General features: G+C 51.4%; 43 protein-coding genes (2 of these 43 running past the window's edge). 32 read left to right on the plus strand and 11 right to left on the minus strand.

Annotated elements, in window-relative coordinates; genetic code table 11:
• Window positions 1-238, minus strand: the 5' portion of a protein-coding gene (locus ACYVJQ_RS02455; protein ID WP_460891488.1) for an aldehyde dehydrogenase. 1,148 nt of this gene lie to the left of the window's left edge; the window shows 238 of its 1,386 coding nt (coding positions 1-238); it begins with the start codon at window positions 236-238; the stop codon falls past the left edge of the window.
• 281 nt (window positions 239-519) lie between these two features.
• Between ACYVJQ_RS02455 and ACYVJQ_RS02460 the strand changes: the two genes are divergently transcribed.
• Complete coding sequence (locus ACYVJQ_RS02460) at window positions 520-996, plus strand: hypothetical protein (protein WP_460891489.1); 477 nt, start codon at window positions 520-522, stop codon at window positions 994-996.
• An 89-nt stretch (window positions 997-1,085) separates the two neighbouring features.
• Here ACYVJQ_RS02460 and ACYVJQ_RS02465 read toward each other — a convergent pair whose 3' ends face one another.
• Window positions 1,086-7,355 carry a CARDB domain-containing protein gene (locus ACYVJQ_RS02465; protein ID WP_460891490.1) on the minus strand — a complete coding sequence of 2,090 codons (6,270 nt, stop codon included), beginning with the start codon at window positions 7,353-7,355 and terminating at the stop codon, window positions 1,086-1,088.
• Window positions 7,356-7,731: 376 nt separating this feature from the next.
• Here ACYVJQ_RS02465 and ACYVJQ_RS02470 point away from each other — a divergent pair, with 376 nt between their 5' ends.
• The 15 genes from ACYVJQ_RS02470 to recO all read left to right on the plus strand — a co-directional run bounded on the left by ACYVJQ_RS02470 (window position 7,732) and on the right by recO (window position 21,839).
• Window positions 7,732-8,103: a DMT family protein gene (locus ACYVJQ_RS02470; protein ID WP_460891491.1), complete on the plus strand. Its 372-nt coding sequence runs from the start codon at window positions 7,732-7,734 to the stop codon at window positions 8,101-8,103.
• Between the two features lie 58 nt (window positions 8,104-8,161).
• Window positions 8,162-9,154, plus strand: a complete 993-nt coding sequence (locus ACYVJQ_RS02475; protein WP_460891492.1) for an AAA family ATPase — start codon at window positions 8,162-8,164, stop codon at window positions 9,152-9,154.
• A gap of 371 nt (window positions 9,155-9,525) precedes the next feature.
• Window positions 9,526-10,167, plus strand: coding sequence for a heme exporter protein CcmB (locus ACYVJQ_RS02480; RefSeq protein ID WP_460891493.1), 642 nt, complete (start codon window positions 9,526-9,528; stop codon window positions 10,165-10,167).
• A gap of 138 nt (window positions 10,168-10,305) precedes the next feature.
• Window positions 10,306-10,971: a cytochrome c biogenesis protein CcsA gene (gene ccsA / locus ACYVJQ_RS02485; protein ID WP_460891494.1), complete on the plus strand. Its 666-nt coding sequence runs from the start codon at window positions 10,306-10,308 to the stop codon at window positions 10,969-10,971.
• Entirely contained in the window at window positions 10,958-11,236 is a 279-nt protein-coding gene (locus tag ACYVJQ_RS02490; protein ID WP_460891495.1) for a CcmD family protein, read from the plus strand. Before ccsA (ACYVJQ_RS02485) ends, ACYVJQ_RS02490 begins: the two co-directional genes overlap by 14 nt.
• A gap of 138 nt (window positions 11,237-11,374) precedes the next feature.
• Window positions 11,375-11,800 (plus strand): cytochrome c maturation protein CcmE domain-containing protein, encoded by a 426-nt coding sequence (locus ACYVJQ_RS02495; RefSeq protein ID WP_460891496.1) that lies wholly within the window; start codon window positions 11,375-11,377, stop codon window positions 11,798-11,800.
• Window positions 11,801-11,958: 158 nt separating this feature from the next.
• Window positions 11,959-14,559, plus strand: a complete 2,601-nt coding sequence (gene ccsA / locus ACYVJQ_RS02500; RefSeq protein WP_460891497.1) for a cytochrome c biogenesis protein CcsA — start codon at window positions 11,959-11,961, stop codon at window positions 14,557-14,559.
• Between the two features lie 643 nt (window positions 14,560-15,202).
• Complete coding sequence (locus tag ACYVJQ_RS02505) at window positions 15,203-15,982, plus strand: Rossmann-like and DUF2520 domain-containing protein (RefSeq protein WP_460891498.1); 780 nt, start codon at window positions 15,203-15,205, stop codon at window positions 15,980-15,982.
• A gap of 115 nt (window positions 15,983-16,097) precedes the next feature.
• Window positions 16,098-16,427: a 2Fe-2S iron-sulfur cluster-binding protein gene (locus ACYVJQ_RS02510; protein ID WP_082161508.1), complete on the plus strand. Its 330-nt coding sequence runs from the start codon at window positions 16,098-16,100 to the stop codon at window positions 16,425-16,427.
• A gap of 118 nt (window positions 16,428-16,545) precedes the next feature.
• Window positions 16,546-16,785: a Fe-S cluster assembly protein IscX gene (gene iscX, locus ACYVJQ_RS02515; protein WP_460891499.1), complete on the plus strand. Its 240-nt coding sequence runs from the start codon at window positions 16,546-16,548 to the stop codon at window positions 16,783-16,785.
• 84 nt (window positions 16,786-16,869) lie between these two features.
• A complete protein-coding gene (locus ACYVJQ_RS02520) occupies window positions 16,870-17,364 on the plus strand; it encodes a KdsC family phosphatase (RefSeq protein ID WP_460891500.1) in 495 nt (164 codons plus the stop codon).
• A 113-nt stretch (window positions 17,365-17,477) separates the two neighbouring features.
• Window positions 17,478-17,672 (plus strand): cold-shock protein, encoded by a 195-nt coding sequence (locus ACYVJQ_RS02525; RefSeq protein ID WP_048919204.1) that lies wholly within the window; start codon window positions 17,478-17,480, stop codon window positions 17,670-17,672.
• Between the two features lie 112 nt (window positions 17,673-17,784).
• The gene (locus ACYVJQ_RS02530) at window positions 17,785-18,630 is read left to right on the plus strand and encodes a geranylgeranylglycerol-phosphate geranylgeranyltransferase (RefSeq protein WP_460891501.1); all 846 of its coding nucleotides are present in this window, start codon (window positions 17,785-17,787) and stop codon (window positions 18,628-18,630) included.
• 100 nt (window positions 18,631-18,730) lie between these two features.
• The gene (porZ, locus tag ACYVJQ_RS02535) at window positions 18,731-21,049 is read left to right on the plus strand and encodes a type IX secretion system anionic LPS delivery protein PorZ (protein ID WP_460891502.1); all 2,319 of its coding nucleotides are present in this window, start codon (window positions 18,731-18,733) and stop codon (window positions 21,047-21,049) included.
• Window positions 21,050-21,131: 82 nt separating this feature from the next.
• Window positions 21,132-21,839, plus strand: coding sequence for a DNA repair protein RecO (gene recO / locus ACYVJQ_RS02540; protein ID WP_460891503.1), 708 nt, complete (start codon window positions 21,132-21,134; stop codon window positions 21,837-21,839).
• A gap of 643 nt (window positions 21,840-22,482) precedes the next feature.
• Here the strand turns inward: recO and ACYVJQ_RS02545 are convergent.
• The 3 genes from ACYVJQ_RS02545 to ACYVJQ_RS02555 are packed head-to-tail and all read right to left on the minus strand — an operon-like array spanning window position 22,483 to window position 25,060.
• Window positions 22,483-22,995 (minus strand): FKBP-type peptidyl-prolyl cis-trans isomerase, encoded by a 513-nt coding sequence (locus ACYVJQ_RS02545; protein WP_460891504.1) that lies wholly within the window; start codon window positions 22,993-22,995, stop codon window positions 22,483-22,485.
• 18 nt (window positions 22,996-23,013) lie between these two features.
• On the minus strand, window positions 23,014-24,015 hold the full coding sequence (locus ACYVJQ_RS02550) for an FKBP-type peptidyl-prolyl cis-trans isomerase (protein ID WP_460891505.1): 1,002 nt from the start codon (window positions 24,013-24,015) through the stop codon (window positions 23,014-23,016).
• 34 nt (window positions 24,016-24,049) lie between these two features.
• Window positions 24,050-25,060 (minus strand): DHH family phosphoesterase, encoded by a 1,011-nt coding sequence (locus tag ACYVJQ_RS02555; protein WP_460891506.1) that lies wholly within the window; start codon window positions 25,058-25,060, stop codon window positions 24,050-24,052.
• Between the two features lie 192 nt (window positions 25,061-25,252).
• On the opposite strand from ACYVJQ_RS02555, the gene ACYVJQ_RS02560 reads away from it, so the two are divergent.
• Window positions 25,253-25,672, plus strand: coding sequence for a nucleoside-diphosphate kinase (locus ACYVJQ_RS02560; RefSeq protein ID WP_066508436.1), 420 nt, complete (start codon window positions 25,253-25,255; stop codon window positions 25,670-25,672).
• 136 nt (window positions 25,673-25,808) lie between these two features.
• Here the strand turns inward: ACYVJQ_RS02560 and ACYVJQ_RS02565 are convergent, their stop codons facing one another.
• Window positions 25,809-26,285 (minus strand): DUF4199 family protein, encoded by a 477-nt coding sequence (locus tag ACYVJQ_RS02565; RefSeq protein ID WP_460891507.1) that lies wholly within the window; start codon window positions 26,283-26,285, stop codon window positions 25,809-25,811.
• A gap of 324 nt (window positions 26,286-26,609) precedes the next feature.
• Here ACYVJQ_RS02565 and ACYVJQ_RS02570 point away from each other — a divergent pair, with 324 nt between their 5' ends.
• Both ACYVJQ_RS02570 and ACYVJQ_RS02575 read left to right on the plus strand, forming a co-directional pair.
• On the plus strand, window positions 26,610-27,764 hold the full coding sequence (locus tag ACYVJQ_RS02570; protein ID WP_460891508.1) for a TonB family protein: 1,155 nt from the start codon (window positions 26,610-26,612) through the stop codon (window positions 27,762-27,764).
• Window positions 27,765-27,793: 29 nt separating this feature from the next.
• Window positions 27,794-28,771, plus strand: coding sequence for a DUF1684 domain-containing protein (locus ACYVJQ_RS02575; protein WP_460891509.1), 978 nt, complete (start codon window positions 27,794-27,796; stop codon window positions 28,769-28,771).
• A gap of 210 nt (window positions 28,772-28,981) precedes the next feature.
• On the opposite strand, the gene pelA is transcribed toward ACYVJQ_RS02575, so the two are convergent.
• The 3 genes from pelA to ACYVJQ_RS02590 form a co-directional block, all read right to left on the minus strand.
• A complete protein-coding gene (gene pelA, locus ACYVJQ_RS02580; RefSeq protein WP_460891510.1) occupies window positions 28,982-30,097 on the minus strand; it encodes a pectate lyase in 1,116 nt (371 codons plus the stop codon).
• 92 nt (window positions 30,098-30,189) lie between these two features.
• Window positions 30,190-31,299 (minus strand): lysylphosphatidylglycerol synthase transmembrane domain-containing protein, encoded by a 1,110-nt coding sequence (locus ACYVJQ_RS02585; protein ID WP_460891511.1) that lies wholly within the window; start codon window positions 31,297-31,299, stop codon window positions 30,190-30,192.
• Window positions 31,283-32,059 (minus strand): segregation and condensation protein A, encoded by a 777-nt coding sequence (locus tag ACYVJQ_RS02590; RefSeq protein ID WP_460891512.1) that lies wholly within the window; start codon window positions 32,057-32,059, stop codon window positions 31,283-31,285. The genes ACYVJQ_RS02585 and ACYVJQ_RS02590 overlap by 17 nt, the downstream gene beginning before the upstream one ends.
• A gap of 279 nt (window positions 32,060-32,338) precedes the next feature.
• On the opposite strand from ACYVJQ_RS02590, the gene dxs reads away from it, so the two are divergent.
• The 5 genes from dxs to ACYVJQ_RS02615 all read left to right on the plus strand — a co-directional run bounded on the left by dxs (window position 32,339) and on the right by ACYVJQ_RS02615 (window position 39,739).
• Complete coding sequence (dxs, locus tag ACYVJQ_RS02595; protein ID WP_460891513.1) at window positions 32,339-34,255, plus strand: 1-deoxy-D-xylulose-5-phosphate synthase; 1,917 nt, start codon at window positions 32,339-32,341, stop codon at window positions 34,253-34,255.
• A gap of 526 nt (window positions 34,256-34,781) precedes the next feature.
• Window positions 34,782-35,066 (plus strand): hypothetical protein, encoded by a 285-nt coding sequence (locus ACYVJQ_RS02600; protein WP_460891514.1) that lies wholly within the window; start codon window positions 34,782-34,784, stop codon window positions 35,064-35,066.
• A gap of 77 nt (window positions 35,067-35,143) precedes the next feature.
• Window positions 35,144-35,959: an alpha/beta fold hydrolase gene (locus ACYVJQ_RS02605; RefSeq protein WP_460891515.1), complete on the plus strand. Its 816-nt coding sequence runs from the start codon at window positions 35,144-35,146 to the stop codon at window positions 35,957-35,959.
• Window positions 35,960-35,979: 20 nt separating this feature from the next.
• Window positions 35,980-36,516, plus strand: a complete 537-nt coding sequence (locus tag ACYVJQ_RS02610; protein ID WP_460891516.1) for a hypothetical protein — start codon at window positions 35,980-35,982, stop codon at window positions 36,514-36,516.
• Between the two features lie 280 nt (window positions 36,517-36,796).
• A complete protein-coding gene (locus ACYVJQ_RS02615) occupies window positions 36,797-39,739 on the plus strand; it encodes a WD40/YVTN/BNR-like repeat-containing protein (protein ID WP_460891517.1) in 2,943 nt (980 codons plus the stop codon).
• Between the two features lie 114 nt (window positions 39,740-39,853).
• Here ACYVJQ_RS02615 and ACYVJQ_RS02620 read toward each other — a convergent pair whose 3' ends face one another.
• A complete protein-coding gene (locus ACYVJQ_RS02620) occupies window positions 39,854-40,306 on the minus strand; it encodes a response regulator (RefSeq protein WP_460891518.1) in 453 nt (150 codons plus the stop codon).
• 309 nt (window positions 40,307-40,615) lie between these two features.
• Between ACYVJQ_RS02620 and ACYVJQ_RS02625 the strand changes: the two genes are divergently transcribed.
• The 3 genes from ACYVJQ_RS02625 to ACYVJQ_RS02635 all read left to right on the plus strand — a co-directional run bounded on the left by ACYVJQ_RS02625 (window position 40,616) and on the right by ACYVJQ_RS02635 (window position 48,132).
• Window positions 40,616-41,683: a hypothetical protein gene (locus ACYVJQ_RS02625; protein ID WP_460891519.1), complete on the plus strand. Its 1,068-nt coding sequence runs from the start codon at window positions 40,616-40,618 to the stop codon at window positions 41,681-41,683.
• Between the two features lie 408 nt (window positions 41,684-42,091).
• Entirely contained in the window at window positions 42,092-47,584 is a 5,493-nt protein-coding gene (locus ACYVJQ_RS02630; protein ID WP_460891520.1) for a phosphodiester glycosidase family protein, read from the plus strand.
• Between the two features lie 194 nt (window positions 47,585-47,778).
• Window positions 47,779-48,132, plus strand: coding sequence for a hypothetical protein (locus ACYVJQ_RS02635; protein WP_460891521.1), 354 nt, complete (start codon window positions 47,779-47,781; stop codon window positions 48,130-48,132).
• A gap of 68 nt (window positions 48,133-48,200) precedes the next feature.
• On the opposite strand, the gene ACYVJQ_RS02640 is transcribed toward ACYVJQ_RS02635, so the two are convergent.
• The gene (locus tag ACYVJQ_RS02640; RefSeq protein WP_460891522.1) at window positions 48,201-49,190 is read right to left on the minus strand and encodes an aspartate-semialdehyde dehydrogenase; all 990 of its coding nucleotides are present in this window, start codon (window positions 49,188-49,190) and stop codon (window positions 48,201-48,203) included.
• Between the two features lie 175 nt (window positions 49,191-49,365).
• On the opposite strand from ACYVJQ_RS02640, the gene ACYVJQ_RS02645 reads away from it, so the two are divergent.
• From ACYVJQ_RS02645 to ACYVJQ_RS02665, 5 genes are all read left to right on the plus strand, one after another.
• The gene (locus ACYVJQ_RS02645) at window positions 49,366-51,936 is read left to right on the plus strand and encodes a lamin tail domain-containing protein (protein ID WP_460891523.1); all 2,571 of its coding nucleotides are present in this window, start codon (window positions 49,366-49,368) and stop codon (window positions 51,934-51,936) included.
• 76 nt (window positions 51,937-52,012) lie between these two features.
• The gene (locus ACYVJQ_RS02650; protein ID WP_460891524.1) at window positions 52,013-52,810 is read left to right on the plus strand and encodes a sulfite exporter TauE/SafE family protein; all 798 of its coding nucleotides are present in this window, start codon (window positions 52,013-52,015) and stop codon (window positions 52,808-52,810) included.
• Window positions 52,811-52,968: 158 nt separating this feature from the next.
• Window positions 52,969-54,072 carry a DUF6588 family protein gene (locus ACYVJQ_RS02655; protein ID WP_460891525.1) on the plus strand — a complete coding sequence of 368 codons (1,104 nt, stop codon included), beginning with the start codon at window positions 52,969-52,971 and terminating at the stop codon, window positions 54,070-54,072.
• A 299-nt stretch (window positions 54,073-54,371) separates the two neighbouring features.
• Window positions 54,372-57,467, plus strand: a complete 3,096-nt coding sequence (locus tag ACYVJQ_RS02660) for a SusC/RagA family TonB-linked outer membrane protein (RefSeq protein WP_460891526.1) — start codon at window positions 54,372-54,374, stop codon at window positions 57,465-57,467.
• Window positions 57,468-57,491: 24 nt separating this feature from the next.
• A protein-coding gene (locus tag ACYVJQ_RS02665) for a RagB/SusD family nutrient uptake outer membrane protein (protein WP_460891527.1) crosses the window boundary here: on the plus strand, window positions 57,492-57,671 show its 5' portion. It continues 1,416 nt past the right edge of the window; the window shows 180 of its 1,596 coding nt (coding positions 1-180); its start codon is at window positions 57,492-57,494; its stop codon lies beyond the right edge, outside the window.

Consider the following 57,671-nt stretch of genomic DNA (forward strand, 5'->3'; position numbering starts at 1 on the left):
GCTTGAGAATGAATTTGATCTCAGAGAGCAGAATGGCTATTTCAGTGGCGTAGGTCTCAAAGGCGGGCTTCCCGAAGTCTTCTGCAAGGGCCTTGGTAATGGCGGCTTCCTCTTTCTCCACCACCGTCTTTAACAGCCTAAGCATCTGTTCCCTAAACGCGAGCGGGCGGGTGTGGCCTGCGCTGAAAAATTCTTTCTGGCGGTGAAAAGCCGCAGCCAGGTCCTGTGGGTGAGTCATGGTTGAAAGGGTTCGGTTGTTTCTAAGGTATACTCTTTTTCGGTCCAAAAAGACGTCCTGCCAGGCAGAAACGAAGATTATGCTTTAATAAAGCCCTTAGTTAAATTTAAGAATAGCAGAATTGTGTTTTTGGCCTACTTTTGCGGAAACGGGCCCAAAACGGAAAAAGGCTTTTAAAGTTTCATGTTTTTGAAGCTACTTTTTTACAGAGATTCGTAAAAAAGAGACCGCTTGTAACGGGACCCCTAAAACCATTTTAGACAGACTTAAACAGAACAGACATGGCACCACGCGGAAGTTTTGACGACGAGTATGGTTATGATGAGGATGACCTCAAGAACAGCCATTTTGATGATGAATTCTCTTTTGATGACGATGAGGATGATATTCTAGGAGGGAAAGGCGGCTTTGGCGCAGACGATGACGAGGAAGTGAACCTGCCGTATGAGGGTGAACTGTTCAATGAGATGCTTAGTAAACTGCACGGCACCTTGATCATGTACGGCGAGGATGACCCCCAACTCATGGACCTGCAAGCCGAACTTCTACAGATAGACGCTGATAAACTGGGCACCGCTACAGATGACATGTTCTACCTGGAGGAAGCAAGCCAGATTGCCAAAGTGCTCAAAAAGCACATCAATTCGTCGCCTAAAGTGAAAGAGATCCATGACAACTTCATGAAAGACATTGTCCGGTTCAGTGATGAATCTGCTGAGGGGCACCCCGGAGATTATTACCTGGAAGACGAAGAATAGCGTTTCAGTTTTGAGGAACCTACATAAACCAAAAAGAAGAGGCGCCTGTTAAGGGGCCTCTTCTTTTTTATGAGATAAGGTAATTCTGGTTAATTTTTCACTACCCGCACTGTGGTGTCTATGTTGGCGCCGGCTACATTGATTAGGTAGGTGCCTATGGCCAGGTTAGACAGGTCCAGGGTTTGCACAGCGCCTCCCATCATCTGAGTGGCTTTGATCAACCTTCCGTCTAGGGCAAATACCTTCACCGTTACTGAGGCAGGAGTTGCGCTGGTCAGGTCAAGGCTTACCACACCGGTGGTAGGATTAGGGAACACTTTCAAGCTTACCCCAGCTACAGCCGCTTTGGTTTGCACGGCCACTACTTTGCTGTATTCAAACTTACCGTCAAGGTCTACCTGTTTCAGGCGGTAGTAGGCGGTTCCAGTTAGTGCGTGCGCATCTAAGAAGGTGTAGTCTATTTTGATGGTGCTGTTTCCGGCACCGGCTACCTTACCCACTGCACTGAAGCTTTTGCCATCTGCGCTGCGCTCTACAATAAAGAAGGCATTGTCTTTCTCTGAGGCCGTGGCCCAGTTCAATAATACTCCGTCTTTCTGGGCTTTGGCCGTGAAGCTAATCAAGGTGACAGGCAGGGGAGTAACTACTTCTGCGTTCCGGAAAGCATATTCATTGTTAGAAACTTTCTGCATAGAGGCGGGCTGGCCGCCATTGTCGGCATCAAATAAATCTACCAAACCGTCCTGATCTGTGTCATAATAGTAGCTGTTGCCTTTGGTTAAGAACGCCGGGTAGCCATTTACCAGTTTCAACCAATCTGCGGTTCCATTAGAGGAATTCACATAGAAGTTTTTGTTGGTGTTTGTTTCAAAAACACTGGCGCGGGCCTTCAGGTCATCTTCAGAGATTCCGTCACCGTTGTCATCAAAAGCTTCGGCAAAGTCAGGGGCCAGGTCACCATCTGTGTTCAGGTCCAGGTAATCTGGTTTGCCATCTTTGTCTGAATCAATTGGGGTAAGGCCGTTGCCTCCCAAGGAGCCTTCATAAGAATCATCCAGGCCATCAAAGTTGCTGTCAAGACCAGTGATAGATCTGAACCCTGCGGTTGTTTGGGCCTCTATATTATCCAGAATGCCGTCATTGTCAGAATCAAGGTCCAGGAAGTCTTTTATACCGTCACTATCAGTGTCTGGCGTGGGGAACTTAGACTGTTGTGGGTCAGTTGCCTGCGCCGCCAAAGGAAGGCCATATTGATTTACCGCCCCGGTTAACTTACCGGTTTGCAGGTTATAGCCCGTCACGTTAGTGGTACCGCCATTGGCTTCTACCACGTTGGTAATGCCGTCTCCGTCTACGTCAACGTCCAGGTTGTTCAGGATGCCGTCCAGGTCCATGTCAAACCAGTCATTGATGCCGTCCAGATTCAGGTCTTTGAAATTACCAAATACCGGGTGTACGAAGTTTCTGTCATAGTAATTCAATTCCCCGTCACTGTCACTGTCTCCAAACGGATCTGCTCCTCCGCAAGAGGTGGCATCTGTGAGGCCGTCATTGTTGTCATCTATGTCCTCAAAGTCGTTTACGCCGTCCTGGTCAAAGTCATTGTTAAAGGTTACGCTTACGTTATGGGTAGACGTGCCTCCGTAGATATCTGTGGTCTCCAGGGTTAATGCGTAGGTACCCGGGCGAACCGCAAACCGGTTGATGACTGCCAACGCCCCGTTGTTTTGTAGGGTTAGGCCTGCCGGCAAAGTCCCGCTTATGATTCGGGTGCTGGCAATGGTGCCGTCTGGGTCTGTGGCTACGGCTACGTTCTCTCCGTTTGCTACCAAAAAGAAGTGGCGGTTGTTCATGTACACGCTATAGGAAGCGGGTCTGTCTACTACGGTAAAGCTAACCAGGGCGCTGTTGTTCCCGTCCTGGGTAAGACCACCATTGGGGTCATACTCATTGCCGCCAGATTTGTAGCCCCGGCTGTTCATTGTTCCGGCAACTGTTGGCTGTGCTAGGAAAGTAAGGGTTTTGGTTTCATTTACGCCAATGTCGCCTACAAACCAGGTACCGGTGGCAGGTGTGATAGTTCCCCCATCTGTCACACCGGTGCCGGCTACTAAGGTAACCCCCGTGGCAACCCTAGCCGATACCACCACGCCAGTAGCCAGATCTGGGCCCAGGTTAGTGGCTTTAATGGCTACCTGATACTGTCCGTTGATATAATAAGGTCCTGCTACAATGGTACTGCTCAAGGCAATATCTGCTGTTTTCTGTACCGTAACAGAGGCTGTGGCGGTATTGTTGGCAGTGTTGCTGTCAAACTCATTGGCTGCTTTCACGCTGGCAGTGGTAGAATACGTCCCGCCAGCAGATGGTTTAACGGTTAGGCTCAGGGTTTGAGTAGAACCCGCCAGTAAGTCAGTGCCCAAGGTCCAGATGCCGGTAGCAGGGTCATAGGTTCCAGCAGAGGTGGTAGTATTCACATAAGTTAAGCCTGCCGGCAAGATATCTTCAAGCTTTACGCCGGTGGCCGCATCTGTGCTGTTGTTTTTTACACTTACAGTGAAGGTGATATTCTCTCCGTTATAGAAAGAACCAGCAGCTACCGTATTAGTTACCTGCAGATCTGCTACCGGTACCACTGTTAGAAGAGCAATGCCTTTGTCATTCTCTTTGTTAAGGTCCGTCTGGTCAAGAGAGGTTACACTGCCTCCCAGGAATAACCGGCCGGTAGTATTAGGAATGCCCTTGACAAGTAGCGTGATAGATTGTCCTGCCTCCAGCACTGGAACCGTCCAAATGCCTGTTGCCGGATCATATCCTTTGCCAGATTCAGCATAGGTGAAGGTGATGGTACCGGTGCGGGTATCTGCGCCCACCAGATTAGTGATTTTGTCTGGGCCATTGTTAGTCACCGTTAAAACAAACGTAGCCTCTGTAATTCCTTTGTAGAATACTCCATTTACATCTCCGGTCACAGCTACCGTTACAGAAGGGTCAGCCGCCTTTTGCACAGCAAGAACAGTAGAGGCGCTGTTGTTGGAGGCATTGTTGTCTGTTTCATTGGCCGTTTTCTTAGTGGCCGTGAAGGTGTAGTTTTTATTGCCGGTTACGCTGTTATCAGTAACAGGTACTACGGTTAAAACCAATTCAGTTTTGCTGCCAGAGGCTAAGCTGCCCACGGTCCAGAGGCCGGTAGAGGTATTGTAGGTTCCTACGTTAGAGGTGGCATTTAGCAGGGTAAAGCCTGCCGGTACCAAAGCATCCAGGGAAACCCCTGTAGCAGCATCTGGTCCAATGTTCTCTACCAGGGCTGTTAAGGTAAGTTGTTTACCGGTGTAGTAAGGTCCGTCAGTTGCGGAAACAGACACTTTAAGGTCGGCGGTAATCACGCCCGAGCCAGAAGTGATGGTAGTAGAGGCGACGTTGTTACCAGCTACGTTGTCAAATTCTGAATGTGTTTGCGTAGCGGTAGTAGTGATAGCCGCGCTTTGATTTACCGTTGCCGTAAGGGTAAGGGTGGCAGAAGTGCCGTTGGCTAGGGTACCCACGGACCATTCGCCGGTGGCGCTGTTATAGGAACCGGTACCAGCAGAATTAGTAGCGCTGACAAAGGTTAGAGAGGCAGGTAGCTTATCTGTCACGACCACGCTGGTGGCTGCACTAGGGCCATTGTTGGTAACCATTACGGTATAAGTAACGGCATCACCGTTGGCATAAGTGGTTTTGGCCGGTGAAGTGATAACATTCATTACAGCTACATCTGCGGTGGCACTCACTGTAATAGTGGAGCTGGCGGCGTTATTGCTGCTTTGCGTATCTGTTTCTGTGTGTGATTGGGCCGAGGTCACCACCAAGCTTCCGGTTACAGTTGGGCGGGCCAGGATGGTAAGGGTCTGGGTTCCATTAGTGGTCAGGGTTCCTATTGTCCAGAGGCCGGTAGCAGCATTGTAGGTTCCAAAGCTCGGCGTAGCACTTACCAGGGTAAGACCGGCCGGAAGCTGGTTGTTCAAGGTGAGGTTAGTGGCATTGTTAGGGCCGTTGTTGATGGCTTTGATAGTGTAGGTGATCGTTTCGCCCTGGACAGGTGAATTGTTGTTTACCGTGCTGGTAACCGCCACATCTGCGGCGGGAGATACGGTAATGGTGGTGGAGGAGGCATTGTTGTTGTCATTCAAATCCACCTCAAACCCAGTGCGACTGTTCAAAGAAGCTGTAGTGGTAATGGTACCACTCTGGGCGGTTCTAGCAGTCAGGGTAAGAGTTTTAGTCTCATTTATGGCTAGTGAACCCACTGTCCAGACCCCAGTACTAGCGTTATAGCCGGCCGGGGCAGTGCCTTCTAAGGTAAGGCCTGCCGGGAGAGCCTCTGTAATGGATACGCCGGTGGCAGCATTGGGGCCCAAGTTTTTGGCTGTCACAGTAAAGGTGACAATCTCTCCATTATAATAGCTTGCCTTAGGTACGGTGTTAGTCACGGCAATGTCTGCCGCAGATTGCACGGTAATGGTGGAGGTAGCATTGTCATTGGTAGTCACGCCGTCTGCCTCTGTATGGGTCTGTGTTGCCGTAGTGGAAACTGAGCCTGCCACTAAAGGGGTGGCTGAGATAGTTAAGGTTTTAGAAGTACCTACTGCTAAAGAACCCACGGTCCAAACTCCAGTGCTGCTGTTGTAGGCGGCGTCTGAGGCGCTCACAAACTGAAGGGTAGCAGGATCAAGTTTATCTGTTACTACTATGTTAGTGGCGGGCAGCGGTCCGTTGTTGGTAACGGTCACGGTATAGGTAAAAGGTTTACCTACGGCAAAAGGCGCCCCGGATGCGGTATTGGTAACCGCTACATCGGCGCTACAGTCATAATTGAAAGTGGTGGATGTGGAGGAAGAGTTGGTGAAACCGTAAGTCCAGGTGTTAATAGTTTTAAGGTCACCCACTGTATTGGCAGTTGATCCCCATTTATGCGCGCCAGTTTCAGAACTTACCCCAAATAGTTCGGTCTGGGGGGCAGGAAACAAAGTAGTGGAAAGGTTGGAGTCATCCCAAAACAGCAAACCATCAAACACGGTTGGGTCAGCACTGGTGCCAGCGGCTAAGGGCCGAATGTCTTTTACCTTAAACCCGGTCACGTTGGCCTCGGCATCCCAAACTGGAAAGTTAACCGGGGCACTGCCGTTCCGGAATAAGTAACTGAGGGTAGTGTTCTTGGCTACCACTTGGCCTAAGCCGTTCAGGCCGTTCCATTCTACCTGGCGGGTGCCTTTACCACCCGTAGATTCAATAAGGACGTCTGCAGAACCTGCCTGGTAGCCAGCTACCCCATTCAAATTGATCAAAACCACAAAGGTGCTGCTCTCAGAGGTGTTCAAGGTAAAGATGGTCTTTCCGCCGTTAGTGGTGGTATTACAGCTAGATGCCATTGCCACACTAAATGTAGGAGCTGTGGCACTGGGCCAGAATTCCTCATCTGGGTTGTTTACAAAGTTGAAATACTCTGGGTAATCTAACTGAGAGTTCTGGCTTTTTCTACGGGCTTCAAAAGTGCTGCCTGCGCTGGTATTTGATCCGTTGCTATTGGTCACAAAACGGAAGAAGTTCTGGGGAGCAATGCCTGCCAGGCTGAATTTCTTTACAAAAAAGGCGCCGGCCTGATCTGTGCTGGGGATCAACGGGAACATGCTGAAGTCTTTGGAGAACACATTGTCTGCCCCACCGGCAGAGAACGACCAGAGTTTACTACGCATGCGGCCTGGTTTTTCAGTGGTGCCAGAAATTACCGTAAAATCCCAGAGGTCATAGACAGAAAAGCGCTGACCATCTGTTAAGTTGGCTTCGCCAACCTGCGTAAATTCCACCCAGTAATCCTGGTCTGCTCCAGTGCTATTGGTAACGACAAGGGGGGTATAACCTCCGGAGTTATAAGTAACGTTATTAACGGAGAAAATAGGCCCCGCATTGGCTTGACTGGCATCTATGATCACCCCCGCCTGACCTGTGTTCAGCAACATTTGCTTGGTAGATCTAGTGTTTCTGGTTAGGGTGGTCTGCTGTACTAGGGTGCCTGCCACATCTGTGCTGGAGGTTGCCCTTTTGATGGTAATAACAAGGTCTGACTGGTTATCTGCCGTCTGTTCATGGATGGCTCTGCGCACCCCATACATCAAACGCTCTCCGTTCTTAACTCTTATGTAGAGACGGTGATCTGCAGAAAAAGTAGCCCCATTTCTACTGAAGGTAGAGGGCTTTAAGAAACTAAGAGAGGTAATGGAAACGCCAGACGCACTAGGGAAGTTAGCGTCATGAGACAAATAGCCCGCTTTATCATTCAGGGTGCTGGTTAAAGCGGCTGAAGATTTGTTGGGGGTCAACTGCTTAGAGCCTTCCGCAAAACTTAAGGAAGTTTGAAAGGCTGCCAAACAAAAAAGTAACAGAAAACGGTAATAGTGCGCCATTGAATGGGGGCTTAAGGTTTTTAATAAGCCAAAATTAGGAAGCATCGTTACCCATAAGTAGGTATATTCGATGAACCGGTTTATTTTCTCGATGAAAAATTTCAAATAGGACAATCAGTATAAATACTTGATTTTTACAAGTGGGAAATAAAGGGTATGATTCAGGAAATCAAGGAAATAGATAGAGATTAATATATATTTAAACAGCTTTAGGGACAATTGTTATCCAGAAGAAGATGTAACTTTTCCAACCCAGCCGTATTTTGCATGCATTCTATTTAGCTTACTGTTTATGAAAACACTCTACACTCTTTTGCTTCTGGGTTTGTCTAACCTGTTCATGACGTTTGCGTGGTACGGGCACCTGCATTTTAAGAAAATACCCATGTTGCAGAAAGTAGGCTTGGTGGGCGTTATACTCATTAGCTGGGGTCTGGCGTTCTTTGAGTATATTTTTCAGGTACCGGCCAATAAAATAGGCTATCAGGGCAACGGCGGGCCTTTCTCATTGTTTGAGCTGAAGACTATCCAGGAAGTGGTGTCGCTGTTAGTTTTTTCATTGGTGACGGTGTTTGTCTTTAAAACGGAGAAACTGGCCTGGAACCACCTGGTGGGGTTTGCTTTTCTGGTTTTGGCAGTGTTCTTCGTGTTCAAGAAATGGTGAGCCACGCCAAGAATCCAATAGAATCGTTACCTTAGCCGATTCGTAAATTTTAGAGTAGATGCAGACGGAAGAACTCTCATATCAGGAAAAGATCAGGGAGCACCAGCTCAAGATCAAGCAGGTGTTCAGGGAGATGGGCAAAGTGGTGGTGGGGCAGCAATACATGGTCAACCGCCTGCTCATTGGTCTTTTCACCAATGGCCATATACTGCTGGAAGGGGTGCCAGGTTTGGCCAAGACCCTGACTATTAATACACTGGCCAAGGTGTTGCACCTGAACTTTCAGCGTATTCAGTTTACCCCAGACTTGTTGCCCTCAGACCTCATTGGCACCATGATCTACAACCAGAGTTCGTCTGCATTTGAGGTAAAGAAAGGGCCTATTTTTGCTAACCTCATTCTAGCCGATGAGGTGAACCGTTCTCCGGCCAAGGTGCAGTCTGCGTTGCTGGAGGCCATGCAAGAAAAACAAGTGACAATAGGCGATAAAACCTACCGTTTAGATCTGCCCTTTCTGGTGCTGGCTACCCAAAATCCGGTAGAGCATGAAGGTACCTACCCGCTGCCCGAGGCGCAGGTGGACCGGTTTATGATGAAAGTGTACGTAGACTACCTCTCTAAAACCGATGAGCTGGAGGTAATGCGCCGCATGTCTAACATGTCTTACAGCAGCACCGTCAATACCGTGCTCACCAAGCAAGACGTGTTTGATATCCGGAATGAGATTAACCAGGTACAGATCTCTGAGACCCTGGAGCGCTATATTATTGAGTTGGTTTTCGCTACCCGTCACCCGGCCGAGTATGACCTCAATGACTTTGCCCAATACCTGCAATTTGGGGTGTCGCCCAGGGCTAGCATCGCCTTGAACCTGGCAGCCAAAGCGGTGGCTTTCTTTGATGAACGGGATTACGTGCTGCCGGAAGATATCAAGGAGATTGCCTCTGATGTGTTGAGCCACCGCGTGATCCTGAACTATGAGGCCGAAGCCGATAACGTCCAGACCAAAGACTTTGTGGAGGCCATTCTGCGCAAGGTGCCCATCAGCTAAGAGGTAAATGAATGCCTTAAAACGAAAGAGCAGCCCCAAAGGCTGCTCTTTCGTTTTGAGCACGTTTTTGGCAAAACAGCCCTAAAACAGCCGGCCTAAAGGATGGGTCAAAAAGGGAAACCAACTGGCAGCTGTAGGCGCGGGAATGGATAAGCCTTAGACTTTATTTCTATAGGTTGGTACTTTAAGAATCCAAGGAAAAAGCAAGCCTGGTTTGGTAAAATGCGTTTCCAGCCCGATTTCCTGAAAGTAAGTGCAAAGCGCCAGCGGGTCACCGTGATTAATGACAGAAATCATCTTGCCACACGCTTTTGTGTTGTACCTTTGCCGAAAATAGAGGAGAAGTGCTGCTAAAAGAGGTTATCTACCTGATGCAAAAGGATTTTGTGCTGGAATGGCGACAGAAGTACGCCTTCAACGGCATGCTCCTTTATGTTGGCAGCACGGTGTTCATCTGTTACCTGAGCTTCAGCCTGCGTTTTGGCGCACTGGAGGTGCCGGTCTGGAATGCGCTGTACTGGATCATTCTGCTGTTCACCGCCGTGAATGCCATTGCCAAAGGCTTTGCGCAGGAAAGCCGCGGACGGCTGCTTTATTACTACAGCATTGTGTCGCCGCAGGGCGTGATTGTGGCCAAGATGCTATACAATGCCGCGCTCATGCTGGTGCTGTCATTGCTCTGCTTCGGGTTTTACGCCGTGGTGATTGGGAACCCGGTGCAGGATGTGGGCATGTTTCTGCTCACCATCGTGCTGGGGGCCATTGGGTTTGCCTCGTCGCTGACCATGATCTCAGGCATTGCGGCCAAGGCCGCCAATACCGGAACGCTAATGGCCGTGCTGAGTTTTCCGGTGATGGTACCCATGCTGCTTATGCTCATGAAGATGTCTAAGAACGCCATTGACGGCCTGGACCCTTCTTTGAGTTTAGATGAGGCGCTGGTGTTGCTGGCCATTAATATGATTGTGGTGACGGTGTCTTACATCCTGTTCCCATATTTGTGGCGCAGTTAAGGTAATTGATCATGGTTTGTGGAGAGTGGTTTCTCCCATGCTGTCCTCCTGAAAGGACCTTGTGGCGAACAGTAAAACGCTTAGAATTACAGAGTGTAATAGTCTTTAATCAGACTTCAGAATAAAGGAAGAAAAGATATGAAGCTTGCCTGGTGGAAATGGTTAACAATAGTGCTGCTGCTGTACACAGTGGCCATGGGCATGCTAAGCGACGTACCGCGCCTGGCAATCCTAAATGAGACCATCCGGAACCTGTATTTCCACGTGCCCATGTGGTTTGGCATGATCCTGATCTTGCTCATCTCAGTGGTGTACTCCATCAAATACCTGCGTAACCCGCTTTCCAAAAACGACATAGTGGCCTATGAGGCCGCCAAGGTGGGCATTCTGTTTGGCGTGCTGGGCATTGTGACCGGTATGGAATGGGCGCGTTTCACGTGGGGCGAATTCTGGAGCAATGACCCCAAGCAAAACGCCTCGGCCATTGGCCTGTTGATCTACTTCGCTTATCTTATCCTGCGCGGTTCTTTCCAGGACCACCAGCAACGGGCCCGCATTAGTGCGGTCTACAATATCTTCGCGTTTGCGGCGCTTATCCCGCTTCTGTTTATTCTGCCGCGCCTCACAGACTCCCTGCACCCAGGCAACGGCGGAAACCCCGGTTTCAACTCCTATGATTTGGACAGCCGCCTGCGCGCCGTTTTTTATCCGGCCGTGATTGGCTGGGCTCTGTTAGGCGTTTGGATGGTGCACCTACGCACCCGTTTAGAAGTTTTAAAGCAAAGATTCTATGAAAATGCATAAATGGCTTTTAGTGCTGCTGCTTACCTGGGCGGCTGGTTTTTCTGCTCCGGCCATGGCCCAGAAGGCTCCGGAGGAAATAAACACGGTAGAATTCTCTTCCCAAACGCCTGCCGCCAGTGAACCTGAAATGGCAGACGTAATGCGCCGCGACGGCAAGATCTACATTGTGGTGGCGGTGTTGCTGACCGTGCTATTGGGCTTGTTGCTTTACATGATCAGTCTGGACAAGAAAATAGGCAAGCTAGAGCGCGAGCTGAAGCAATAATTCTGGTTTAGGGCTGTTGTAAGAAAAACAGGCATAAAACGGAGCGGCCCGGTCCGCAGAAAAAGCGCGGCCCCCGGATTTAATTTTTAAATATTGTTGTTAGGTGGGCAGTGACATGCCTCTAATTTTTAGATAGCTATGAAAAGAATACACATCATCGGGATTTTAGTCATTGCGGTGGCCATTGCCATCATTATGTCTACGGCCTCAGACGCCAGCGTGTACGTGCCCTTCTCAGAGGCCCAGGCCCGCGCCAAAGAAGGCGATGATACCAAAGTGCACGTGGTGGGACGGCTTAAGAAAGATGCCCAGGGGCATATTGTAGGCATGAAATATGACCCGGTGCTGGATCCTAACTACTTCTCTTTTGTGCTGGTAGATACCAACCGCGTAGAGCAGCAGGTAGTGTATTATAGCCCCAAGCCCCAGGACTTTGACCGCTCTGAGCAAGTGGTGATTACGGGCAACATGCAGGGCGACGCTTTCGTGGCAGACAAAATCCTGCTCAAGTGCCCTTCCAAATACACAGAGAATGAGGTGAAGGTAGAAACCGCCAGCCTTTAAATATAGTCCTGAGTTCTGAGTGTCTTGGGTTCTGAGTTATAACTTCAGCCCTGCCTCTTTGCTCAGTATAGGTTTTGTTTATTTAATCAGAGTGGCCAGTTTCAAGTAAGAGTATTTCAGACTCAAGACTCAGAACTCAAGACTCAAGACTCTTAATAATGGTTAATACTTTAGTTGGTGATGTGGGTCACTACAGTGTCATTATAGCCTTCGTGGCGGCGCTGGTCTCTTCGTTCTCCTTTTCTTTTGCGGCTAACGCCAATTCCCTTACCTCTGAGCAAGACGCCTGGAAGAAACTGGCCCGCGGAGCCTTCTTTGTGCACGTAGTGGCGGTGTTCAGCATCATCTTCTCTCTTTTCAATATCATCTACGCGCACCGGTACGAGTACCACTACGCCTGGAGCCACTCCTCAAACCATTTGCCGGTTCATTACATGATCTCCTGCTTCTGGGAAGGCCAGGAGGGCTCGTTCCTGCTCTGGATCTTCTGGCATGCCTTGCTGGGTCTGGTGTTGATCAAGTTTGCCGGTAAGAAGTGGGAGAGCCCTGTAATGGCGGTTTTCTCATTTGTACAGCTGTTTTTAACGTCAATGATTCTGGGCGTGGTGATTGGCGATCTGAAAATCGGGTCTTCGCCATTCATTCTCATGCGCGACTTCATGGTAGACGCGCCGGTGTTCCAGATGGATCCTAACTACGTGCCTAAAGACGGTACCGGCCTTAACCCACTGCTGCAGAACTACTGGATGGTAATTCACCCGCCGGTGCTGTTCCTGGGCTTCGCCGCTACCTTGGTGCCATTTGCGTTTGCCATTGCCGGTCTCTGGAAAAAAGACTTCTCTGCCTGGACTAAACCAGCCTTGCCTTGGGGCCTTTTCGCGGCAGTGGTTTTAGGTGTGGGTATTATGATGGGCGCCTATTGGGCCTATGAGACCCTTAACTTTGGTGGTTACTGGAACTGGGACCCGGTAGAAAACGCCGTGTACATTCCGTGGCTGGTATTGGTGGGAGCTATCCATACGTTGCTGGCCTACCGCAAAAGCAAAACTGCGCTACGGGCCACCTTTATTTTATTTATCTCTTCGTTCCTGCTGGTGTTGTACGCCACCTTCCTGACCAGAAGCGGTATTTTGGGGAACGCCTCGGTGCACTCCTTTACTGACTTAGGTTTGTCTGGGCAGTTGTTTACCTATCTGGCCGCCTTTATGGTATTGGCCATTGGCTTGCTGGTATACCGCTGGAAAAACATTCCGGCCACTGATAAAGAAATTGCCACCTACTCTGGGGAGTTCTGGGTGTTTGTGGGTGCCGCCGTGTTGTGTCTGGGCGCATTCCAGGTTCTGGTGACTACTTCCATTCCGGTATATAACTCCTTTATGGGCTTTATTGGCGTGAAAACCAACGTAGCCCTTCCCGCCGACCAGATTGCTCACTATACCAAGTTCCAGATGTGGATGGGCGTAGCCATTGCCATGCTTTCGGGCACCGGGCAGTTGCTGTGGTGGCGCAAACAAAACAGTACCGCTAAGCTTTCTGAGGTCTTCACGGTGCCCCTTATCTTCACGGCGCTCTTCACCGCTCTAATCTTAATGGTTGGTCAGTTGGGCCTGATTGAGAAAATCAAAACCCCGTCCTACATTGTGCTGTTGATCACGTCTCTGTATGCGGTCTTCAGTAACCTGGCCATTTTATTTGGCGTGCTCCGCAAAAACGTTTCTATTGCCGGTGGTGCCGTGGCCCACATTGGGGTAGCTATGATGCTGCTGGGTATTCTTTTCTCTTCGGGATACTCTAATATTATCTCCAAAAACATGTCTGGGCTAGTATATGCCAAGGAGTTTGGGGATGAGATCAACCGTGATAACGTACTTCTGTGGCGCAATGCCGGCACAGACATGGGACCTTACAAGGTAACCTATAAAGGCCAGTACCTGGAAGTGAAAGACCTTCCGGACTACGTAAACAAGCAACAGCTTTTCCGTTTGGCAGATGAGTTCAGGGCCATTGCCCGCGGGCCATTGAAAGACGGTGACAAGGTGCTGTACACAGCCGGTGACACCGTAGACATCTACCCAGAAAACACTTATTACGAGGTAGAATTCAAAAACCGTGAGACCGGTAAAGCCTTCACCTTGTACCCCCGCGCCCAGGTAAACCCTCAAATGGGTCTTTTGGCCTCGCCGGACATTAAGATGTTTGCCACCAAAGATTTATACACCCACGTTTCCACTATTCCAGACCCTAACGAAGAAAAGGACTGGGGAGAGATGAAGCAGTTCCAGGTGAAGATTGGTGATACCATCTTCGTGAACGATTATGTAGCCGTGCTCCATGGCATTGAACCTGCCAAAGACACCCTCATGCTAAACCTGAACAAGGGTGACATTGCGGTACAGGCAGACATGCAGGTACTAGGTGAAAACCGCACGTACCACGCGCACCCTATTTATGCCATCCGTAACAGAAGCGAAGTAGGGCAGGTGCCGGAAGAGATTGAGGACTTAGGCCTGCGTCTGTTCCTACTCAACATCAACCCTGAGCAGGGAGTCATCACCATTGGCATCAACTCCACCCAGAAGGACTACATCATCCTGAAGGCCATGGAAAAACCTTTCATTAACATCCTCTGGATTGGTACCCTGATTATGAGCTTAGGCTTCGTGATGGCCATTATGCGCCACTACAAAGACGGCAAAAGCGGCAATAAAAAAGGACCAGCCGGAAAAGTTACCGTAAAGCGCGAGAAGCAGCTAGCATAGGACTAGCTTGAAGAATACAGAAAAGTCCTGAGGAAGTCTCTTTCTCAGGACTTTTTGTTTTGGGGCTGTTTTTGGGAAAACGGGCTTAAAACGGAAAACTGCAAACTTTGGAATAGGCTCGCGCCAGTTATTTGTCTCAGGTTAGCTCTCCTTGGTAAACACCCCTCTTAATCTCCCCTCAAGGGGAGAGCCTGCGTTGAATGTGCGGTATTGGGTATCGTGGGGCAGAATAGCGTTTCGGGCCTGCTTTAAGGAAAATGTGCCCAAAACGCCTTCAATCACTACCCCAACCATTTCTCCACGTGTTCCCTCAGTCCCAGTCTTTACTTCGAGCGCCTCGCTTGTGGCCCTGCTGGGGCTTTGCTAAGGGAAGAAGGCAACTCGGCCGCAAGGGCAGTGCGAGGGGGAAAGACGGGGCCCCGCGGCCGTGAGCGCTCGGAGGGAAACCATGCAACAATACAGCATAAGGACATAGGCAACAGCAGACACCACGCCAGCAGCAGGCGGGAATGCATGCACAAATTTTGTAGCTAGGGGTAAGCAGTCTTATTCGTTGGTCCCTATGAACACTAACAACGGAGGATGCATCAGCATCAGCAGAAAAACCTATTAACTTAGCCCTCCTATTAAAACCACTCAACAAATGACAGTAGGCATCATTGGCGCCGGAAACGTAGCTACACATTTGGTGAAAGGCTTTTTAACGGCTGGGGCAGAGGTGCCGGTAGTCTATAGCCGCACGTTGGCCTCTGCCCAGAAACTAGCTAACCTAAGCCCTTCTACACAAGCAACCGCATCCCTTAATTTCCAGGAGCTTCCTCGCGCGGATGTATATCTGATAGCGGTGCCAGATCAGGTGTTGCCAGAATTGGTGTCGCAGCTGAAGTTTCCGGAAGAGGCAGTGGTGGCGCATACCTCGGGCACGCAGCCGTTGGAAACTTTGCAGGCCTTGTCAGAAGTGAGCACGGGCGTCTTCTACCCTGTTCAGACTTTTAGTAAAGAGAAAGAAGTAGACTGGCTCCGTATTCCTGTTTGCGTGGAAGGGTCCTCGCCGGAGGCGGAAGAAAAGCTGCAACAGCTAGCGAAACTCCTAAGCGACCAAGTAGTGGTGATGGCGGGCCCGGCCCGGCGGCAATTGCATCTTGCGGCGGTATTTGCTTGTAATTTCACCAACCATTTGTGGGGCATCGCCCAGGAAGTACTGCAGCAGGCGCAACTACCAGCCAGTTTGTTGGAGCCATTGGTAGAGGAAACGTTAGAGAAAGCCTTTCTTTTTCCGCCGTTTCAGGTGCAGACCGGCCCAGCGCAGCGGGGAGATGCCACTACTATTGAGGCCCACCTGAAGCTGCTGGAAAGCCAGCCTCAATACCAGGAACTCTACAAAATGCTAACCGCCAGCATTCAGGCCGTGGCCAAAAAATAGGGGGTGCTTTGGGAATGGGCGTTTGACGGTTGGGTAGAAGGTTTCCTCTTGTATAGCTGCAGCTTTGATTAGGGCGGCTGTATGCCTACCTTTGCACCCATAAAAGTAGCTGAGCATGAAAGTCGTTAACATTACATATAAATTCATGGATGGCAAGCCAGATGAAACGCATCTGGGTGCCGAAGGGGAGTCTGTGCTGGACGTAGCCTTGAACAATGCCATTCAACTGCAGCACAATTGCGGTGGGGTTTGCGGGTGCAGTACCTGCCACGTGTACGTGGAAAGCGGTATGGATGACCTGCCCGAGATCACCGACAAAGAGGAGGATTACATTGACCGGGCCGTAAACCCGCGCATCAACTCCCGCCTGGCCTGCCAGTGCGTGGTACAAGGCGGTCAGGATTTGGTGATCACCATCCCCAAACAAGATTTCTTAGGACATTAATAGTAGTTGTTAGTGGTTTGTTACTAGCTGTTAGGGTAAGCCGTACGGCGAAGTACCATCTACCAACCAGCAACCTTCTACTAACAACTAATAACTAAACACTAGCAACTACACAGATATGAGTAATCTATATGAACCACCCATCAAGTGGGCTGATCACGAAGACATTGCCATGGCGCTCTATGAAAAATTTGGCGACGAGTTTGGCGAAAGCAAGATCTACCGCATTAGGTTCACAGACCTGCTAGAGTGGATTTTATCCCTTCCCAATTTTGAAGGCACCCGCGAGCAAGCCACCGAAGGCCACCTGGAGCAGATTCAGGCCGCTTGGGTGTATGAGTGGCGCGATAACCAATAAAACATCTTAGAGCCGTTTTGAGCCTGTTTTCAGAAAAACGGGCTCAAAACGGCTTTTCGGGTTCTTACCCTTGATCTCATTCCCATGCAAGCTCTTCCAGATTTCAAGAACATTACCACCTTCATCTTTGATGTAGATGGCGTCCTGACGGACGGCACGCTGCTGGCTTTCTCTACCGGAGAGCAGGCGCGGGCCTTCAATATTAAGGACGGTTACGCCATTAAGCATGCCCTCAAGCAGGGATACCGGGTGGCCATCATCTCGGGCCGGAATGAGCCGGGCGTGCGCAAGCGCCTGGAGTCTCTGGATGTGAAAGACATTTACCTGGGCGTGGAGAACAAACTGGATACTTTTCAGAACTACGCTTATTACTATGGTATTGACCCAGACACTGTGGTGTTCATGGGTGATGACATGCCAGACCTGGAGGTGATGCAGCACTGCGGCATCTCGGCGTGCCCGGCAGATGCGGCCATTGACATCTGTGACATCAGCCAGTACGTGGCCTCCGCTGAGGGCGGCAAGGGTGCGGTGCGCGAACTCATAGAGATGGTGCTAAAATTACAGAAACGCTGGTAGGAGAAAATAAAGCTTGGTTTTCATCGTTTTAAAATAATTGTAAATAAAGTTTGCTTTTTGTATAATAATCCTATATTTACAGAATCATTCATTATTTCAATTTTTAATTTTTTATGAAAACAGGAACTGTTAAATTCTTCAACGAATCCAAAGGCTACGGCTTTATCACCGAAGAAGCCACCAATGAGGATTTCTTTGTACACATCACAGGCCTCAATGGTGTCCAGATCCAGCAGCACGACAAAGTAGAGTTCGACACTAAAGAAGGTAAAAAAGGCATCAACGCGGTTAACGTAAAGAAAATCTAACACTTCTACGCGATCATACTCATTTTGCAAAGTCTTTAAAAAAGCCCCGTTCCTGGGGCTTTTTTCATGGGCGGGATTTTAAGCGTACCTTGGGTACTCGTTTGGTATAGCTGTGAAGAAGTTCCTTTCCCTTGTTCGGTTTCCTAACCTGGTCATCATGGTGCTGGCCCAGGTGCTGGTTCGCAAGTTTCTGGTTTTCCCAGAGCGCACGCTGTGGGAGTCCCTATCATGGCCGTTTGCGGTGCTGCTGCTGGCCACTGTCTGCATTGCCGCCGCGGGCTATATAATCAATGACTACTATGACGTAAAGATTGACCGCATCAACAAGCCTGAACGCATTGTGGTGGGCAAGAGCCTGACCCGGCGCAAGGCCATGATGGTGCATCTTTATCTGTCTTCATTAGGTGTGGTGCTGGGGGCATTGCTGGGGGTGAACATTGGCTTAGTGCTGTTGGGCGTGGCGCTGCTGTTGTGGGGGTATTCTGCGCAGTTCAAGAAAAGACCGTTCATTGGTAACTTTACCATCGCGCTGCTGGCGGCGGCCATGGTGCTGGTGGTGCCGTTGCAAGCGGGCCAACCCTCTAAGGCCGCCTGGGCTTACGCGGTGTTTGCCTTTCTCATCTCCCTGATCAGGGAAATCATCAAAGACATGGAAGACGTGCAAGGCGATGCCTCTTTCAGGTGCCGTACGTTGCCCATTGTGTTGGGGCTGCCTAAAACCAAATGGGTGCTTTACTTTCTGGCCATGCTTTTTCTGCTGTTTACGGCCACGGTTATGTTCTACCGCCAGCAGGGGCCGCTGTTTGTCATGTATCTCTTCATTGGCGTGATGCTACCCACGGTGGTGCTCCTGCGCCAGCTTTTCTACGCCGACCGTAAGCGGGAATTCGCGCATTTGAGTTGGCTCTGCAAGGCCATCATGGTCACGGGCATTTGCTCAATGCTGGTGTTGCATTAAAGAGCTGGCAACCGTGTGGCGCTTATGAAAAGTAAAAGCGTTTTAAGGGTGTTTTAACGAAAACAGGTCCAAAACAGCCTGTTTCTGCGTAACTTTGAGTATGGTGCCTAAAGGGATAATCAAGTGGGGAGTACTGCTTTATAGCCTGTTTCTGGGTTACGCAGGCTATGGCCAGACAAGTGGCCTGCCGCTGGGCGGATGGCAAATCCATGTGCCTAATCACCGCGCCAAAGCCTTGGCTGAAACCCCTGCCTCTGTGTACGTTGCCACCGAAGACGGATTCTTCAGGTACATCAAGACCGAGAACACACTGCAGACCCTTAGCCGGTCAGACGGGTTTAGTGACGTGAACCTGAGTACGCTCAGGTATGACTCTGTTACGTCAACGCTGGTGGTGGCTTATGAGAACACCAACCTTGACCTGCTGCGGGACGGCAAAGTGATTAATCTACCAGACCTCTTCCGGAAACCCATCTCGGGCGTTAAAACCATTTACCATCTGTTTACCCATAACAAGAATGCGTACGTGGCTACGTCTTTTGGGCTGGTGGTGGTGGATCTGGTCAAAATTGAGATCAAAGACACGTATAGCAATCTCGGCCCGCAGGGCGAGTTGGTGCAGGTGTTTGCCTCCACGGTCTTGCATGACAGCCTTTACATCGCCTCCAGCGCGGGCGTGATGGCGGCCAGCCTTTCAAACCCCAATTTGTTAGATTTCAGGAGTTGGCGGAGGTTTGGTACGGCCCAAGGCTTGCCGGCCAATGCCACCAGCGAGGGAGTGAAAACAATCTCGGCTTTTCAAGGGAGTGTGTATGCGGGTGTAAATGGGGCGGGAATATTCCGGTTTAACGGCACTTCCTGGGTTAAAGCGCCTTTCTCTACCTCAGATCACCAGTTCCAATCTATGGAGACCAACGGGAAAAGGCTGGTGATAGCTAATCTAACTGAAGTGCTGGATGTCAATGCCAGCGGCCAGGCCTCCCTTAAAACAGATGGGTTATTACAGAACCTGCGCATGGCTATTCCGGCCCGCGATGGAAACGGTGTTTGGGCAGCCAGCTATGAAAAAGGCTTGGTGCGGGCGTCTTCTGCCGGGGTGCAATCGTTTGTGCCCAACGGGCCAGCCTCGGCAGATGCCTTTGCCGTGTACGCCGAACCGCAAGGCTTTACCGTACTGGGCGGTGGCTACACCCAATCCTATCTGCAGCGGGAGTCTGATGCGGGTTTCTACCAGTACCAGAATGGGCAATGGACCAGTTATAACCGTTTTAGCCGGGGCCCCTTTCCCGGCAATGCCAGAGACTTTGTCATGGCCATCCGGAACCCGGTAACCGGCAAGTTTTACCTGGCCAGTTACGGGGCTGGTTTGCTGGAGTGGAACGGCCCAGCGCAGATTACCTTGTTCAACAACGCCAATAGCCCACTGTTGAGCGCCATTGGCCCCGCAGACCGGGACTTTATCAGGATCACGGGCTTGGCTACTGATCTGGAGGGCAACCTGTGGGTGGTAAACCGGAACCAGATGGCTAATGCGCCGGGGATTTTCCAACTAAGGCCAGACGGTTCCTGGAAAGCCCACACGCTGCCCGGTTTTAGCTTGGGCAGCAGCTTAGATAAGATCTTGGTAGATGACCAGGGCTATAAATGGGTAACAGTCAGCACCAATGCCCCGTCGGCGGGATTAGTAGTGTATGATGACCTGACCGGCAAATACGTTTATCTGGGCGGGGCCGGACAGGGCGGCTTGCCCGGTAACCAGGTGTTTGACCTGGCCCTGGACCAGCAAGGCGAAATTTGGGCCGGAACCAACAACGGAGTGGCCGTTTTTACCAGTTCTTCAGACATATTCACGGCCTCTTATGCGGGCGCCTACCTGCCTGTGTTTGAACGACGGCCTTTGTTGCAGGGACAGGTAGTGAGAAGCATTGCCGTAGACGCCGGTAACCGCAAATGGATAGGCACCGATACCGGCCTGTGGCTATTCAATGAAACCGGCGAAGAACTTATCCATCACTTCAATACCAAGAACAGCCCTTTGCCCTCAGAGAAGATCAGGGATATTTCCATTAATTCCGCCACCGGCGAAGTGTTGATTGGCACCGAGGGCGGCATTGCCATTTACAGGGGCACTGCCACCCGCACAGAGACGGTAAACAAGAATTGCCTGCAGGTATTCCCGAACCCGGTACGGGCTGGTTTTACAGGCCTGATCAGTATTTCGGGGGTGCCCAACAATGGCTGGGTGAAGATCACCGACACCGCCGGGTTCCTGGTGAGTGAGGGCAAGGCCGCCGGCGGCATCTACGCCTGGAACGGGCAGGATTATAACGGCCGCAAGGCCAAGCCGGGTGTTTACCTGGTGATGGCGGCCTCTGCAGACGGCTCTGAAACCTGCCTGACCAAGATTGCCATTCAGTAAGCAAGCCTTCCCGCTGAAGTCCTAGAACGTATCCTGGGCGGGGGTGGCTTGCGTATGAGAAAAGCAGAAAGCAACTGAATCTATGCTGGTAAAAACCCGTGGGATTGTCCTGAACTTTATAAAATTCAGGGAGTCTTCCATTATTGTGCGCATTTACACCGAGGAGCTGGGGCTGCAGAGCTACATTGTGAACAGCGTCCGGAAGAAAGGGAGCGCCTCGCGTATTGCCCTGTTCCAGCCGTTTACCCTGCTAGACATGGTGGTGTACCCCGGCAAAGGCGGCCTCACGCGCATCTCAGAATACAAGTGCAGCCATCAGTTTTCCTCCATTCCCTATGATATAAGAAAGAGCAGCATTACTCTGTTTCTGTCTGAGATGGTGGCCCGCACCGTGAAAGAAGAGGAGGAGAACCGGCCCTTGTTTGAGTTCCTGGATCACGCCATTCAGGCGTTTGACCACCTAGAAATCGGTTTTGAGAATTTCCACTTGGCGTTTCTGGTGCATCTGGCCGGGTACCTGGGCTTTGGAATTTCCTCCGCGGAAGACGTGATCAGTCAGGTGGCGTTTGAGACCGGAGGTTCGGCGGTGCTGGGGAATAGCCTCATGCAGCTGCAGCGCCTGGAGCCCTACCTGCAGGAACTCCTGCAGAAATCTGAAAGCGCCAAACTTCCCAACGGCCGGGTGCGCCGTGAGCTGTTGCAACTGCTGGTGCGCTACTTTCAATTGCACGTAGACAACCTAGGCGAGATCAAGTCCCTACCAGTTCTCTCTGAGGTGCTGAGTGAGTGAGTGAGTGAGTGAGTGAGTGAGTGAGTGAGTGAGTGAGTGAGTGAGTGAGTGAGTGAGTGAGTTGCGTTTCAAGGCCGTTTTCAAGAAAACAGGCTCAAAACGCTTTTAAAATTTCTGGTTCAAGTTTTCAACTTGGACCTATCATGGGCAGAAGTTTGCAACTTCTGTGAGGCAAGGCCTCAAAAGGCGCATGGTCAAACTAAGCCCTCCCTTGGGCTGTTGAAAGGGAAATGGGCTTCCTTAGGAAGTCCTTTCCAGCTCTCCTTTAGATTTAAGGACGAGATTATCTATTCATAATTATTTATCCTCCTGAAAGGATTTCGGTAGAGAACGGTAATGGCTTTGAAGGCCCGCTATTGCCGTTCGCCCACAAGATCCTTCCAGGATGACAAAGATAGGGGGAGGGTCTTTCAGGAGGGACAGGAGTATGATTCTAGGACCAACAGGATTACGAAGAGAAGAGAAGAGAAATGGCCTGATAGCGGAGCATTCTGTTTTGGGCCTGTTTTTCTTAAAATAGGCCCAAAACAGAAATGGGTAAGTTTTACTTTATTTCATTGGCTTGAACTTTTACAAATAGCCGTAAAAAAGAAGAGGTCTCCTGTAGCAGGAGGCCTCTTCTTTTTAGATATGTTCAGGAGGACTATTTGATATCAATCAAATTGATGTCAAACATGATGGGAACGTTAGGTTGAATGTTACCAGAACCGGTTCTTCCATATGCCAGATGCGACGGGATCAGTAACAGAGCGGTTCCGCCTTTTTTCATCAAGGCAAGGCCTTCATCCCAGCCAAGAATCACTTCTCGTTTGCCAAGGGTAAATTGGAACGTCTTTCCCCGGTCATAAGAGGAGTCAAACTTGTAGCTTTCCAGAACGGTTTTGCCTACATAGTTTACTTCCACCGTTTGACCAGCCACGGGCTTCGCACCGGTTCCTTCCGTTCTTATGACATAGTACAGGCCAGAAGCGGTACGGGTGTAATCCGTGATTTTGTTAACCTCCAGGTATTTGAGGATGACATCATCTTCCCACTTGGCTTGGGCCACAGCATCAAAAGGATCTTCATACCCGTCTTTGCACGAGCCTAACATCACCAGGCAGCATACTGCCAGCATCCATTGCCACAACCCTGTTAATTTTACCAACTTTTGCATAGGATGATTCTCTTTGGGTTATTGACCTGGGCCTGCAGGACCCATTGGGCCGGCTGGAGCCGCTGGCGCATCTTTGATGTCAACCAATTCCACGTCAAAACGCAGGATAGAGTTAGCAGGTAACTCGGCACCGCGGGCCATAGAACCATAACCTAGTGGAGAAGGAATCAACAAGGTACCTTTGGCGCCTTTGTTGAATTGCTTAATGCCTTCTTCCCAGCCTTTGATCACCTGACCTTGGCCTAACGGGAATTCAATAGGGTTACCACCGTTAGATTTCTCAGAAGAGTCAAACTCTTTGCCGTTTAACAGGGTGCCTTTGTATTTCACGCTTACCACTTTGCCGTCTGTGGCGTTAGCACCGGTACCTGGCTGGGTGATTACGTAATACACGCCAGAAGGTGTTTTCTGCACTTGCAGGTTTTCTTTCTTGGCGTACTCCTGAATTTTCTTGTCATCCAGAGGACCTTGTTTGGCGGCGCGGGCTTCCATTTCTTTCTGCTGACGCTCCATCATCTTAGGATAATCGGCCATGGCCTCCTGCTCTGTCTGCAGGTTAATGGCTTTCACGAAGAACGTTAAGAAGCTGCCTTTCTCAATGAAGGGAGGAAGTGGGCTCTTGAAGGTTTTAGCGAACAGGGTATCAGCGTTGATCCGGAACACGGCGCTATCGCCTTTGTCCAGCATCAGGAACGCTTCTTCAATGCTGCCTTTGTTAGGCGACTCTACCATTTTGATCTGGATAGGCATGGCATTGTCTTTGGTGCTGAACAACAAAGAGTCTTTGCTGTTACGGTACTCCATCTCAAAGCTCATTACCTTGTCTAACTTGGCTTTGTGGGCGGCAGAGTCAACTTTGGCGTCTTTGATTTCATATTTGCCGTCTTTGTTCTGAGAGTACAGCTTGTACTCCAACCCAGATGGGGCTTTCACAAATTCATCTTTGCCCAGGTTTTTGCAGGAGAAAGAGAACACAGCTACTGCTACAGCGGGCAGCAGGTAAAGGGATTTTTTAAACATTGGTCTTAGGTTAAATAATGCGTTTGTAAAGGGTTTAGTTTACTAGTTGTTCTGCGTAGAGCGGTAATAGACTCACAAAATGGTTCACGGTTTCGTTCAGGGGCACGTAAGAAATGCCCCCGGCGGCGTTTTTATGGCCCCCTCCGCTAAAGTGGGCCCGGGCAAACTCATTCACCGAGATATCACCTACAGACCGGAAAGAGATCTTAACGGCCTCTGGGCGGTCAATGAACAGGGCCGCAAACCGTACCCCCTCAATGGAAAGGGCAAAGTTCACCAGGCCTTCAGTATCGCCGGTTTGGGAGTTGTATTGCTTGAGTTCTTCTGAAGTAACGGCAATAAAGGCGGTATTGTACTCACGCACCACGGTAAGTTTGTCTTTGAGCACGTAGCCCAGAAACCGCAGGCGGGTCTCTGAGTAGCTGTCATAGATGTTGCGGTGCACTTTGCAGATGTCAATGCCCGTCTGCAGGAGGTCGGCTATGATCATGTGCACGTTGCGGGTGGTGCTGGCGTGCCGGAAAGAGCCCGTGTCGGTTACAATGCCGGCGTACAGGCATTCGCCTATGTTCACGTCAATGAGGGCCTCGTCACCCAGGTTCCTGATCACTTCAAAGACCAGTTCGGCGGTAGCCGCGGCAGTGGTCTCAGAGAACATGATGTCTGCAAAGTGGTCTGGCTGCAGGTGGTGGTCTATCAAAACCTTCACGCCTTTGGCCGCCTCTATGTACTTGCCCAGCTCATTGATTCTGCCCAGGTGGTTAAAGTCCAGGCAGAAAATCACCTCGGCATCCTGAATGATCTGTTGGGCCAGGGCGTCTGTAGACGGACTATAGATTAACACCCGGTCATTGCCGCTCATCCAATTGAGGAAAGAAGGGTAATCTGAAGGGGTAATCACCTGGACCTGGTGCCCTTTTTTAAGAAGGTAGCCAGCCAGACCTAAAGAAGACCCCAGGGCATCTGCATCGGGTTTGTGATGCGTGGTGATCATGATCTTCTTAGGAGTCTGCAAGAGCTCCTTTAGCGCGTTGATTTGCTGCATTGTACACTCAAGATCCGCCTGAAAAAAAGCGGATACAAGACGCAAAATTCTAAAGAATTACGCTACAAACCAAATTAATTAAGGCCTCCTGAAAAGAGCCTGAGGTAATTTTAGTGGTTTACATGGGTTTTGCCCTAAACTATGCTAATTTTGCGGGCTCAATTCCTATTTAACCTGAAAACTAAAAAGACAATGGCTGGAAACGTAACGTTCACCATGATTAAACCAGATGCCGTGCAGGATAACCACATTGGCGGTATCACCAAAATGATGGAAGAAGCTGGCTTTAGAGTAGTAGCCATGAAAAAGACGCGCCTGACCGAGGAGCGTGCCGGTAAGTTCTACGAGGTGCACAAAGAGCGCCCTTTCTACGGTGACCTGGTGAAATACATGAGCTCTGGCCCCATTGTAGCCATGATCCTGGAGAAAGACAACGCCGTTCTGGACTTCCGTACGCTTATTGGCGCCACTAACCCAGCCCAGGCCGAGAATGGCACCATCAGAAAGCAATATGCCAAGTCTGTAGAGGCCAACGCCGTGCACGGTTCAGACTCAGATGAGAACGCCCAGATTGAAGGCGATTTCTTCTTCTCTGCTGACGAGCGTTTCTAAGCCGTTTTTGAGAAAACATACCTAAAACGCCTGGTCGCTTGAGACCAGGCGTTTTTTTTTGCCCGCTGTTTTGGGCCTGTTTTTAGGAAAACAGGCCCAAAATAGCGGGCAGGTACGCAAAGAGTATAGAAAGTGGTTAATACCTGGCGTTTTCCTGTGGTCCCCCAGACCGGTCAAAGGCCATCATAAGAATATAACCGGTCATGGCGCCCACCGCAGTGCCCAAAATCACCACAGAGCCCAGCACCATCAACAGAGGCAAACGGATGCCAAAGTAAACCTGGTTGTGAAGAACCCCTGCGTAGTCTGGGCTAAGGAAGATGGCATGGATAAGAATAAAGGCGGCATAGAGCGCAGAGCCTAACAGACCCACCAGGAAACCAATGCCAAGCCCAGGTAAGTAGGGAGTTTCCTTGTGCCGGGCCTCATAGCTTCGCTTAAGGGTGCCAATGGCCAGTATCACCGCAATCAGAATGAAAATATTGCTGCCAAAACGAATGATCTCACTGTCTTGTAAGCCCAGAAGGTTGATTACCAGAAAGTAGACAATCATAGCTACTGCAGAAAGGACGCCATACCGGACACCTATGCTTTGGACGGAAGTGGTTGCCATAAATTCCATTGTTGGTTTAAAGATGTAACAAAGCATCTGAAATAAGGTTTTCCTCCGGAGGAAGGAAAAGCTGACAGTACTTCATACGAAAAGATTTCAAATTTAGCTGTAGGCCCTGCTGCCAACGCCTTCCAAATTTGCAGTCCCAAGAGCTACTTTCGTGATGAGAACATACGCCCAAACCCTGCAGAATAAGACGGATGCTCACGTGGCAAAGAAGGAAGGTCACCGTAAAAAAGACGGTTTCTGGCGGATTCTGCTTTTGGCTTGTTTTCAGGAAAACAGGCCCTAAACGGGTAGATAATTTTTTTATCTTTGACAGCTATGCCCCACCTCCCAATCATGCGTCTTTTGGTGGCCTGCTTTTTCCTGTTGCCAATGGCAGGGGCAACGGTGCAGGCCCAGCAGGTTCCTGCGCCTCATGTGGTGCCGGTGACCATATTCTATGACTTGCAGCATGTCATTACCACTAAACCCAAGGCAGCTTATATACGGGTGGCGTCCTTAGACACCGTGGCTATGGTGTTTAAGGGCATTGCTACAGATTATTATGGCAACGGCCAGCCTTACCGGCAGGTGAACTATGAGGCCACCGGAAAAGAAGGGTCCTTCCAACTGTTCCATCCAGGCAAGAAACTAGAGGTACAAGGAGTTTTCTTAGCCAACCAACCCGTTGGCCAATGGAAGTTTTTTTACCCAGACAGTAAACCCATGCAAACTATAGAGTTTCTGCCTAACCAAGATTACAAGGTACTGGAGTACTATAATTTTCTTGGGCAGCAGTTAGTGAAAGAGGGCACCGGGCAGTGGGAAACCACCAGTAGAATAAAGGCCGGTAATATCTTTATGAACCTGCATTTAGAAGGACATTGGAAAAACGGTGTAAAGACCGGCCAGTGGGTGTTTTTGAAGACAGATGGCAAAAGGGTATACGCCGAAGACTTTGAGAATGGGGTGTTTAAACGGGGTATGCTGTATGGACCCGGAGGCAAAACCGTGATCCAGACCAATACCGATCAGGAAACTGAGAAGTGGCCCTTTCTTATGGCCTTAGCCGAGTTAGAGAAGCTGAATTATGACCTTACTGCTTTTGGCAGTAAGGAGCGTGCCCTAAACTACATTCTGAAAAAGCAGCACCTGCTGCCTGAAGACCCCTTTCCCGTGAAAAAGTCCCCGGTTCCAGACTTTCGGCCTGAGTTTCCGGGCGGGCAAGCGGCCTTGTTCAGGTTCCTGTCTTCCAATTTTAAAATACCCAAAGCAGATATGGCCAATGGGGTAGACGGCTCCGTGGTGGCCTCCTTTGTAGTAGGAGCAGACGGAAAAGTAACAGAGGCCATTATTGTAAGGTCATTAACCCCCTCAGTAGATGCAGAGGTTATCAGGGTTATAAAGATGATGCCCAAGTGGAAGCCAGCCATGCTAAAAGGGCAGCCGGTACCCTTCACCTATACTTTCCCTTACCGCATTACCCGTAAATAATATCCTTTGCTGCTATCCTGCATTTCATTATGGCTCTATACCGGTTTCCCCTTTTCCTTCTGTTCCTGCTTCCTATCTTGGGTGTAGCCCAGCAACCAGGTGCATCTGCCTACCAGCAAGAGATAGCCCGCCACCGGGCCCAGGAAGACAGCGTATTCCAATATTCTGAGAAATCGCCCCTCACCCCTGAGGCAAAGGCAACGTTTAAGGGGTTAGCCTATTTTCCGGTGCAGGAAGCCTATAAAGTAAAAGCCCGGTTTGTGCGGACGGCGCAGGAAGGCGTGTTCAAAATGCCCACCACCGGTACGCGCACCCCAGAATACGTTAAGTACGGCGAATTGCATTTTCTGCTACAGGGCCAGCCTCTGCGCCTGAACGTGTACCAGAACCAGGAACTCATGAAGCAGGTGCAGTACGCCAACTATCTGTTCATTCCGTTCACAGACGCCACCACCGGTTATGAGACCTACGCCACCGGCCGCTACCTTGACTTTTCTATTCCTATGATGGGCCAGGACAGCGTTTGGGTAGATTTCAACAAGGCCTATAACCCTTCCTGCGCGTATTCAGATGGCTATTCCTGTCCTATTCCGCCTAAGGAGAACAAACTGCCGGTAAGAGTAGAGGCTGGCGTGAAAACGTATGAGAAGAAGGATGATAAGCAACAAGAAGCTTATTCAGAGAGCCTGCCTGAGTATCCTGGGGGACAACAGGCCATGTCCAAGTTTATAAGTAAGAATCTCAAAGTACCTGGTTCGGTTGAAAAAGCAGGAATTGAAGGGAAAGAGGTTATTTCGTTTGTGGTAGGTAGAGATGGAACTATCAGTGATGTGGAAAGTATAAGTTCTTTGCATCCAGATCTTTTTGCTGAAACAGTCCGGGTTATGTATATAATGCCAAGATGGAAGCCGGGTCAACAAAATGGTAGAGAAGTAAGCGTCCGTTATTCTATGCCTATTTATGTTTTCTATAAAAAACGAGGCAAGCCTAAAAAAGACACGAAGTGAAGAAAAGTACTCTGTTGCTAAGTGGCAAGTCTCTTCTGTAAAGAGTTTCCTGAGTTGAAAGAGTAAATGACACAGCGGCTGTTAACATCACTCTGCTGCTCTGTTGCCTCCGCTGTTCGGGATTGGTAAATCCGGAACAGCTAAAAGAGATGGGAGCTAGGTAAATCCAATGAGTAAGCTTCGCTATTGATGGCTTCCAGGCGGAATTGATTATTTTCTCACACCCCACTTTGCCTTCCAGGCCGGGTATTGTTTCTCCACCAGTTCTGCCGGAAATTCAGCATACCAGTTATACCCAGACCGGCGTTCCTGCTCTATCTCTGCCAGGTTCTCATGCACAAGGCCATCACGACCTACAAACATGGGTTTGTTAGTACCAATCTCGTAGAATCGGGCCAGCAGGGCAGGTGCCGATGGATCTTTCACGACTACCAGGTCATAGCCTTTCTTGTAAGCAGGGTTAGGGATTCGGTCTAGCCGAAGGCCGGTGATCTTAGCCGTCTGCAGCCAGGAGATGGCACCGGCTACGGCCCGCTTTACGACTGGACTAGGATTGTCCAGAGACATAAGGTATTCTACAATGCCCACGCTTTCCATTCCACTGATAGAAACCAGTTCATAGGCCCGGGCTTTCTGCGGCGCAAAGGTCCTGTGGTCATGCTGGGCACACCAGGCGGTTAGTTGGCCGTTTACGGTTATCTGGCTTTTTAGAATTGCCTCCAGGCCTTTTTCAATGGCGGTGGCAGCTTGGGTTCTGTGGGTTGGGTCAACAAACGCATACAATTCATTGCCCTGGGCTATGGCTCGCAGCAATTCCATCACTCCAATCATGGCCCCGTCATTAAACGTGATGTATTCATAATACCCCTTCTTGAGCGGGTAAAACTGGGGCCAGCCGCCGTTCTCGTACTGGGCTTTTAGCAGATAATCTAGGCCGCGCAGAAAGCTTTCCTTATATTTTTCCTGACCGGTTGCCTTGTATACCTTGGCCAGGTACTGCATCTGGGTGAAGGTGGCTTTGTTGTCTATGGTAGAAATAGCCTTCTTTTGTGCCGGTGAGGCAAGGTCCTTTTTCTGCTCTGGGGTGAGTAGAATGGCCATGTCGGTATTTTTGTCCCAGCCGCCGTTGTCATGTTGGTAGAGCAACAGGTTATCAGCTATCCTGATAGCCTCAGGCGTGGCGTACCAGGCTGTTTTCTGGTTTTGGGCCTTGTTCCAGGTAATGGGTGTTGTAGAACTGCTTTGGATTGCCGTCAAAGCAGGTTGTGCCTGGCCGGTGCAGCCCGTAACAAGCAGGCCAAGGAACAGAAAAATGAAGTTCTTCATAGGGAAGGCAACAGTTGGTACTCTAAAATAGAAAAGGATTCTGCATGTCAGGCACCAACTATAGCGGTTCTCCAAGTTTCCTAAAAGCGGGGCTACTCCTGTTTTAGGCCTGTTTTCTCAGAAACGGGCTCTAAACGCAAATCGTTCTCCTCTTCGTCCTCGGGGTGAGCGCCAAACACGCGCAGTACCCAGCGAGGTAAAAAGAACGAGCCCAAAATCAGGTACAGGTAATAGGTTACCACGCGGTACATAAGCACAATTACGGTAGTGAACCGGCCCAGGAACTGCCCGAAGAAGGTAGGGAAGGCTACCTCGGCAATGCCAGCCCCGCCTGGCGTCACCGCCACCAGCAGCACAATCTTGTAGATCATGTTGCGGGAGAAAATGAGCACGTGGTCATGGAAACTGATATCTGTGAAGGCGGCAATCAAACAGTTGATTACAAAATAGCGGGCGGTCCAGACAAAGGCGGTGCTGAGGGCGGCGTTGGCCCAGTAGCCAAAGGTGCTGCCTTTCAACTGCTGTGAGGCCCATACCAGTTCATTACCGTTCTTGTAGGCCCCGGCCCTGAACCGACGGGTAAGTTTGAAAGAAGTGGCCCGCAGGAAAAGGCGCTTTACGGCGGTAGGATTGATCAAAAGGCCGTAGGCCATGATAAAGGCGTACAGGGAAATCAAGGCGTAGCTTACCACAAAGGCAATCTCCAGGCTCTGCGTCACCGAGAATTCCATGGCACTCACCTCAGGGAAGATATCACCCCGGGTAATCAAAAACACCAGCGGAACGGCTATAATAAAATACAGGTTGTCCAGCATGGCCGTCACCATCACGTAGGCCAGGGACTTACCCAAGCTGATTCCTTCCTTGTTCAGAATGAACGCGGCCACGGTGGAGCCACCCACCACGCTGGGCATCACGCAGGAGGCAAACTCCCAGAGCATGATCACATCCAGGCTTTTGCGCCAGCTTAGGAATTTCTCCGTGACGTAGCGGATGCGGTAGATGTAGCCGAAGTCCCGCACCACCAGCACCAGAAAGGTCATCACCAGCCAGAAGGGCTTGGCATTGTAGAGGGGCGTGAGGTCCATCTCGGCGCTGTCTCTATAGAACATGTACCCAATCACGCCCAGGCCAATCACCACCGGAATGAGAATGCGCTGGGGGGTGAAATAGGAGAGCAGTTTCTTACGATTCAGATCCATGGTCAGTAGCGGTCAGGTGCTGGGTGTCAGAATACGGCACGATGCGGAAGTTGTTGAACCCATCGGCTATCTCCAGGCCAATCTCATTGAGCTGGAGCAAGTCTAAAATGGCCAGGAAGTTAAAGATCAAGCCAATCTTGTCAGGGAACGCGTCTATCAGATCTGCGAACTCCACGGTGCCCTGGGCGCTCACGCGGTGCTTGATGTAGTTGCGCTGCTGGTCAATGGTGTAAGGGTACGTGTAAACCGTGTGTTTGGGTCGGTTCTGCTCGTCCTCGTATCGTTGCATAGCCTTATGGAAGGACTGCATGAGGTGGTAGAGGTTGAGGTCTTTGAGCTCGTACTCCAATTGGTGCAGGGCCGCAATCTTGCTTAGCTCAGTGTCTGTGTTGCCGCGCTGTTCCTGTTGCAGGCGCACGTCTTCCAGCAAACTCAGGTCGCCCAGCACCTCTTTGTAGCGCTTGTATTCCAGCAGGTGCTGTACCAATTCCTGGCGCGGGTCAATCTCGTTGCCCTCGGCGTCTTTCTCAAAACGCGGCAGCAGCATCTTGGCCTTAATGCGCATGAGTGTGGCGGCGGTAAGGATAAACTCGCTGGCCACCTCCATGTTCATGGTTTCCAGTTGCCGTATGTAGCCCACAAAGTCATTGGTGATCTGAAAGATGGGAATATCATGGATGTCCAGCTCGTCGCGCTCAATAAAGAAGAGCAACAGATCAAACGGGCCTTCAAACAGTGATAACTTAATCTCGAAACTCACGGGCAGCGGTACGGCAAAGGTGAAGATCCAAAATTACGCATAAGAAATGCCAACCGCCAACGTTTACACCCGAAGAACCTGTTTTTGAGCCGTTTTCTGAAAAACAGCCGTAAAACAGAAAGAGAACCGGTATAAATACCGTGCCTCCGGCCCCTAACCGGCAAACGATTTAGAATCAGAAAAAATCCGTAATTTTACCTTTTGTTTGGGTGCAATACGTATAGTTAAACTTTTAGCGGAATATCCTGTTGCATTCATATCCACCTCACACGCACCCCTATGATGATTGAACCCGGAGAACTGCTGGCCAAGATCAACTCGCCCGCCGATTTGCGCCAACTGCCTGAAGACCAGTTGCAGCAGGTGTGCCAGGAGTTGCGGCAATTCATCATTGACAACGTGTCTATCTACGGAGGGCACTTCGGGGCCAGCCTGGGCGTGGTGGAGATGACCGTGGCGCTGCATTACGTGTTCAATACCCCCTATGACCAACTGGTCTGGGACGTGGGGCACCAGGCCTACGGCCACAAGATCCTGACCGGCCGTCGCGACCAGTTCCACACCAACCGCAAGCTCAACGGCATCTCAGGTTTCCCAAAAAGAAAAGAAAGCGAGTATGACGCCTTTGGCGTAGGGCACTCCAGTACCTCCATCTCGGCGGCGCTGGGCATGGCCGTGGCCTCCCAGATCAAGAAAGAATTTGACCGCCACCACATTGCCGTGATCGGTGATGGCTCCATGACCGCGGGCATGGCCTTTGAGGCCCTGAACCACGGCGGCGCCACTGATGCTGACCTGCTGGTGGTCTTGAACGACAACTGCATGAGCATTGACCCCAACGTGGGCGCGCTCAAAGAATATTTAACCGACATTACCACCTCCCGCACCTACAACAAAGTGCGTGACGAGCTCTGGAATATCCTGGGCAAAATCAGCAAGTTCGGGCCCAACGCCCAGCAGATCGCCTCAAAGGTGGAAAGTGGCATTAAGGCCACACTTTTAAAGCAAAGCAACCTCTTTGAGAGCCTTAAGTTCCGGTATTTCGGCCCGATTGACGGCCATGACGTGAATCATCTGGCACTGGTCTTGAAGGACCTTAAAAAGATACCGGGCCCTAAAATCCTGCACTGCGTGACGGTGAAAGGCAAGGGCTTTGCGTTAGCTGAGAAAGAGCAGACCAAGTGGCACGCGCCCGGCCTGTTTGACAAACTTACCGGCGAGATCTATAAAGTACACCACACCACGCCGCAGCCCCCCAAATACCAGGATGTCTTCGGACACACCCTGCTGGAGATGGCAGAGGAGAACGAGAAAATCATGGGCGTGACCCCGGCCATGCCCAGCGGGTCTTCTATGAACATCATGATGGCCGCCATGCCAGACCGCGCCATTGACGTGGGCATTGCCGAGCAACATGCCGTGACCTTTTCGGCCGGTTTGGCCACACAGGGCCTGGTGCCGTTCTGTAACATCTATTCCAGTTTCATGCAGCGCGGCTATGACCAGGTGGTGCATGACGTCTGTCTGCAGAACCTGCACGTGGTCTTCACGCTGGACCGGGCCGGTTTCGCTGGCGCCGATGGCCAGACCCACCATGGTTCCTATGACATTGCCTACATGCGCTGCTTGCCCAATATGGTGGTTTCCAGCCCCATGAACGAGCAGGAACTTCGGAATCTCATGTTCACCGCCAGCCAGGACGGTATGGGGCCGTTCACCATCCGCTACCCGCGCGGTGAAGGCGTGATGCCCGAGTGGCGCACCCCACTGGAAGTGCTGGAAGTAGGCAAGGGCCGCACCATTCAGGAAGGCGAGGAAGTAGCTATTCTGACCTTCGGGCACATTGGCAACTACGCCGTAAACGTGTGCAAGAACCTGAAACTAGACGGCCTTAGACCCGGGCACTATGACATGCGCTTCGCCAAGCCCCTGGACGAGAAACTGCTGCACCACATCTTTAAAACCTATGACAAAGTAGTGACCGTAGAGGACGGCTGCCTGCAAGGCGGCTTCGGGAGCGCCATACTGGAGTTCATGGCCGACCACCACTACCACGCGCAGGTAAAACGCCTGGGTATCCCAGATACTATTGTGGAGCACGGCAGCCAGATGGAACTGCACCGCCTTTGCGGCTTTGACCCAGACGGCATAGAGCGCACCGTTCGTGAACTCATGGAAGTGCACGTACGGGTGTAAGCCTTTCCGTAAAAAATAAAAGTGAGCAGCCCTCACCGGTTCACAAGCCGGTGAGGGCTTTTCGTTTTAGGCCCGTTTTTCCAAAAACAGGCCCAAAACGCAATAGATGCCTCCTTTACCTTGACTCCTCCCGTGAGGCAGGATGGTTTCATCCTGAATTTTTCCTGGTTCAAGTTTCCAACTTGGACCTAAAATGATCTGAAGTTTTCAACTTCAAAGAGGCGAGAGCCTCAAATTACGCATAGCTGATCCTAGCTCTTTCGGAGTTCTACTCCGGAAGTATCTGGTTGGGGAGTTCTACTCCCCTTCTTCTGCAACACCTGCCAGTGGTTCCCGGCGGAGTGGAACTCCGCAGCAGCATATTTCGGGAGTAGAACTCCCGAAAAGCAACGTTTAAAGGGATTGCCACTATAATCACTAACTAATACTGTTGAAAGATTCACAGAACTAGCTTCCGCGCCATTGATGACATTGCCCCACTCTACCACAAATTGCCTACCTTCCAGCAAAAGAACGCTTTCCGCTCATGCCTACCCCTTCCTTACCCTTAAATGAGAAAATCAAGATATACGTTGGAAGCTTCCTGCTCACGCTGGCCATCTATACCGTGATTGACATGTATGTGCCTGTAAAAAGGCTGTGGGCCGGTGAGGTAATGTCTTTTCAGGAGTTGGTGGCGCACATTCAGTGGCATAAGAAAGCGCCTTTTATTGCCCTTATCACCTTTTTGATAGGCCGCAGCACTGTCAAGAAGAGAACCAAGGCGCTAGCCGAGGATCCAGGGAATGACTCTGGGGCTATGGTGCAGTAACAGTCAAAACAAAAAAAGAAAGCCCTGGCTGTTTTGGGGCAGTTTTACGTAAAACGGCTCATAATCGCGTTTTAACCATGACCAATACTTCCCTCTCCTATACCCAGGCCGGCGCTGGCCCCGCGCTGGTTTTCTTGCACGGCTTCTGTGAAAGTAAAGACCTCTGGACCGATTTTGTGAAACCCCTGGTGCATGAATTCCAGGTGGTGATCCTTGATCTGCCAGGTCACGGTGAAAGCCCCGTACCCCAGGATTTTTCCATGGAAAGCCAGGCTCGGCAAGTGCACGAAACCCTTAAAAAGCTTGACATTGACAGTTGCCTAGTGGTAGGCCATTCCATGGGCGGCTATGTGGCCATGGCCTTCGCGGAGGCCTTCCCCGAGATGCTCTACGGTCTGTGCCTGTTCCATTCCAGCGCCTTGGCAGACTCCCAGGAGAAAAAGGAGAACCGCAATAAGACCGTAGACTTCGTGCAGAAAAACGGGGTCAAAAAACTTATGGACACGCTTATTTCGCCGCTCTTTGCCGAGGATAACCGGAAAGACTGCCAGGAAGCCATCTCCAAAATGCAGGTCATCGGCAAAGCCACCCCCAAAGAGACGGTGGTAGGCTGCCTGCAGGCCATGCGTGACCGCCAGGATAGAACCGCCGTGCTAGAGAAAGCCGCCGTCCCGGTGCTGTTCATTGCCGGGAAAGAAGATCCGGCCGTGCCACTGGAGGCCACCCTTCAGCAATGCCATTTGCCCGAGGATAGCATGGTGCATTTCCTGGGGCACGTGGGTCATATGGGCATGTTTGAGAGAACCTCGCGCACCAGGGAGGCTTTGGTGAAGTTCGCAGAGAGATTGGCGCCAGCCAATGCGCAGAAGTATAGGAGCGCCAATTCTTTCTAATTAAAGTGGGCCTATATCAAATGAAGAAAACGGCAGCTATAAGCTTATTGCTTATTATTCCTTTCCTGAGTTTCTCCCAGCAACCTGGTAAATCTTTTCTGTATGATGAAAAAGGCAGGTTGCAGTTAGATACAACTCTACAGATTTCTAAAGATCAACTTCAATATTGGCAACTTGCTGAGGAACAGATCATAAACAGGATAGCTTATAATACTTCTTATTTGCCTGCTGCTCGTAAAGCAGGAGCTGGCGGCCAGCTTATCGTAGCATTTGATTGTGACGGAGAAGCCATCAAGAACATAAGGATAACTTCCGGGAAAATAGGGATGGGCATTGATGAAGAAGTTATAAGAGGTTTAGAGAAAACAAGCGGCTATATAATTTATGAATTCAAATATTTTCAGAAAGATTTACTTAAGTCTGCGAAAAGCTTTAACGGGACCTACTATATTCCCTTTGACTTCACTATTAGGAATTTCGATAAAGAACTAAAGCGTAAAAAAGCAGTGCCCTTTTTCCAGTTATCACAACCTGTTTTAAAGGATAGAACTGGTTAAAGACAACCGGTGCTCACATGAGGTAAACTCCAGCTTTGACCAACAGCCTTTGTTGCTGTTTATGCGGGGGATAATAAAGGTTCATCAACTGTAAACCCGTTTCGGGGCTGTTTTCTGAAAAACAGCCCCGAAACGGGTTTTCTTATGCCCGGCCGCAAGTTTTAGGCTAGCCGGTGATGACAAAACCGAAGGGCCGTTTCGTTAACTCATGAATTTCCTCTATTTTCAAGCCTAGAGTTCATCTGTTCCCAACCTTACACCAAACCACACTCACTTCTCCGTGCAATCCAGATTCCGCAAACCGTTATACCCGCTGGTATTATTGGGTTTATTGAGCCTTCCGGCCGTGGCCCAGAAAAAAGAAAAGCAACCAGAGGCCACCTCGGCCAAAGAACGACTGGCCGGTTACCAGCAGCGCCTGCAACTCCAGAAAAACTCCCTGGTGGGCAATCTGCCCTTTAGAAACGTGGGGCCTACGGTGATGAGCGGCCGTGTGGTAGACGTAGAGGTGAACCCGGCAGACCCTACCAATTTTTACGTGGCCTACGCCTCCGGCGGATTGTGGCATACCACCAACAACGGTATCTCCTTTGAACCGCTCTTTAACCGCGAGACCGTCATTACCCTGGGTGATGTGGCCGTGGACTGGAAAAACAACGTGATCTGGGCCGGCACCGGCGAGGCCAACTCCAGCCGTTCGTCTTACTCGGGCGTGGGCGTGTACCGCAGCCAGGACGGCGGCAAGACGTGGCAATACAAGGGTCTTCCTGAAAGCCACCACATTGGCCGGATTACCCTTCACCCCACAGACCCCAATACGGCTTGGGTAGCGGCCTTGGGTCATTTGTACTCACCTAACAAAGACCGCGGCATCTACAAAACCACCGACGGCGGCGCCACCTGGAAGCACGTGCTCAAGGGCGGCAACGACAACACCGGCGCCGTAGACCTGGTCATTGACCCCTCTAACCCCAATAATTTGTACGCCAGCCTCTGGCACCGCGAGCGCCGGGCCTGGAACTTCGTGGAAGGCGGCACTACCTCCGGTGTTTATAAAAGCACCAACGGCGGCGACTCCTGGCAGCAGGTAACCGGCGGCAACAGCGGCTTCCCGGCAGGGGAGGGCATTGGCCGCATTGGCCTTAGTATCTTCGCCAAGAACCCCAACATCATCTACGCCAGCGTAGATAACCAGGAACTGCGCAAAGACGTGAAACCGGCCGTGGCAGCCAGCAACAAACTTCGCAAAGAGCAGTTCAAGGACTTCACCAAGGAGGATTTCCTAAAGATGGATGATGCCGCCCTGAACACGTTCCTGGAGGAGAATAACTTCCCGCGCCAGTACACAGCCAAAACCGTGAAGGAAATGGTGAACGCGGAGAAAATACGGCCGGTGGCTTTATCAGATTTCCTGGTGGACGCCAACTCCATGATGGTGGAAACTCCCGTGACCGGCGCGCAGGTCTACCGCTCAGACGACGGCGGCAAGAGCTGGAAGAAAACCCACGCGGGCTACATTGATGATCTGTATTATACCTACGGCTACTATTTCGGGGTGATCCGGGTATCTCCCCTGAACCCGGACCATGTTTATATCCTAGGTGTGCCTTTGCTTAAATCTGAGGACGCGGGTAAGACCTGGAAAGAGATTGGCGGCGACAACGTGCACTCAGACCACCAGGACCTGTGGGTGAGCCCTACAAGGCCCGGTCACCTGGTGAACGGCAACGACGGCGGTATCAACATTACCTATGATGACGGCAAAAGCTGGTTCAAGGCCAACACCCCGGCCGTGGGGCAGTTCTATTCCGTGACCGTAGACATGGCCACGCCCTACAACGTGTACGGCGGCCTGCAGGACAACGGCGTGTGGGGCGGTCCCAGCACCTATGCGGCTAGTTCGGCCTGGACTGACAACGGCCGTTACCCTTATCAGCGCCTGGGCGGCGGAGACGGCATGATGGTGCAGGTAGACTACCGCGACAACAACACCGTATACACCGGCTCGCAGTACGGGGCGTATTACCGCCTGAACAAGGCCACCGGCCAGCGCCTTTCCATCCAGCCCAAGCACCAGTTGGGTGAGCACCCGCTACGCTTCAACTGGGAGAGCCCTATTCTTTTGTCGCGCCACAACCAGGACGTGCTCTACTTCGGGTCCAACAAATTCCACCGCTCTTTAAACAAAGGCGAGAACATGGAGGCCCTGTCTGGTGACCTGACCAAGGGCGGCCGCAAAGGCGACGTGGGCTACGGTACCCTCACCACCATTGAGGAATCGCCTAAGAAGTTTGGCCTGCTCTACACTGGTTCTGATGACGGGCTTATACACGTAAGCAAAGACGGCGGCTACACCTGGACCAAGGTCTCTGATAAACTGCCCCAGGATATGTGGATCAGCAGCCTTGCCGCCTCCGTAGCAAGCGAAGGCACCGTGTATGCCACCCTGAATGGTTACCGCTGGGATGATTTCACGCCGTACCTCTACGTGTCACAAGACTACGGCAAGACCTGGAAACAGCTGGGTAGGGAACTGCCCAAAGAACCGCTCAACGTGGTAAAAGAAGACCCTAAAAACCCTAATCTGTTGTACGTAGGCTCAGACAACGGCCTGTACGTGTCTTTTGACAAAGGGCAGACTTTCCAGGCCATGGGCGGTGATGTACTGCCATCCGTAGCGGTGCATGATTTGGCCATCCACCCAAGGGAGAATGACCTGGTGGTGGGTACGCACGGGCGCTCTCTGTATATAGCCAATGTGGGGCATTTACAGCAGCTTACTGCAGACGTGCAGAAGAAGCCAGTACACGCGTTCCAGATTAGTGCGCCGCAGTTCTCAGACCGCTGGGGCCAGAAGTTTGGCGCTTGGAATGAGCCTTTCACGCCTTCCTTAACGGTTCCTTATTACGTGAATGCCGCCGGCACCACTACTATTAGAATTAAGACCGATAAAGGCCAGGTACTGAAAGAACTGAAAGACCAAAGCGAGCGCGGTCTCAACTACGTGGGCTATGACCTTACTTTAGATGCTTTAAACCTGCCCGCCTATGAGCAATCTCTGAACGAAGGCCGCAAAACCGGCGACCCGGTAAAAGTGACCCCATCAGCGAACGAGCAATTATATCTGCGACCCGGCAAGTACGTGGTTGAGGTAGAAGCCAACGGCAGCAAAACGCAGCAGGAATTCCAACTCAAAGCGCCTGAGCGCCGCGGCAGGGAATAGCGTTAGACTACCCTCAAGGCAGAGCTCCCGTTTTGGGGCTGTTTTCAGAAAAACAGCCCCAAAACGGGAGCTCTTGGTTTATGCGCCAATGCTGTCTAAGCAGATAACCTGCGCCTACAAATCCTCCTCTTCTTCCTGAGCAATGGTTGTTCCCGCTTCCTGGGCACCGAAGTTCTCAGTGATCAGGTGTTGGGCGTCTGCCTGGGTAAGGGGCTTGGAGAGGTGCCCGTCTACGTCCGGGAAATCTTTGAGCCGGTGCAGGTCATAGAAACTGGCCGAGGAAGATAAGACGAACAACTTTCTGGCTTTGCGCTCAGAAGGTAGGTGCTGGTAGCGGTCCAGAAAGTCAAAGCCGTCCATCACAGACATTTTGATATCCACCAGAATTAGGTCCAGGGGAAGGGGAGACTCCAGGTGCTCTGGGCTACCCAGGTACGCCAGGGCTGCCTGTCCATCGGTGACCACGTCTATCTGCTGCGCCATCTGGGCTTTGGTGAAGATGCGCTTGTTCATGTAATTGGTGATATCGTCGTCGTCAATCAGCAAAACACGTTGTATCTGTTCCATAGTAAAGGCGAAGCTTTTTGGTGAAGGTATAGTATACGCAGGACTTTCTGCCCTATCTATTTTTATTTGGAAAGAAATGTCTCCTTTATTAGCAAAGGTAAATATTACTTTAACGGGCCGCTCCTGGTCAGCCGGCTTCTAAATACTGCCTGAGGCCCTTGAAACAACTATGGGCTAGGAGTTGGGCTAGGCAGGCCTTTACCTTTTTAAACCGCTTTTTACGTTCCTTCTGTGGCTTAGCCCATAAAAAAGAGTTATCTTCCTGACCTTAAAAGAGACCAGGTGCAGGGCGTGCCTGATTATTACATTATGATGAAAGATTTATTGAGGAGAAGCAAGCTCAGCCTTCCGGCTTTAGGGTTGTGCAGTGTGGTCTTGTTGGGTGGTTGTAACTCAGACGCAGGCAAGAAAGATATGGGTGGCGCGCAGGCGGCCCCTCATCCTGAAACCGTGCAAGCCCCAGATTCGGCCAAGGCACCGGTAGATTCGGCCAAAACAGTTACCGCAGTCTCTAAGACAGATTCCAGTGCAGTTGCCGCTCCTGCTGTAGCAGAAAAATATGTAGTGAGAGACGAGGCAGCTCAGAAGCCCGGCGCCATTCTGCCCCATAAACGCATCATCGCCTACTACGGAAACCCGCTTTCCAAGAGAATGGGGGTTCTGGGAGAATATGCCCCGGCCAGAATGCTGCAAAAGCTGGACGAAGAAGTAAAAGCCTGGAACGCGGCAGACCCCAATACACCCGTGCAACCGGCCCTCCATGTAATTGTAGTAACCGCCCAGGGCAGCCCGGGAAAAGGCGGCAAGTACCGCCTGCGCATGAGTGACCACGTCGCTGATTCTGTCATCTCCTGGGCCGCTAAACGCAACGCCATCGTGTTCCTGGACATCCAGATTGGGCAGAGCACCGTGCAGGAAGAGATTCCCCGCCTGGAGAAATGGCTGAAGCTGCCGCAGGTGCACCTGGGCATTGACCCCGAGTTTGCCATGAAGAATGGTGCCATCCCCGGCCGCCGGGTAGGTACCCTGGATGCCGCTGAGATCAACTACGCTACCTCTTTCCTGAATGAGATGGCCGTGAAGTATAATCTGCCTCCCAAGATTTTGGTGGTGCACCGGTTTACCCAGCGCATGGTCACCAACTACAAGAATATCCAACTTCGGCCTAATGTGCAGTTTGTGATGCACATGGACGGCTGGGGAGACCGCATCTTAAAGAAAAGCACCTACAATGATTACATCAAAAAGGAGATGGTGCAGTACACCGGCTTTAAGTTGTTCTACCACAATGACACCAAGAAGGCTGGCTGGAAACTTTACTCCCCTGAAGGCATTCTGGCGCTTAACCCCAAGCCCTTGTATATTCAATACCAATAATCGCCAGGGGCGTTGCCGGAAAGAGGCAGCAGTATTTCCTGCGTAATCTTTTTTGCAAGCCTCTTCTTCAGCAAGGTGAAGAAACCCTCGCTTCCAATGGATAGAAAGCCACTGGAAGCGAGGGTTTTCTTTTGTGGAATAATGTGCTTTTTGCCGTTTTATTAATTAATCTATATGTATTTGTAAAATAAATTAAGAATTAGTTGCGGATAAGGCAAAGAGGTCTTACTTTAACAACATCAGTTCTAAAGGACAGAGTACGAGGGAGATGAATGCCGCATGAGGCATTGTAGAAGCGTCAATCCTGAGCTGGTTAGTTTATTAAGTTAATACTTTGATTACTGCCTGTTGAATGACAGGTAATACGTGAGTTTCAACTTTACCCCCAATAACCTAACCTATTCCCCCATGAAAAAACACGTACTCTCCTCCAGAGTCTTGGTGGCGGTGGCGTGGTTGCTTCTCTGGACGCAGCCGCTCTTTGCGCAGTTCACCTGGACCCAGCCCGCCCACCTCAACGCCGGGCTGCCCCCTTCCATTAAGGTATTCTATTCTGAGACCCCTGCCGCGCCTGGCGTGACACCGCTCAAAATGTACTATGCCCTCATAGACCTCAATGACCCCAACATGGAGTTCAAGGCGGTGTACGGCGGCGGCACGGGCGTAAGCTCCGGCAAAACCCCAGATGCCTGGGCAGCGCTGGAGAAAGACCCGGTGTATACCGTGATCAACGGCGGTTTCTTCAACACCACTACTTATGAGGCCCTGGGCACGGTGGTGCAGGATGGCAATATCCTGGCCATTAACGCTAAGTCCTCGGGCGGCAGTTATCCCACCCGCAGCGCCTTTGGCGTATTGCCCGGTAACATAGCAGATATAGCCTGGATTTACCACGTGGGCGCGGCCAACACCATGTATTCTTATCCCAACCCTAACCCGGTCAGCCAACTAAGCAAGCAGCCCACGGCTACCTACCCCGAAGGGGCGGCGCTTTGGCCTGCCTCCACGGCCATAGGCGCCGGGCCGGTGCTGGTGCACAACGGCGTGAAACGCATGACCAAGGACGAGGAAGGGATGTGGGCCAGCGGCGATAACCGCGAGCCCCGCTCGGCCATTGGGCGCACCGCAGATAACAAGGTGATACTGCTGGCCGTGGAAGGCCGCAATGATGGCATCAGCGCCGGGCTTTCCCTGCCCCAGATGGCAGATGTACTGGTAAGCATTGGGGCACAGGAGGCCATGAACCTGGACGGGGGCGGGTCTTCGGCCCTCACGGTGCAAGGCCAGAACACCATCAGGCCCTCAGACGCGGGCCTGCAGCGTGCAGTTCCCTCGGCCTTGATCCTCAAGCGCCGCACGCATGTCTATGACACAGAAAAAGCTGCGCTCTACGCAGAGTACGGCCAACCCTGGACCGAGTCCTCCAACACCGGTTTCTACGGCTCCTCCAAATCCCGGATCATGGCCACCGGCGACGGCTCCAGCTATGCTTCTTATAAACTGAAGGGCATTTCGCCGGGCAAATACCAGTTGAGTGCCTGGTGGGTGGCGGCCAGTAACCGCAGCACCAACACCCCTTACATCATCTATAGAAACGGAACCGGCCTGCCAGACACCGTGCGGGTAAACCAGACCCTCAACGGCGGCAAGTTCAACGCGCTGGGTACCTTTGACCTAGGGCCCAATGACTCAGTGGTCATCAGTAACCAGGCTGCCGGGCAATACGTGGCGGCAGACGCCATCTCCCTGGTAAAGGTAGGGGAGAGCCTCCCCGCCATTGCCTTCTCCAACGCCGTGGAACTGCTGGAGGTGGTGCAGGACCGGGCAAGTTCTTTTGATTTGCTCCTGTCCAGCCCCAACACCGGCTTTACCGTGCAGAAACTGCGTATCTTCAAAAAAGTAGCAGATAACCCGGAGCAGCAGGTTGGGGGTGATATTGCCCTGAACGGCACCTATAGCCATACCTATCCCTTCACCTACCTTGCCTCTGACCCGCTTGGGCCCGTTACGTTCAGGTTTGAGCTGGAAGACAACCTGGGCCGCACCGTGTCCCGCAATTTTGAGTACCGGGTGGTGTCGCTCACGCAGGTGGTGTTCAAAGGCACCAAGGAATCTGGCCGCCATGCCCAAGGGCAGAACCTCACCCTGGACCTGAGCCTGGAAACCCGCACGGAGGCCATCAACCTCAAGGAACTGAAAATCTTTACCTCGGTAGATGGCGCCGCCGAGCAGCAACTGGGGCCTACGGTGGCCCTGCAGGCAAAGCCGCAGCAGGACTACACCTTCACCCAGAAACTGGAAAACCCGGTGAACAGCAAGGTAACGTTCCGGTTTGAGGTAACCGATGCGCGCAATACCAAGGCCAGCCGCTCCTACCTGGCAAAGGTGATGCCCGCCCGCGGGGATTTCCGGCTGGCCGTGGTCAGTGACCTGAACTCCGGCTTCGGGTCGGTGACGTATGAGTGGCAGGTAGACAGCATCATGCAGCGCATTCCGCGCCTATGGCAGCCAGATATGGTAGTGGCCGGCGGCGACATGATTGCCGGGCAGAGCACGTCGCTTAACGCCACCCAGGTGGCCAACATGTGGAATGGGTTTGATGCCAAGGTGGCCAAGCCGCTGCGCGAGGCCGGTATTCCGTTCGCCTTTACCATGGGCAACCATGACGCCGCTGCCGGTATGACCATAGACCGCCAGGAAGCCGCTAAATATTGGCGCAAGGAAGGCAACTTCCCGAACTGGTACCCGGTAGACACCACCAATTACCCGTTTTATTTCTCCTATAAGCCCACCGCTGACTCAGATATCTTCTTTGTCTCCTGGGAGGCCAGCAGCGCCACTATCTCCAGCTCCCAGCTGGAATGGGTACGGGCGCAGTTCTCCAGCCCTGCCGCCAAGGCCGCCAAGTTCCGGTTCCTGGTGGGCCACTTGCCGCTGTACGGTGTGGCGCAGGAGTATAACTCCGCTGGAAACATCCTCAACAACGCCGCCGCCCTGCAGGCCATGCTGGAAGAGCTGGACGTGCATACCTACATCAGCGGGCACCACCACGCCTACTACCCGGGCAAGCACGGGGGCGTGGAGTTCATGAACGCCGGGGCAGCCGGCTCGGGTCCTAGAAAGTACCTGGGCTATGACGCCGTGGCGCCGAACACCGTAACGCTCATGGATGTGTTCCTGGAGCAGGATACCATTCTCTACACCACCTATGAGATCAAGCACCAGGACGAAGACGCCATGCCGGTGTTCCAGGAGAAAAACCTGCCTGAGGTGATTGTAGGGGTCAACGGCCACCTGATCAGAAGGGATGTGCAAATCAGTGGGGCGGGTGTGGGTACGCTTTCCTCCTATAACAAGCTGAAGGCCACCACCGGCCAGGCCACCGGCACGGTAGAGGCCGTTGACTTCGGGGACGCCATTAAAATTGTGGGCTCCTTCTCTGGTCTCAAAGGCGCGCTCTTGCCAGAGCGTACGGCCGTTGGCCTGTACCAGGGCCTCTACCCCGAGGAAGGCACGTTGAAACTGGCCTTGCAGGTGACTTCCAAAGACGGCAAGAACGGGACCTTCACCGGCACCCTGCCCGCGGACTATGCCGTGAAGGAGCAGATGAGCATGGGTGCCTTCTACATCCTGCTCAAGACTGATTCCCTGCCGGAAGGCGAAGTGCGGACCCAGCTCTACAAAGCCTCTAACCAGGGCCCGGGCCTTCCGGTCATCTCCTCGCACCAGGCTACCACGGTGTACCCGGTAAGAGACATTAAAGGGTTCTTCACCGTGAAGTGGGAGGGAACCAAAGACGCAGAAAGCAACACCGTGACCCATACCTACCAACTGGCCAAGGACCAGGCCTTCACGCAACTGCTGCTGCATAAGCCAGTAGGAATTAACACGGAGTACAGTGTGCCGCAGGAAGACTGGTTTGCCCTGCTGGGGGATGCCGCCGCTGGCGAGACCGCAACATTCTACCACAGAGTGCTGGCTTCTGACGGCAAAAGCGTGGTAACAAGCACAGTACAACCGCTATTGCTCACCAAGAGCACGGAGCCCATTACCGGCCCTGTTGAGATTCCGGCGCCTAAGTTTGTCTATGACTGCCGCGTGAAAGACCCTGACGGGAACTGCATTGCCGCCTTCGCGCCCGCGCCTACCACTAACGGACACGGCGTGACGGTAGACCGGAAAGGGAGAGTATGGTCTGCGGGCTACAGCCGGGGGGTACGGGTGCATAACCCAGACGCCACCAGGTATGAGCTGACCAGCAACAAGCTGGAGTTTTACCTAGGCGACAAATCCTATATCCACTTCATAAACTTCAAGGGCCTCAGAGAGGAAGTGCGGTTGGTGACGGGGGTAGGCATGGCCCATGACGGCAACATTCTGGTGGCCTTCAACACCATCCTCTACAAACTGGACGCCGTAACCGGCGAGCCTCTGGCCCGCGTGAAGACGGATATCTCGCTCACTAATCCTACATCTGACAACGAGGGGAACATCTTCGTGACCTCCGTGACCGGTAATAAGAGCTATATCTACAAGCAAAGCGACACGGACCCCACTACTTTCCAGACGGTGACGGTGCTTACGGGTACCACGGCCTTGTCGGCGCGCACGTCTGGCTCGGTGGCCCGGGCCTCCACTATCTCCCCAGATGGCAAGACGCTGTACGTGCCGTATATATCGGGTAGCAAGATAGAGAAGTACACCAGCACCAACGGTACCACCTGGACCTTTGCCGGGAACATTAAAATCCCGTCTAACTCCAAGTCTATCTTCGCGGCCCCCAACAACCAATTGTACACGGTAGTTGACGCCAGCGGCGACCAGCCAGCCAAGCTGATCTTCCGGGATGACAATGACCCGGCCCAGATTTTATCCTGGACGCTGGCCCTGCCCGAAATACACGGCACTGACCTGCGCGGCCTTACCCTAAGCGCTGGGTTAGATACAGCCTATATTGTCTCCTCGGCGGTGGGCACCGTGTACCGCTACGTGCTGCCTAGCGGCGCCGCGCCCCAGGAAGAGCCGCAGGAACTGCGTGACTACACCATTGCCCAGGCCCGTGAAACAGGTGAGAACGGCAAAGCCCTGCATGTAGGCGAGTACGTGCGCCTGACAGGCGTAGTGGGCAGCCCGAACCTGTCCCGTGCGTACCTGGACCTTTCGTTGGTGGATGGCCCCAAAGCCGTGCAGGTGTACCGGCAAGTGAAGGGTGACATGGCGTATGTGCCGCAGTTGAAAGACAGCGTGGCGGCCGTAGGCGTGCTGCGTAACTACAACGGGTTGCTGCGTCTGGAGGTAGACTCAGTGCGGCTGCTCAAGGCCAATAGCCTGCTTCCCGTGCGGCCTACTGTGACCGCCATTGGCGAGGAACTGGAGTCGTATCCGGTGACTATCCATAGGGCCTATCTGGTAGATAAGAGCCAGTGGACCACTGGTCAGGGGTACCACGGCTTTGAGGTGACGGTAGAATCCACGGCGGGTATCATGAACCTGTTTGTGCCCAGCACCTCACCATTATACAACCAGGCAGCCCCCAGCGGCATGCTGAAGCTGGAAGGCGTGGTGCAGCAGTTCAAGGAAACCGCCCCCTACACCTCTGGCTATTACCTGGTGCCGCTCCAGTTCCAGTCCGAGATTGGCCCCCGCAACGACAAAGACGCGCTTTCGGTGAAAGTGTATCCCGTGCCTACTCCCAACGGGATTGTGTATGTGGAACTGCCTACCTCGGTGCTGAAGGGTGCCACCATTCAGGTGATGGATATGTTTGGCAGGGTCTTGCTGGTAAAAGACAACCTGACTAACAAAACCGAACTGGATATCTCGCGGCAACTACCCGGTACCTATCTGGTGGTGGTGACCACCAAAGATGGTAGAACCGTCCACCGGATCATGAAAGACTAATCCCCCTTTTCTTCATGTGTAAAAAGAGGCAGCCATTGGCTGCCTCTTTTTATTTGTCCTCATTTATAATGGAAGGCCAAAAATCTGTTTTAAGCCTGTTTTTGCAAAAACAGGCTTAAAACAGATTTTTACCGGAAGGCCTGTGCAACCTTTGCCCGTCTTTGGGCATCTATTCTTTAAACCCTCCTTGTGTCTTGAGAAAATTATCTACGTTCTGGCTGTTGCTTCTTCTTACCCTAATTGCCTGTGAAGAGGAGCAACCTCAAATGACCTGCCTGGTGGCAGACCCGGTCAAGAATCTGGCCTGGCTGAACGCCAAGGTGCAGGAATTAGAGAAATCTCCTTATTGCCAGTATGTGTCAAGAGGCAGCCTGCGTGGGAACACCGTGTTTCTGATTGGGTTATGCGAACCCGCTATTTCCTCTATTGATGCCGTGTATGATTGTGACGGAAACCTTATCTGCTACGGCAGCGATGATTCCTGTCCTGATTTTTATAAAGAGGTAAAAGACCTGACGCCTGTCTGGACCAACCGAAAGAACCCGTAAACCATTTTGTGATAGAACAAGAAAGGCCACCTGCAGAGGTGGCCTTTCTTGTTTTAAAATAGTTAGTGTTACACAAGTTTATGCTCCACCAAATACTCGGCAATCTGCACGGCGTTGGTGGCGGCTCCTTTGCGTAGGTTGTCGGCTACTACCCAAAGGTTCAGGGTATTGGGTTGGGTGTCATCTAGTCTCACGCGTCCTACCAGCACTTCGTCTTTGCCATGGGCATCCATGGGCATAGGGTATTTTAGGTTAGCCACATCGTCTACCACCACCACGCCTGGGGTTTCGTTTAGGATGCGGTATACTTCCTCCAGGGTGAAGTCTTTCTCAAACTCCACGTTCACAGACTCAGAGTGGCCGCCCATGACCGGTATCCGCACCGTGGTGGCAGTTACTCTAATGTTGTCGTCGCCCATGATTTTCTTGGTCTCGTTCACCATTTTCATTTCCTCCTTGGTGTACCCATTCTCAGTGAACACATCAATGTGCGGAATCACGTTCAGGTCAATAGGGTAGGCATAGGCTTTCTCGCCTTCTTTGCCAGCGCGCTCGTTCATGAGTTGGTCCACAGCTTTTTTGCCGGTACCGGTCACAGACTGGTACGTGCTTACTACTATGCGTTTAATCTTGAGTTCTTTATGTAACTGATTCAAGGCCACTACCATCTGTATGGTGGAACAGTTGGGGTTGGCGATGATCTTGTCTTCGGGGGTTAATTCTGGGGCGTTGATCTCCGGTACCACCAGCTTTTTGCTGGGGTCCATGCGCCAGGCCGAGGAGTTGTCTACCACGGTGGTGCCCGCAGCGGCAAACTTAGGGGCCATCTCCTTGCTCACGCTTCCGCCGGCAGAGAAAATGGCAATCTGGGGTTTCTGGGCAATGGCGTCTTCCATGCCAATGACGGTATACTCCTTGCCCTTAAAGGACATCTTCTGGCCCACTGATTTCTCAGAGGCTACTAACAATAATTCGTCAACCGGGAAGTTACGCTCCGCCAGGACCTTCAGCATCTCGCCACCCACTAGGCCGGTGGCGCCTACTACAGCTACTTTCATGTAAGGGTGTGTAAATTGATTTAAAAATTCCGGAGGAAGAGCGGTGAAATGCGCCTTCTTCTGGGGTTAAAGCCCTTTGCGTTTTGGGCCCGTTTTTGGAAAAACGGGCTTAAAACGCTTACAGCCAGTCGCAAAGTACGCCAACTTTTCCAGATAATTAAAGTACAGGTCAAAGATGCGGCAATTCTTTCTGGTACTTCTGCTCTGGCAGATGGGTTTTTCCGGGGCCAGGGCCCAACTACAGGAGTCGTTCTCAGACGGTGATTTCACCCAGAATCCGGCCTGGGTTGGGGACGCAGACTATTTTCAGGTTAATGCCGCCCGCCAGTTGCAAAGCCGCGGGCCGACCGTTACGGGCACCACCATCCATTTAGCTACCGCCAATGCCCTAGCCACCGGAACCCAATGGGAATTCTATGCGCAACTGGCCTTCGCCACTTCGTCGGGCAACTACGCCGAGGTACATTTAACCGCCGATGCCCCAGACCTGAAAGGCGCCCTGCGCGGGTACTTTGTGCGCATGGGCGGCACCGAAGATGAGGTAAGTCTTTACCGCAAAGACGGTAGTACCGCCACCCGCATCATTAATGGCCCAGACAAAACAATCGCTGCCTCAGACAATAAACTGTGGGTAAGGGTCACCCGCACCGCTACCCATGAATGGACCCTGGAGATAGACGTAACCGGCACCAGGCAGAAGTACGTGAGTATTGGCACAGTGCAGGATGCGCGTTATGTCACCTCCGCTTATGCAGGTGTGCTGTTCCGCTACTCGCAGGCGAACGCCCAGCGTTTTTATTTTGATGACTTCACTATTAAAGATATTGGCGCGCCCAGCCTTATAAGTGCCACGGTGACCGGGCCCCGTACGGTAGACCTGGTTTTCTCAGAACCAATTTCATCTACTGAAGCTACCAATCCTGCCAATTATCGGCTCAACGGAAATACAACGCCCCAGACCGCTGATTGGAACGCCTCTAAGCCGGAGCAGGTAAGATTAACCTTTGCCCAGGATTTTGATACGGGCTCTAACCGGCTAGAAGTGCTAAAGGCCAAAGATGCCGCCGGAAATGTGGCCCAGAACCTCACGGCCACTTTTATGTACACCCCAACGGCCCAACCAGGTGATGTCTTGATCACGGAGATATACGCTGACTTTAACCCTTTGCAGGATCTTCCCGCCGCTGAGTTTATTGAACTCTACAACCGCAGTGACAAGACCTTTAATCTGGAAGGCTGGAAGTATTCTGATGCCACGGCCTCTATGGGCGTATTCCCGGCGTATCTGTTGCGGCCCGGGGCCTACGTGATTGTCTGTGCCGCGGCAGATACGGCACTTTATAAATCCTTTGGTCCGATGCTGGGGCTCGCTACATTTCCTTCCTTGAATGATTCCGGAGATGACGTGGAGCTTTTCAATGCCAGCGGGCAGTTGATTGATTTCGTGCGCTACACCACGGCCTGGTACCAGGATGCCGCCAAGAAAGACGGCGGTTGGTCCCTGGAACGCTTGAATGTCAACAGCCGCTGCACGGGCACCTCGCAGTGGAAGGCCTCAGAAAACCCGCGGGGCGGAACTCCGGGTGCCGTAAACTCCCTCCAGCGCGAGGACCGGGAACCGCCAGTACTGCAACAGATTACAGCCACCGCCCCAGACAAATTGCTGCTTACCTTCAATGAAGCCCTGGACAGCGCCGATGCGGTTTCTTTCACCCATTATACTATTGGGTTGGGTCTGGAAGTCCGGCAGGTGCAGGTTTTGGCACCCTATTTAAAGGAAGTGGAGTTGACGGTAGCCCCAGCCCTGAAGGAAAATGAGCGGTACAGTGTTACCGTGCAGGAAGTAAGGGATTGCACCGGAAACTTGGCGGCCAGCCAGCAAAAGACAGTTCTGCTGCCGGCGGCCCCGCAGAAAGGAGATGTGGTGATCAATGAGATTCTGTTTAATCCCCGCACAGACGAGGTGGACTTTGTGGAAGTAGTGAACAGGTCTCCCAGGCACCTGAACCTGCAGGGTTGGAGACTGGCTAACCGGGCCGATGGGCTGGTAGCCAACAAGAAAGTAGTAACTACCCAACCATTGCTGCTGGCCCCCGGCGAGTACCTGGTCTTTACCTCAGATGCCGGCAAGCTGCAGAAGGCGTACCCGGCAGGCAGAGGCGAACGGTTTCTGACCCTCTCCTCAATGCCCGCTTACCCAGATGCCTCGGGGAATGTGGTCTTGCTCCTGCCTAATGAGGAAATCATGGATGAAGTAGCCTATGAAAGCAGCCAGCATTTTAAACTACTCTCAGATGCCGAAGGAATTTCGCTGGAACGGATTACCCTGACTGGGCCGTCCGTGGCGGCCAACTTCCATTCGGCGGCTACGGTGGTGCAGGCCACGCCCGGGTATGAGAATTCCCAGAGTCAGGAAGGAAAAGCACCCAACGGCAAACTCACCCTACACCCCAAAACCATTACGCCAGACGGCGATGGGGTAGATGATGCCCTGCTGCTGGAGTTCCGGTTGCCGCAGCCGGGTTTTGTGGCCACCGTCACCATCTTTGACGCCCAGGGCCGCCACATCAGAAAGCTTTCTGCCAATACCCTGCTAGGCGCGGAAAGCGTGCTGCAATGGGACGGCCTCACCGATGCCGGAAGCAAGGCGGCCATTGGTTATTATGTGGTGCTAGTGGAGCTTTTCAACCTGCAGGGGCATCGGGAAGTGCTCAAAGAGACAGCCGTGGTGGGTGGGCGTTTTTGACCTGTTTTTCAGAAAACGGGCTTAAAACGCAAATTCTTGCCTGGCCCTTTGATTAGCTGTTACATTTTAAGAATATTTGCGGATTCATCTGCCGCATGCCCGGCTTAACCTTGAGACGTTGGAGATTGTGTACCTGTGCCTGTTTGCCTTTCTGGCGGGCCTGATTGATTCTGTGGTAGGGGGCGGTGGGCTTATTCAGTTGCCGGCGCTGTTTGTGTTTTTGCCGCACGTGCCAGTGCCCATGGTGTTTGGGACGGGCAAGCTTTCAAGTATTGCCGGCACCACGGTCTCTATGTGGCGCTACGCCCGCAACGTGGAAATAAACTGGCATGCCTTGCTGCCGGCGGCTATTACCGCTTTTGTCTTCTCTTTTCTGGGGGCCCGGGCCTTAAGCCATTTTGATACGGCGTTGCTGCGCCCGCTTATTCTAGTGCTGCTGGTTTCGGTGGCCGTGTACACCTTCATCCGGAAAGACTTTGGGTCCATTCACGCGCCCCGGCTGGCCGCCAATAAAGAAATCTGGTACGGCGTGGGTGTTGGCGCAGTAATTGGATTCTATGACGGTTTCTTTGGGCCTGGTACCGGTTCTTTCCTTATCTTCATCTTTGTAGGCATCTTCGGGTTTAATTTCTTGACGTCCTCGGCCTCTGCCAAAGTGGTGAACGTGGCTACTAACCTATCGGCGCTTCTATATTTTGGCTACAAGGGATATATTCTCTACCATATTGGCATTCCTATGGCCGCGAGCAGCGTGCTGGGCTCAGTGGTGGGAACCCGCATCGCGTTGGTGAAAGGCTCTGGTTTCGTGCGGAAGCTTTTCCTGGTGGTAGTTACGGGCATCATCCTCAAGTTCGCCTATGACACCTTTAAATAGGCGTCTGTTTCTTTCTATCCCGGTCCTTCCTTTAAAATCACTACTTAATACTAAGTAATGTACTACCGCTGTCTTTGAATATTCTTGATTAATAAGGATGTTTGCATCTTGTAAAGTATAAGACAGACAACAATAAATTTAATTAAGACAGCTTAGTGATGAAAAAAAATACTCTTAAAGTATCTTTTTACGCCCTGGTATTTCTTTTTTCGTGCCTGACCGTTTCAACGGCGCAGGCGCAGGATGAGGTAGGGGAAGTAATACGGGCAGGAAAAGAAGACGCAACCAAGCTATTGCGGGCCTACGCAGAACCCGCCAGCAAGGCCTTCGGGCATGGGCTTAACGGAGGTTGGTTTAATTCAGGCCAGGCCCTAAAGCTGGGCCGGTTTGATATAAGAGTATTTGCCACTGCCTCTTTTGCGCCAGACGAAGACAAATCCTTTGACCTGGCTACTCTGGGTCTGAGCTCCAACGTAAAATTCAACACAGGAGCCTCCACTATTGCCCCTACTGTTTTTGGCGAAGCGGTAGATGGTCCTGAACTTCGCCTTTTCGCTACCAACCCAACCACCAAGCAGCAGGAGGAAATAGCCCGGTTTAATTCCCCGCAGGGATCTGGGTATGATTTGCTCCCGGTGCCTATGGCGCAGGTTAGCTTGGGGCTTGTGGCCAACACAGAGGTAGCCGTTCGGTTCTCACCTAAAGTTGATTATGATGATTTTGAGGGAGAACTCTGGGGCGTGGGCCTGAAGCACGGGCTTAAGCAATGGATACCTGTCCTGAGTGAGGTGGAAGGTTTTGATATTGCCCTTTCTGGGGGGTATACCAGCCTGAAAAGTTCTTACACGGGCATAGATGTGCAGGTAGCTGATGAGGACCGCGCATATGCCACTTCGCAGCAATCACAACCTGGTTATTACAGCGGGCAAGCCATCAGGCTGAACACCAAGGCCTGGACTACCAGCCTGATTGCCTCTAAAACCCTGGGCATACTTAATGCCTATGCAGGCGTACGGTACAGCAATGTGGAAACAGACTTAAACCTGGAAGGCAGATATCCGGTGCTGGCTTACAAAACTACGGTGCCTTATAACAAATACATTGAAGACATTTCTAACCCTATCATGCTGAACATGCAAGACAGCCAGTGGGGCGTTACCGGTGGCCTGAGATTGAAACTGGTTTTCTTGTCTATCTACGGAGAATACACCCTGGCCAAATACCCTACTGCTACCGCTGGAATTGGCATAGGTTTCTATTAAAATCAGCCTTGCTACATGCGCAACTCTAAGGGAAAGATCTCCCTCTTGTAGCCTAATTGAGCGTTAACCGGCCACTGCGTCTTAAAAAAAATGGCCCGGTACCAAAATAGCCTGCCCTTTCAAAAGGGCAGGCTATTTTGTTTTTAATGGCATAAAAAAGAGATTAAGGTAGAGGGGCTTTGGGGAGTGTAAAATGCACCATGTTTTTAAATGTAGTGAAAATCTAATATTTAATTTTTGTTAAGTCTTTATACTTTACTACTTTGGGTAATTAATCCTAAACCTATACTAACAAACACATGAAGAGAACTTTACTATTAAGCCTCGTGATGATGCTGGCACTTGTAACGCAAGTGTGGGCACAGGAACGGACGGTAACAGGACGAGTGACTGACTCAAAAACCGGGGAGGGAATGCCCGGGGTGACAGTACAACTCAAAGGAACCACCTTGGCATCGCCTACAGACGTAAACGGTGCATATTCTATTAATGTGCCAGCTTCTGGGGGCATACTTGTGTATACCTTCATTGGGTATTCTCCTCAGGAAATTGGGATAGGGAACCGCACTAGCATTAATGTGCGCCTGGTAACAGACCAGCAAGCATTAAGTGAAGTAGTGGTGGTTGGTTACGGTACCCAGCTCAAGAGAGATGTGACCAGCTCCATCTCTCAGGTGAAAGGCGAGGAAATCGCTAACCTGGCCACCCCTAGCTTTGACCAGCAGTTGTCTGGCCGCGCCGCAGGGGTAGTGGTACAGCAGCCTTCCGGTATCCTGGGCGCGCCACCTACCATCAGAATCAGGGGGGTGAACTCCATCTCAGGAAGTAACTCTCCTTTGATCGTGATTGATGGGGTGCCTGCCTCTTCCGGAAACGTGGGTGCGTTCACCAGCGTGAACGCCCTGGCAGACATCAACCCCAATGACATTGAGTCTTATGAGATTCTGAAAGACGGTGCCGCCACCGCTATTTACGGGTCACGTGCCTCTAACGGGGTTATCCTGATCACCACCAAACAAGGAAAGCAAGGCCAGGCTAAATTCAACTATGACGGCTGGGCCGGTTGGTCTCAAGCCACACAGCTGCATGACCTGTTGAACGCTGAGCAGTTTGTGGAGATCCAGAATGAGAAATACAAAAACGCTGGTGCTACTTCTTTGCCAGCGGTTTATGATGGTACCAACACCAACTGGAATGACTATGTATATAGAACAGCATTCCAGCAAAGCCATACCATTTCTGCCAGCGCCGGTACTGAGCGAACCAAATACTATGTGTCTTTGGGTTACAGTGACCAGGAAGGTATTGCCATTGCCAACAGCTTGTCTCGTTACTCTTTAAGAGCTAACCTGAACCAGAAAGTGACCAACAGAATTACCTGGGATGTGCAGGCCGGTCTTACCCACCAGGAAAACCTGGGCCCTTTGGTAGGTACCAACAGCTTGTCTGGTAACACCTTTGCGGTAATCCGTATGTTGCCTAACGTAGCGGTGTACAACCCTAATGACCCTACCGGTTACAACATTGACGCCACTACCCGCAGCTCTTTGAGTAGAGGCTCTAACACCATTACCATTGCCAACGGTATTCCTAACCAGTTGTTCGTGTTGGAAAACAACATCAGAAAAGGAAAGACTTACCGTTTTGTAGGTAATACCTCCTTAAGCGCCAACATTGTTGACAACCTTACCTTCAAGACCTTGATTGGTACAGACTTCAGCATTGTAGAGGATTTCAACTACACAGATCCACGCCATGGTGACGGTCTTTCTTCTGGAGGTACCTTGTCTCAGGCCTATAGCCCATTCTATACCTGGAACTGGCAGAACATCTTGTCTTACAACAAGTCTTTCAATGACAGCCATAATTTTGATGCAACGTTAGTGGCTGAGTACACCAAGAGCCGTTCTTCTTTCATTCAGGCTTCTGGTACTACCCTCTCTGACCGGTTCTTTAACCAGAACATTCAGTCCGGAACATTGACTACCCAGCAGATCTTTGGTGATCTAGAGGAGAACGGACTGGCTTCTTACCTGGCTCGGGTGAACTATAACTTCAAAGGTAAATATTACCTGGGCGCATCTATCAGGGCAGATGGTTTGTCAAAACTAGCTCCAGATAACCGTTGGGGTTATTTCCCTGGTGTATCTGCCGCCTGGAGAATTTCTGAAGAAGACTTCTTCAAGGGAACCGGAATTGTTGACTACGTAAGTGACGTAAGAATTAGAGGTAGCTATGCTGAAGTAGGGAACAGTGGTATTGTGAGCGGTAACTATGGTTACTTAGGCAGCTACGGCTCTGTACAATACGGTGGTGAAAGTGGTATTGCCTTCAGCAACACCGGTAACCCGCTGTTAAGATGGGAAACACAGAAAATCTCTGACATTGGTCTGGATTTAGGCTTCCTGAACGGAAGAGTGAACTTTGAGTTCGCCTACTGGAAAAAAGACAATGATGACATCGTATTAGGTGCTCCAACTCCTCCTTCCTTAGGTGTGCCTAACAACCTTATCTACAGAAACATTGGTAGAATGGTGAACGATGGTTTAGAGTTCTCTTTAAGCGGCAATGTGATTGAAGGTGAGAAATTTACCTGGAACTCAAGCCTGAACTTCTCTACCCAAAACAATGAGGTAAAAGAATTGGTAGATGGCCAGGACATTATTGGTGCCTATAACATCATACGAGTAGGAGAGTCTTACAACTCCATTTATGGTTACAGATATGAAGGCGTAAACATGGCCAATGGTAACCCTATCTACAGAAAAGCTGACAATTCCTTGGTGCAAGGTGACATTAACAGCAACTCTTACAAAGTGTATGACCCTGCTAACCCTACTAACGTAGCCACTACCTCTTCTTTGACTGCTAGTGATAAAGTAGTGTTAGGTAGCGCCTTGCCAACCTGGTTTGGCGGATTTGACAACAACTTTAAGTATGCCGGCTTTGATCTGAATGTGTTCTTCCGGTTCTCCGGCGGAAACTACATCATGAACCGTACCCGTCAGGACCTGTTAACCATGTTGTTTGAGAACAACGGAACAGAAATTTTGGGCAGATGGCAGAGTACAGAAAAACCAGGCGACGGTCAGACTCCTAGAATCAGACAAGGCAGATCTGGTATCATCAACACTGAGAATGAGGCTTCTTCCAGATTTGTGGAAAGCGGTGATTTCCTTAAGTTGAGCAATATTACCCTGGGGTATACCGTGCCTAAGACCTTCACTGAGAAGTACAAGTTTGAAAGAGTACGGGTATTTGCCCAGCTCCAGAATGCTTTGACTTTCTCTGGCTACAAAGGCCTTGATCCTGAGATGTCTTCTTCCATTGGGGTAGACTACAACACAAACCCTCAGCAGAGAGTGTTTTCTTTTGGTGTAAACCTTGGGTTTTAATTTTTAAGATTTAAATTTTTCAAAATGAAAAATACCTATATAAAGAGTGTTATAAAGGTGGCTTTGGTGGCGCCTTTGATTTCACTGACATTTGGAATGACTTCCTGTGAGAAGGAAGTGATGGAGCTTAATGCACCGGATAGAGTGACGGAACTGGGCGCCTTTGAATCTCCCGCCAGAATCCAATTGGCCATGAACGGGGTT

It is taken from the genome of Rufibacter soli (assembly GCF_054781795.1).

What these genes read in the sequence shown, in the direction of transcription:
- ACYVJQ_RS02460 (WP_460891489.1), top strand. Translation starts at nt 520, where the DNA reads ATGGCACCACGCGGAAGTTTTGACGACGAGTATGGTTATGATGAGGAT.
- ACYVJQ_RS02470 (WP_460891491.1), top strand. Translation starts at nt 7,732, where the DNA reads ATGAAAACACTCTACACTCTTTTGCTTCTGGGTTTGTCTAACCTGTTC.
- ACYVJQ_RS02475 (WP_460891492.1), top strand. Translation starts at nt 8,162, where the DNA reads ATGCAGACGGAAGAACTCTCATATCAGGAAAAGATCAGGGAGCACCAG.
- ACYVJQ_RS02480 (WP_460891493.1), top strand. Translation starts at nt 9,526, where the DNA reads ATGCAAAAGGATTTTGTGCTGGAATGGCGACAGAAGTACGCCTTCAAC.
- ccsA (WP_460891494.1), top strand. Translation starts at nt 10,306, where the DNA reads ATGAAGCTTGCCTGGTGGAAATGGTTAACAATAGTGCTGCTGCTGTAC.
- ACYVJQ_RS02490 (WP_460891495.1), top strand. Translation starts at nt 10,958, where the DNA reads ATGAAAATGCATAAATGGCTTTTAGTGCTGCTGCTTACCTGGGCGGCT.
- ACYVJQ_RS02495 (WP_460891496.1), top strand. Translation starts at nt 11,375, where the DNA reads ATGAAAAGAATACACATCATCGGGATTTTAGTCATTGCGGTGGCCATT.
- ccsA (WP_460891497.1), top strand. Translation starts at nt 11,959, where the DNA reads ATGGTTAATACTTTAGTTGGTGATGTGGGTCACTACAGTGTCATTATA.
- ACYVJQ_RS02505 (WP_460891498.1), top strand. Translation starts at nt 15,203, where the DNA reads ATGACAGTAGGCATCATTGGCGCCGGAAACGTAGCTACACATTTGGTG.
- ACYVJQ_RS02510 (WP_082161508.1), top strand. Translation starts at nt 16,098, where the DNA reads ATGAAAGTCGTTAACATTACATATAAATTCATGGATGGCAAGCCAGAT.
- iscX (WP_460891499.1), top strand. Translation starts at nt 16,546, where the DNA reads ATGAGTAATCTATATGAACCACCCATCAAGTGGGCTGATCACGAAGAC.
- ACYVJQ_RS02520 (WP_460891500.1), top strand. Translation starts at nt 16,870, where the DNA reads ATGCAAGCTCTTCCAGATTTCAAGAACATTACCACCTTCATCTTTGAT.
- ACYVJQ_RS02525 (WP_048919204.1), top strand. Translation starts at nt 17,478, where the DNA reads ATGAAAACAGGAACTGTTAAATTCTTCAACGAATCCAAAGGCTACGGC.
- porZ (WP_460891502.1), top strand. Translation starts at nt 18,731, where the DNA reads ATGGTGCCTAAAGGGATAATCAAGTGGGGAGTACTGCTTTATAGCCTG.
- recO (WP_460891503.1), top strand. Translation starts at nt 21,132, where the DNA reads ATGCTGGTAAAAACCCGTGGGATTGTCCTGAACTTTATAAAATTCAGG.
- ACYVJQ_RS02545 (WP_460891504.1), bottom strand. Translation starts at nt 22,995, where the DNA reads ATGCAAAAGTTGGTAAAATTAACAGGGTTGTGGCAATGGATGCTGGCA.
- ACYVJQ_RS02550 (WP_460891505.1), bottom strand. Translation starts at nt 24,015, where the DNA reads ATGTTTAAAAAATCCCTTTACCTGCTGCCCGCTGTAGCAGTAGCTGTG.
- ACYVJQ_RS02555 (WP_460891506.1), bottom strand. Translation starts at nt 25,060, where the DNA reads ATGCAGCAAATCAACGCGCTAAAGGAGCTCTTGCAGACTCCTAAGAAG.
- ACYVJQ_RS02560 (WP_066508436.1), top strand. Translation starts at nt 25,253, where the DNA reads ATGGCTGGAAACGTAACGTTCACCATGATTAAACCAGATGCCGTGCAG.
- ACYVJQ_RS02565 (WP_460891507.1), bottom strand. Translation starts at nt 26,285, where the DNA reads ATGGCAACCACTTCCGTCCAAAGCATAGGTGTCCGGTATGGCGTCCTT.
- ACYVJQ_RS02570 (WP_460891508.1), top strand. Translation starts at nt 26,610, where the DNA reads ATGCCCCACCTCCCAATCATGCGTCTTTTGGTGGCCTGCTTTTTCCTG.
- ACYVJQ_RS02575 (WP_460891509.1), top strand. Translation starts at nt 27,794, where the DNA reads ATGGCTCTATACCGGTTTCCCCTTTTCCTTCTGTTCCTGCTTCCTATC.
- pelA (WP_460891510.1), bottom strand. Translation starts at nt 30,097, where the DNA reads ATGAAGAACTTCATTTTTCTGTTCCTTGGCCTGCTTGTTACGGGCTGC.
- ACYVJQ_RS02585 (WP_460891511.1), bottom strand. Translation starts at nt 31,299, where the DNA reads ATGGATCTGAATCGTAAGAAACTGCTCTCCTATTTCACCCCCCAGCGC.
- dxs (WP_460891513.1), top strand. Translation starts at nt 32,339, where the DNA reads ATGATGATTGAACCCGGAGAACTGCTGGCCAAGATCAACTCGCCCGCC.
- ACYVJQ_RS02600 (WP_460891514.1), top strand. Translation starts at nt 34,782, where the DNA reads ATGCCTACCCCTTCCTTACCCTTAAATGAGAAAATCAAGATATACGTT.
- ACYVJQ_RS02605 (WP_460891515.1), top strand. Translation starts at nt 35,144, where the DNA reads ATGACCAATACTTCCCTCTCCTATACCCAGGCCGGCGCTGGCCCCGCG.
- ACYVJQ_RS02610 (WP_460891516.1), top strand. Translation starts at nt 35,980, where the DNA reads ATGAAGAAAACGGCAGCTATAAGCTTATTGCTTATTATTCCTTTCCTG.
- ACYVJQ_RS02620 (WP_460891518.1), bottom strand. Translation starts at nt 40,306, where the DNA reads ATGGAACAGATACAACGTGTTTTGCTGATTGACGACGACGATATCACC.
- ACYVJQ_RS02625 (WP_460891519.1), top strand. Translation starts at nt 40,616, where the DNA reads ATGATGAAAGATTTATTGAGGAGAAGCAAGCTCAGCCTTCCGGCTTTA.
- ACYVJQ_RS02630 (WP_460891520.1), top strand. Translation starts at nt 42,092, where the DNA reads ATGAAAAAACACGTACTCTCCTCCAGAGTCTTGGTGGCGGTGGCGTGG.
- ACYVJQ_RS02640 (WP_460891522.1), bottom strand. Translation starts at nt 49,190, where the DNA reads ATGAAAGTAGCTGTAGTAGGCGCCACCGGCCTAGTGGGTGGCGAGATG.
- ACYVJQ_RS02645 (WP_460891523.1), top strand. Translation starts at nt 49,366, where the DNA reads ATGCGGCAATTCTTTCTGGTACTTCTGCTCTGGCAGATGGGTTTTTCC.
- ACYVJQ_RS02655 (WP_460891525.1), top strand. Translation starts at nt 52,969, where the DNA reads ATGAAAAAAAATACTCTTAAAGTATCTTTTTACGCCCTGGTATTTCTT.
- ACYVJQ_RS02660 (WP_460891526.1), top strand. Translation starts at nt 54,372, where the DNA reads ATGAAGAGAACTTTACTATTAAGCCTCGTGATGATGCTGGCACTTGTA.